The 57,671-nt window shown below is 48.2% G+C and carries 46 protein-coding genes (1 of these 46 only partly in view); 31 read left to right on the top strand and 15 right to left on the bottom strand.

The genetic code is table 11. The features are described 5' to 3' along the window. On the bottom strand, positions 1-152 hold the 5' portion of the coding sequence (gene coaD / locus A596_RS14205) for a pantetheine-phosphate adenylyltransferase (protein WP_039915937.1). Its footprint begins 328 nt before the window's first position; only the first 152 of its 480 coding nucleotides appear in the window; its start codon is at positions 150-152; its stop codon lies off the left edge, out of view. A gap of 192 nt (positions 153-344) precedes the next feature. On the opposite strand from coaD, the gene A596_RS22185 reads away from it, so the two are divergent. Continuing rightward, entirely contained in the window at positions 345-1,904 is a 1,560-nt protein-coding gene (locus A596_RS22185) for a carbohydrate-binding protein (RefSeq protein WP_052417525.1), read from the top strand. Between the two features lie 12 nt (positions 1,905-1,916). Here A596_RS22185 and rsmD read toward each other — a convergent pair whose 3' ends face one another. Beyond that, entirely contained in the window at positions 1,917-2,519 is a 603-nt protein-coding gene (gene rsmD / locus A596_RS14195) for a 16S rRNA (guanine(966)-N(2))-methyltransferase RsmD (protein ID WP_039915935.1), read from the bottom strand. Between the two features lie 109 nt (positions 2,520-2,628). On the opposite strand from rsmD, the gene ftsY reads away from it, so the two are divergent. The 7 genes from ftsY to A596_RS14160 all read left to right on the top strand — a co-directional run bounded on the left by ftsY (position 2,629) and on the right by A596_RS14160 (position 8,939). Beyond that, positions 2,629-3,762: a signal recognition particle-docking protein FtsY gene (ftsY, locus tag A596_RS14190; RefSeq protein ID WP_039915934.1), complete on the top strand. Its 1,134-nt coding sequence runs from the start codon at positions 2,629-2,631 to the stop codon at positions 3,760-3,762. 15 nt (positions 3,763-3,777) lie between these two features. Next, positions 3,778-4,446: a cell division ATP-binding protein FtsE gene (ftsE, locus tag A596_RS14185; protein WP_039915933.1), complete on the top strand. Its 669-nt coding sequence runs from the start codon at positions 3,778-3,780 to the stop codon at positions 4,444-4,446. Further along, a complete protein-coding gene (ftsX, locus tag A596_RS14180; protein WP_235425736.1) occupies positions 4,443-5,516 on the top strand; it encodes a permease-like cell division protein FtsX in 1,074 nt (357 codons plus the stop codon). Before ftsE ends, ftsX begins: the two co-directional genes overlap by 4 nt. A 118-nt stretch (positions 5,517-5,634) precedes the next feature. Further along, positions 5,635-6,495, top strand: a complete 861-nt coding sequence (gene rpoH, locus A596_RS14175) for an RNA polymerase sigma factor RpoH (protein WP_039915931.1) — start codon at positions 5,635-5,637, stop codon at positions 6,493-6,495. A 74-nt stretch (positions 6,496-6,569) separates the two neighbouring features. Beyond that, positions 6,570-6,953, top strand: coding sequence for a DUF423 domain-containing protein (locus A596_RS14170; RefSeq protein ID WP_039915929.1), 384 nt, complete (start codon positions 6,570-6,572; stop codon positions 6,951-6,953). A gap of 23 nt (positions 6,954-6,976) precedes the next feature. After that, positions 6,977-7,723, top strand: a complete 747-nt coding sequence (gene trmB, locus A596_RS14165) for a tRNA (guanosine(46)-N7)-methyltransferase TrmB (RefSeq protein WP_200882929.1) — start codon at positions 6,977-6,979, stop codon at positions 7,721-7,723. 181 nt (positions 7,724-7,904) lie between these two features. Then, positions 7,905-8,939, top strand: coding sequence for an OmpA family protein (locus A596_RS14160; RefSeq protein ID WP_039915927.1), 1,035 nt, complete (start codon positions 7,905-7,907; stop codon positions 8,937-8,939). Between the two features lie 58 nt (positions 8,940-8,997). Here A596_RS14160 and A596_RS14155 read toward each other — a convergent pair whose 3' ends face one another. Then, a complete protein-coding gene (locus A596_RS14155) occupies positions 8,998-9,870 on the bottom strand; it encodes an SDR family oxidoreductase (RefSeq protein ID WP_052417524.1) in 873 nt (290 codons plus the stop codon). A 75-nt stretch (positions 9,871-9,945) separates the two neighbouring features. On the opposite strand from A596_RS14155, the gene A596_RS14150 reads away from it, so the two are divergent. The 7 genes from A596_RS14150 to A596_RS14120 all read left to right on the top strand — a co-directional run bounded on the left by A596_RS14150 (position 9,946) and on the right by A596_RS14120 (position 18,302). Then, positions 9,946-10,854, top strand: a complete 909-nt coding sequence (locus A596_RS14150) for a hydrogen peroxide-inducible genes activator (RefSeq protein WP_039915925.1) — start codon at positions 9,946-9,948, stop codon at positions 10,852-10,854. Between the two features lie 31 nt (positions 10,855-10,885). Continuing rightward, the gene (gene recG, locus A596_RS14145) at positions 10,886-13,006 is read left to right on the top strand and encodes an ATP-dependent DNA helicase RecG (RefSeq protein ID WP_039915923.1); all 2,121 of its coding nucleotides are present in this window, start codon (positions 10,886-10,888) and stop codon (positions 13,004-13,006) included. Between the two features lie 268 nt (positions 13,007-13,274). Then, complete coding sequence (locus A596_RS14140; protein WP_039915920.1) at positions 13,275-14,678, top strand: HDOD domain-containing protein; 1,404 nt, start codon at positions 13,275-13,277, stop codon at positions 14,676-14,678. Positions 14,679-14,761: 83 nt separating this feature from the next. Then, positions 14,762-15,562, top strand: coding sequence for a hydratase (locus A596_RS14135; protein WP_039915919.1), 801 nt, complete (start codon positions 14,762-14,764; stop codon positions 15,560-15,562). Between the two features lie 13 nt (positions 15,563-15,575). Further along, the gene (locus A596_RS14130; RefSeq protein WP_039915917.1) at positions 15,576-15,983 is read left to right on the top strand and encodes an acyl-CoA thioesterase; all 408 of its coding nucleotides are present in this window, start codon (positions 15,576-15,578) and stop codon (positions 15,981-15,983) included. Continuing rightward, entirely contained in the window at positions 15,965-16,729 is a 765-nt protein-coding gene (locus A596_RS14125; protein ID WP_235425735.1) for a ZIP family metal transporter, read from the top strand. Before A596_RS14130 ends, A596_RS14125 begins: the two co-directional genes overlap by 19 nt. 106 nt (positions 16,730-16,835) lie before the next feature. Further along, complete coding sequence (locus A596_RS14120; protein WP_039915916.1) at positions 16,836-18,302, top strand: alkaline phosphatase PhoX; 1,467 nt, start codon at positions 16,836-16,838, stop codon at positions 18,300-18,302. Here the strand turns inward: A596_RS14120 and A596_RS14115 are convergent. From A596_RS14115 to A596_RS14095, 5 genes are all read right to left on the bottom strand, one after another. Next, positions 18,299-19,153 (bottom strand): UDP-2,3-diacylglucosamine diphosphatase, encoded by an 855-nt coding sequence (locus tag A596_RS14115; protein ID WP_052417523.1) that lies wholly within the window; start codon positions 19,151-19,153, stop codon positions 18,299-18,301. The two genes, A596_RS14120 and A596_RS14115, sit on opposite strands and share 4 nt — an antisense overlap. 84 nt (positions 19,154-19,237) lie before the next feature. Continuing rightward, positions 19,238-19,474, bottom strand: a complete 237-nt coding sequence (locus A596_RS14110) for a hypothetical protein (protein WP_039915914.1) — start codon at positions 19,472-19,474, stop codon at positions 19,238-19,240. A gap of 143 nt (positions 19,475-19,617) precedes the next feature. Further along, the gene (gene znuB, locus A596_RS14105) at positions 19,618-20,403 is read right to left on the bottom strand and encodes a zinc ABC transporter permease subunit ZnuB (protein WP_039915913.1); all 786 of its coding nucleotides are present in this window, start codon (positions 20,401-20,403) and stop codon (positions 19,618-19,620) included. Continuing rightward, complete coding sequence (gene znuC / locus A596_RS14100) at positions 20,396-21,211, bottom strand: zinc ABC transporter ATP-binding protein ZnuC (RefSeq protein WP_039915911.1); 816 nt, start codon at positions 21,209-21,211, stop codon at positions 20,396-20,398. The genes znuB and znuC overlap by 8 nt, the downstream gene beginning before the upstream one ends. After that, positions 21,208-21,696, bottom strand: coding sequence for a Fur family transcriptional regulator (locus A596_RS14095; protein WP_039915910.1), 489 nt, complete (start codon positions 21,694-21,696; stop codon positions 21,208-21,210). The genes znuC and A596_RS14095 overlap by 4 nt, the downstream gene beginning before the upstream one ends. A gap of 114 nt (positions 21,697-21,810) precedes the next feature. On the opposite strand from A596_RS14095, the gene A596_RS14090 reads away from it, so the two are divergent. After that, positions 21,811-22,716, top strand: coding sequence for a zinc ABC transporter substrate-binding protein (locus A596_RS14090; protein ID WP_039915908.1), 906 nt, complete (start codon positions 21,811-21,813; stop codon positions 22,714-22,716). On the opposite strand, the gene A596_RS14085 is transcribed toward A596_RS14090, so the two are convergent. After that, positions 22,684-22,968, bottom strand: coding sequence for a hypothetical protein (locus tag A596_RS14085; protein WP_039915907.1), 285 nt, complete (start codon positions 22,966-22,968; stop codon positions 22,684-22,686). The two genes, A596_RS14090 and A596_RS14085, sit on opposite strands and share 33 nt — an antisense overlap. Before the next feature lie 346 nt (positions 22,969-23,314). Continuing rightward, positions 23,315-23,587 carry a hypothetical protein gene (locus A596_RS14080; protein ID WP_039915906.1) on the bottom strand — a complete coding sequence of 91 codons (273 nt, stop codon included), beginning with the start codon at positions 23,585-23,587 and terminating at the stop codon, positions 23,315-23,317. 422 nt (positions 23,588-24,009) lie between these two features. Between A596_RS14080 and polA the strand changes: the two genes are divergently transcribed. Beyond that, positions 24,010-26,787 (top strand): DNA polymerase I, encoded by a 2,778-nt coding sequence (gene polA / locus A596_RS14075; protein WP_039915905.1) that lies wholly within the window; start codon positions 24,010-24,012, stop codon positions 26,785-26,787. A 93-nt stretch (positions 26,788-26,880) separates the two neighbouring features. Beyond that, positions 26,881-27,795, top strand: a complete 915-nt coding sequence (locus A596_RS14070) for a hypothetical protein (RefSeq protein ID WP_052417522.1) — start codon at positions 26,881-26,883, stop codon at positions 27,793-27,795. A 530-nt stretch (positions 27,796-28,325) separates the two neighbouring features. Here the strand turns inward: A596_RS14070 and yihA are convergent. Next, positions 28,326-28,979 (bottom strand): ribosome biogenesis GTP-binding protein YihA/YsxC, encoded by a 654-nt coding sequence (gene yihA / locus A596_RS14065; RefSeq protein ID WP_039915903.1) that lies wholly within the window; start codon positions 28,977-28,979, stop codon positions 28,326-28,328. Positions 28,980-29,193: 214 nt separating this feature from the next. On the opposite strand from yihA, the gene A596_RS14060 reads away from it, so the two are divergent. From A596_RS14060 to A596_RS14015, 10 genes are all read left to right on the top strand, one after another. Next, positions 29,194-29,877, top strand: a complete 684-nt coding sequence (locus A596_RS14060) for a c-type cytochrome (protein ID WP_039915900.1) — start codon at positions 29,194-29,196, stop codon at positions 29,875-29,877. 197 nt (positions 29,878-30,074) lie between these two features. Then, positions 30,075-30,707: a thiol:disulfide interchange protein DsbA/DsbL gene (locus A596_RS14055; protein ID WP_039915898.1), complete on the top strand. Its 633-nt coding sequence runs from the start codon at positions 30,075-30,077 to the stop codon at positions 30,705-30,707. 170 nt (positions 30,708-30,877) lie between these two features. Next, positions 30,878-32,557 carry a GGDEF domain-containing protein gene (locus A596_RS14050; RefSeq protein ID WP_039915896.1) on the top strand — a complete coding sequence of 560 codons (1,680 nt, stop codon included), beginning with the start codon at positions 30,878-30,880 and terminating at the stop codon, positions 32,555-32,557. A gap of 15 nt (positions 32,558-32,572) precedes the next feature. Beyond that, positions 32,573-33,244 carry a methylamine utilization protein gene (locus A596_RS14045; RefSeq protein WP_052417521.1) on the top strand — a complete coding sequence of 224 codons (672 nt, stop codon included), beginning with the start codon at positions 32,573-32,575 and terminating at the stop codon, positions 33,242-33,244. A gap of 22 nt (positions 33,245-33,266) precedes the next feature. Then, positions 33,267-35,597, top strand: a complete 2,331-nt coding sequence (locus tag A596_RS14040; RefSeq protein ID WP_039915894.1) for a GGDEF domain-containing phosphodiesterase — start codon at positions 33,267-33,269, stop codon at positions 35,595-35,597. Positions 35,598-35,660: 63 nt separating this feature from the next. Beyond that, complete coding sequence (locus tag A596_RS14035; RefSeq protein WP_039915892.1) at positions 35,661-36,554, top strand: DUF3034 family protein; 894 nt, start codon at positions 35,661-35,663, stop codon at positions 36,552-36,554. A 2-nt stretch (positions 36,555-36,556) separates the two neighbouring features. Next, positions 36,557-36,988 carry a group I truncated hemoglobin gene (locus A596_RS14030; RefSeq protein WP_052417520.1) on the top strand — a complete coding sequence of 144 codons (432 nt, stop codon included), beginning with the start codon at positions 36,557-36,559 and terminating at the stop codon, positions 36,986-36,988. A gap of 176 nt (positions 36,989-37,164) precedes the next feature. Beyond that, complete coding sequence (locus A596_RS14025) at positions 37,165-39,663, top strand: glycoside hydrolase family 9 protein (protein WP_084128363.1); 2,499 nt, start codon at positions 37,165-37,167, stop codon at positions 39,661-39,663. A 394-nt stretch (positions 39,664-40,057) separates the two neighbouring features. After that, positions 40,058-43,090, top strand: a complete 3,033-nt coding sequence (locus A596_RS14020; RefSeq protein ID WP_039915890.1) for a TonB-dependent receptor — start codon at positions 40,058-40,060, stop codon at positions 43,088-43,090. Between the two features lie 87 nt (positions 43,091-43,177). Next, positions 43,178-44,698 (top strand): tryptophan halogenase family protein, encoded by a 1,521-nt coding sequence (locus A596_RS14015; protein ID WP_235425734.1) that lies wholly within the window; start codon positions 43,178-43,180, stop codon positions 44,696-44,698. On the opposite strand, the gene A596_RS14010 is transcribed toward A596_RS14015, so the two are convergent. From A596_RS14010 to A596_RS13995, 4 genes are all read right to left on the bottom strand, one after another. Beyond that, complete coding sequence (locus tag A596_RS14010; protein WP_039915889.1) at positions 44,658-46,175, bottom strand: tryptophan halogenase family protein; 1,518 nt, start codon at positions 46,173-46,175, stop codon at positions 44,658-44,660. The genes A596_RS14015 and A596_RS14010 overlap by 41 nt on opposite strands. A 195-nt stretch (positions 46,176-46,370) precedes the next feature. Further along, positions 46,371-47,315, bottom strand: coding sequence for a hypothetical protein (locus A596_RS14005; protein WP_039915887.1), 945 nt, complete (start codon positions 47,313-47,315; stop codon positions 46,371-46,373). A 50-nt stretch (positions 47,316-47,365) separates the two neighbouring features. After that, entirely contained in the window at positions 47,366-48,904 is a 1,539-nt protein-coding gene (locus tag A596_RS14000) for a tryptophan halogenase family protein (RefSeq protein WP_039915885.1), read from the bottom strand. A 100-nt stretch (positions 48,905-49,004) separates the two neighbouring features. Continuing rightward, the gene (locus tag A596_RS13995; protein WP_039915883.1) at positions 49,005-52,019 is read right to left on the bottom strand and encodes a TonB-dependent receptor; all 3,015 of its coding nucleotides are present in this window, start codon (positions 52,017-52,019) and stop codon (positions 49,005-49,007) included. A gap of 520 nt (positions 52,020-52,539) precedes the next feature. On the opposite strand from A596_RS13995, the gene zigA reads away from it, so the two are divergent. From zigA to A596_RS13980, 3 genes are all read left to right on the top strand, one after another. Beyond that, positions 52,540-53,778: a zinc metallochaperone GTPase ZigA gene (zigA, locus tag A596_RS13990; protein WP_039915881.1), complete on the top strand. Its 1,239-nt coding sequence runs from the start codon at positions 52,540-52,542 to the stop codon at positions 53,776-53,778. Between the two features lie 154 nt (positions 53,779-53,932). Beyond that, positions 53,933-55,039 (top strand): CobW family GTP-binding protein, encoded by a 1,107-nt coding sequence (locus A596_RS13985; protein WP_084128361.1) that lies wholly within the window; start codon positions 53,933-53,935, stop codon positions 55,037-55,039. Between the two features lie 146 nt (positions 55,040-55,185). Continuing rightward, a complete protein-coding gene (locus A596_RS13980) occupies positions 55,186-57,603 on the top strand; it encodes an acyl-CoA dehydrogenase (RefSeq protein WP_235425733.1) in 2,418 nt (805 codons plus the stop codon). The last annotated feature ends 68 nt before the right edge of the window (positions 57,604-57,671 follow it).

Here is a 57,671-nt window from a genome sequence, read left to right as displayed (position 1 = left end):
ACGCGTTCTTCCAGGGTAAATAACGGGTTTTTACGGTTGCTTGCGGCGACAGCGACGATCACCTTATCGAACAGCCGGCAGGCGCGTTCAACCAGGTCGATATGGCCATTGGTAATGGGATCAAAAGTACCTGGGTAGACCACTGTGCGCATGGGGATTCTCCGTTATTCATCGACGCCAGACGGGGCGGGCATGGTACAAAAATAAGTCCGCACTTACCAGCCGACTGTAAAGCACTATTTTGTCTATTAAACAACGCACACGCTGATGATTATCTTACTAAACTCAGAAAGTAAGTGTTGTTGTCTTAAACGACTGCGTGGTTTCTCCGTTGGAGGTAGAAAATGATAGGTAAGGCCAAAGCAACCCGCTTAGGGGATATATTGCTTGAGAAGGGACTCATCAGCGCGGACCAGTTGCAACTCGCAATTGCCGAACAAAAACAGAGGCGGGTAGGGCTGAGTCACACCGATAAGGATGCCATGGATGCTACATGTATCGGTGAAATTCTGATCGATCTGGGTTTCATCTCCCGCCAACAATTGAAGCGCGGCCTGAATTGGCAAATGTATTTGCGCAAAATGACGCTGGTGATGAGCTTGTGCGCACCTTTGATGAGCGTGGCCGGGGGGGCGGCAGCCCAAACAGTACCTTCCGGTACTCGTAATGCTCCTGCATCGCTAACTATTCAGGCGGAAGATTACTCTACGATGCAAGGGATAAAAGTGGAGCCGACTACGGATGTCGGTGGCGGCTCTAATATTGGCTCGCTTGAAGCGGGTGACTGGATGGCTTATGGCAATAATGTTATCGAGCTTGCATATCCCGCGACTTATAAGGTGACTTATCGCGTATCCAGCTTATATGGCGGCGCCAGTTTCTATTTGCATGAATTGGATTCCGACGTGAAATACGATGTGGTTACTGTGCCCAAAACCGGCAATTTCCAGAAATGGATCGATATAGAAAGCACGATTACCTTACCGCCGGGAACGCATAAATTGGGTATCAAGGCAACTAAAAGTGGCTCCAATATCAATTGGTTCAAGCTTGAGTTAAAAGGTGCTGCCCTCCCTGTCACTATTCAGGCAGAAGATTTTGCTGCACAAAGTGGCACTATTACGGAAGCCACGACTGATACCGGCGGCGGCTTCAATATCGGTGCTATCGACAAGGGGGATTGGTTATCCTACGAAAACACTGTGATCGATATTCCCACGACAGGAAATTATAAGGTGACCTATCGGGTATCGAGCTTGTATGGGGGGGGGAGTTTCTCGTTCCATGAAGCTGATGGCAGCGCAAAATACGATACAGTTATCGTGCCTAAAACAGCTAACTTCCAAAAGTTTGTTGATGTGGAACGCATCATAACCCTGCCAGCGGGGCCACATATTTTTGGGATGACGGCACTTGTGAAGGGTTACAACATCAACTGGTTTAAAATTGAACCCGCTGCTGCCGGTGCAACCCCCAGCACGGATGTAACCAGTGTTTCCAGTTCCAGTAGCAGCTCAAGTTCATCCAGTAAATCTTCAGTATCCAGTGTTTCCAGCAGTGCGCCCAAGGTATCCAGTTCGTCTTCATCTTCTACCAGTAGCCAGCCCAGTAGTGCAGCAGAGTCTTCCAGTGCGGCTGTCGATGTGGTTGGCCCGGTGCACCTGCGCTGGAATGTCCCTACGGCGAGGGAAGATATGTCGAGCCTGGACACTGAAGAAATCGGGGGTTATGAGATTCGCTATCGCAAGTCTGGCGATACCAATTACACCTACGTGAGTATCGAGGATCCGAATACTATTTATTACGATATTCCCTGGCTTGAAGGTAATTACGTTTTCCAAATTGCCGCTTTCGATAAAAACGGGCTTTATAGCAAGTTCATGGATTTGCGCCCCGGCGGCTAACCCCCGCGTCGGTCAGCCTTTGACAAATAGCCGGTAGATATTGCTACCGGTTATTTTTTCTTTATGGATGCTCCAGCTTTCTGGTACTTGATAGATAGTATTTTTGGGGCACTCGACATATACCAGCGCACCCTCCGCCAGAAAATTACCGTCCTCCAGCAAATCAAAACTGTGTTGCCACAAGGCCAGTTGAAAAGGGGGGTCAATAAAAACCAGATCAAATTGCTGCCCTTGTATTCCTTTCAACCAGGATAAGGCGTCCTGTAATAAAAGCTTGCCGGTGGTTGCATTTAACAGCCTCAGGTTTTTTTCCAATTCTTTAGCCGCCAGCGGGTCGCGCTCCAGAAAAACACATCCTGCTGCGCCACGCGACAATGCTTCCAACCCCAAGGCTCCCGAACCGGCAAACAAATCCAGGCAACGTGCATCCTGAATATCTGGTGCGAGCCAGTTAAACAGGGTTTCGCGCAGGCGGTCTCCGGTAGGGCGCAAGCCATCCACATCGGGAAAGTTTAATTTTCGCCCGCGCCAAGTGCCGCCAATAATGCGCAGCTGATTGCTGCCTTTGGGTGGATTTGCGGGGGATTTTGCAGGTTTGGCGCCGTGTCTGGACAAGGTGTTCGCTCGCAGAGGTGAATATAAGTGGTAGGATAGCGCCTTTATCGCCTTGGCTGGAATGACTCGGCCAACTGGATTATTCCCCGACACTCCCCAGATCACGACTATGTTTTTTAATCTGTTCAAAAAATCTGAAAAACCGGATGCCGCAAAAACGGTAGAAGCTACTCCTGAAGCAACCGCGGTTGCACAACCTGAAGCATCGGAAGTACAGCCGGAATCGCAACCGCAAATCCCGCCGCACGCTGCTAATCCAGAGCAATTGGCAGTAACGGAAGAGCCCGCTCCGGTAGAAACGGCACCTGCCAGGCTTGGCTTTTTCGCGCGCATCAAACAGGGTTTGAGCCGCACATCCAGCCATTTTGCGGAAGGGTTGGGTAATCTTTTCCTCGGTCGTAAAAACATCGACGAAGAATTATTCGAAGAATTGGAAACACAGCTGTTGCTTGCCGATGTGGGTATGGATGCAACCAGTGAGATTATCGATAACCTCACCGCACGCGTGGCTCGTAAGCAGCTCAATGATGCTGATGCACTCTACAAAGCCCTGCGCGAATTGCTCGCAGATTTGCTTCGTCCGGTTGAGCAACCATTGGTGGTGGATGCTACCAGGGCTCCTTACGTGATCCTGGTTGTTGGTGTAAATGGCGTGGGAAAAACCACAACCATCGGCAAGCTTGCCAAGCGCCTGCAAAATGAAGGCAAAAAAGTCATGTTGGCGGCGGGGGATACTTTCCGTGCTGCCGCAGTCGAACAACTGCAAGTATGGGGGGAGCGCAATAATGTTCCTGTCATCGCACAGCATACAGGTGCTGATTCGGCATCGGTTATCTACGATGCGTTAAATGCTGCCAAAGCGCGCGGTATTGATGTAGTAATTGCCGACACCGCCGGCCGCCTGCACAACAAAAGCCATTTGATGGAAGAGCTCGCCAAAGTTAAGCGTGTAATGGCCAAGGTAGATGATTCTGCACCGCATGAAGTCCTGCTGGTGTTGGACGCGGGTACCGGCCAGAACGCTGTGAATCAGGCCGAGCAATTCCGTGACTCTGCCGGTGTTACCGGTCTCGTGTTGACCAAGCTGGATGGCACGGCTAAAGGTGGGGTAATTTTCGCGCTCAGCAAAAAATTCGGGTTACCGGTGCGCTTTATCGGTGTGGGTGAATCCATAGAAGACCTTCAACCATTTGCTGCTGAGCCCTTTATCAAAGCCTTGTTTAATCAGGGTGATGCTAATTAACACACAGGATTGGTTGTGATTCGATTCGAAAATGTAAGCAAGCGCTACGATACGGGCTATGAAGCCCTGGCGCGCGTGGATTTTGAAGTGGAAGCGGGGGAGATGCTGTTCCTGACGGGCCACTCGGGTGCTGGAAAAAGCACCCTGATGAAAATGATCTTGTTGATGGAGCAGCCGTCCCACGGCAATGTTTTTGTGGATGGCCATCACCTGGCTCATATGCCTAAGGGCCAATTACCCTATTTTCGTCGCAATATCGGTGTGGTATTCCAGAATCACCAGCTGCTATTTGATCGCACAGTTTACGATAACGTTGCATTGCCGTTGCAGGTTGCCGGTTACCCGCACCAGGAAATCGGCAAGCGTGTGCGTGCGGCGCTGGATAAGGTCGACCTACTCGATAAAGAACGCAGCAATCCCATTATGCTTTCCGGTGGCGAACAGCAGCGGGTTGGTATCGCCCGCGCTGTTGTCAACAAGCCTACCTTATTGCTGGCGGATGAGCCGACCGGTAACCTCGATCCGGAATTATCCAATGAGATCATGACGTTATTCCGCCAGTTCAACGAAGTTGGCACAACTGTTATGGTTGCCACACATGATGTGGAGTTGCTCAAACGAATGAACAAACGCGTGCTCGGCCTGGTACAGGGCAAGCTGGTACATGACGGGGTACTCTGGTGAAACCACAACGACCGAAACCCGAGCGCCGCCCGAATCGCATGGGTGCGACAGTTAATCGTAGTGAGCGTGCTGTGCGCGAACCTGTGCGTCCGGACCCTCGTCCAGTTGCCAGAAGCCAGGGGGCCGTCCAAAGCAAAACCTCATGGCGCGATAAGCTGGATGCCTGGAGTGCCCATCACAGCAATTCAGCCATTGAAAGTTTATTGCGCCTGCTGGAAACCCCGCTGCAAAGCCTGATGACCTGGTTGGTGATTGCTATTGCCGTTGCTCTTCCCGCTGCGCTATTTGTGATGTTTAACAATGTGCAGCAAGTTGGCCAAACCTGGCAGGACTCCAGTCAGATTTCGGTCTTCCTTAAAAAAGACGTAACACTCAATCAGGGGCAGGATCTGCGTGGCCGATGGGCACAGCGGCCCGATGTTGCCCAGGCAACCTACGTCTCTTCAGAGCAGGCACTGGAGGAGTTCAAACGTGGTTCTGGTCTGGGGGAATTGGCCAATCATCTTGATGAAAATCCCTTGCCTGCGGTGATTCTGATCAAACCAAAGATTGGTGGTAATGCCCCCGACGTCCTCAATTCGCTCCAGCAAGCACTCATCGCAGACCCTTTGGTGGCCGATGTTCGTCTGGACATGCTATGGGTTAAACGCCTCCATCAATTCATCACCGTTGCCGAGCGCTTTGTGATGGCCCTGGCGGGCTTGCTTGCCTTGGGGGTCCTGCTGGTAATCGGTAATACCATCCGTATGGCGATTGAAAACCGTCGCGATGAAATTTTGGTGGTCAAACTGGTCGGTGCGACTGACGCCTATGTTCGCCGCCCGTTTCTTTATACGGGTCTTTGGTACGGTGTGGGCGGCGGAATTGTAGCGGCAATTTTGTTGGCGATCGGTTTCTGGTGGCTGTCCGCGCCAGTAACACAATTAGCTGATTTGTATCAAAGTACGTTTCGTTTGCAAGGATTGAATTTTATCGAAAGCTTGCAGTTAATCCTGATTGCGGGAATTACGGGCCTTTTGGGAGCCTGGATTGCAGTTGCGCGTCATCTTTACTTGATTCAGCCACGTTAATCCCCATAGTGGATGGGTTGTGAGGTGGTGCAAAATCCCCGTCAAGTGAACTTTTTCGGTGCTGGCGGAACAAATAATCAGGTGTTACACTCGGGCCACACTGTTACTGGAGGTAATCATGAGCACAAGCACAAGTCTGCAACCTATCGGCATACTCGCCCCTGGTGCAAACCTGAATGCCTATGTTCAAGCGGTTAGCAACTTTTCCATCCTCACTGTAGAAGAGGAACAAGAACTGGCGCGTGACCTGCACCACAATGGCAACCTTGATGCTGCGCGCAAGCTGGTGATGGCACACTTGCGTTTTGTGGTTCATATCGCCCGTTCTTACAATGGTTATGGTTTGCCCTTGGGTGATTTGGTTCAGGAAGGCAATGTCGGTCTTATGAAAGCGGTGAAACGCTTTGACCCTGATAAAGGTGTTCGCCTGGTATCATTTGCCGTTCACTGGATCAAAGCCGAAATCCACGAGTTTATTCTGCGTAACTGGCGTATTGTAAAAATCGCTACCACTAAAGCACAACGCAAGTTGTTCTTTAATCTGCGCGGTGCCAAAAAGCGTCTCGCATGGTTGAGCAATGACGAGGCACAGGCGGTAGCGCATGATTTGGGTGTTGATGTTAAACAAGTGCGCGAGATGGAAGGCCGTCTGGCTTCTTACGACGCCGGCTTTGATGCAGGCGAAGATGACGAAGATGATAGTTACGTAGCGCCAGCCCATTATCTGGAAGACAACCGTTACGATCCGGCATTGCGTCTGGAAGAGTCTAACTGGGAAGAATCCAACGTTAATGGTTTGGAAAAAGCCCTTGAAAAGCTTGATGATCGCAGTCGCGTGATTTTGCAGCGTCGTTGGTTGAATGATGATAAGGCAACCCTGCATGATTTGGCGGCTGAATATGGTGTTTCTGCTGAACGTATTCGCCAGTTGGAAAAAAATGCCATGAATAAAGTAAAAACCATGATGCTTGAAGCCTGATAGCTGTATATGGTTTACGTAAAAAGCCGCGCCTAGCGCGGCTTTTTTATTGCTGAGTTTTCCGAGGATTCGTGATGGCGCGTATTTTTATTGCAATCGCTGCAATTAGCGGCTTTTTCTCCGTCGTTATCGGTGCTTTTGCCGCGCATGGGCTCAAAAAAATGCTAACACCGGGGATGATTGATGTAGTGAAAACGGGTGTGCAATACCAGATGTACCATGCATTGGCTTTACTAATCGTTGCTTGCTTATTGCGGTATAAACCTTCTACATCGGGGTTAAAAGCTAGCGGCTGGGCCTTTATACTGGGCAGTCTGATGTTCAGTGGCAGTCTGTATGCGTTGGCGTTGGGTGGTCCGCGTTGGTTAGGGCCGATAACTCCGCTCGGCGGGCTGTGTTTTCTAGTGGGTTGGGCTTTGCTGGCAATTGTGGGCTGGCGCACCAAACCCGAATCCTGATATTTCCTTCATTATTGGTTTCTATGTCTGAGCTTCCCGAATTAACTCCCGACCTTGAGGACGGTGAGGAAGGCTTTCTTATCAAGCCTCAATTTAAACCCAAGTCCATCCGTAGTTTCGTAATCCGTGCCGGGCGCATCACCCTGGGACAAAAAAATGCTTTTGATAAGTATTGGCCCTCAACGGGCTTAAGTTTGTTTGCGGGAGCGATTAATCCCGAAACTGTCTTTGGTCGCCAGGCGCCGCTGGTATTGGAAATTGGATTTGGTATGGGTGATTCGTTGCTGGAAATGGCAATCAATGAGCCTGATAAAAATTTTATTGGCATCGAAGTACACCCGCCTGGTGTTGGCCGCCTTATCAGCACTGCCAGTCAGCATGGGTTAAGCAATCTGCGTGTATATATGGCTGATGCAATGGATGTACTGGAAGATTGTATTCCCGATGGCTGTATTGATCGGTTGCAGTTGTACTTTCCAGATCCATGGCATAAGAAGAAGCATCATAAGCGCCGGATTGTCCAGCCTGCCTTTATCCAAAAGCTGCGCCCGAAGCTAAAACAGGGTGGCATTTTGCATATGGCGACAGATTGGCAACCCTATGCCGAATATATGCTGGAAGTAATGAATAATGCGACAGGTTTTGTGACGGATTTCGCGGAAACCGGTTTCGCTCCTAGGCCAGATTACCGTCCGGTTACTAAATTTGAAAAACGCGGTGAACGACTCGGTCATGGGGTTTGGGATTTGTTGTTCAAAAAAACAGCGTAAATTGGCATATATCGCTTTAATTTGCTAAGCTAAGCACCTGAAAATAATCATGAAATGGATTTCAGCAGGTGGAACTTAACTGATCATCAATGATCGTATTTTTCGCAGTCTGTGATTCTGCTGAATTAAAAGACAACCAGATTGCTTTCTTGGAACCTCGCTATTTTCAACGGAGACCGAAATGGCCATGAAAAACACACACAAGTTAGTTTTGTCCGCTGTTATTGCTGCACTTTCTGCAGGTGCCAGCGCTGATAACCATAAATTCGAAGTTCACGCCGATTTTGGCCGTACTTTCTTTGAAGAACCACTGGAAGATGCCAATACCTGGGGTTTGGGATTTGGTTTTGTACTGAATGAAAACTGGACCTTGGATGCAGTTGCCAGCCGATACAGTACTGAAACCCAAACCGGTGGTATAGATGCTGATGGCACCCAATACCGTTTGGATGCGTTGTATCACATCAACACTGAAAGTTTGTGGCGTCCTTATGTTGCGTTCGGTGTGGGTGATCAGGAAATTGAGTGGGATAACGATGAATCCCATCGCGATACCCTTTTGAACCTGGGTGCTGGTGTTAAGCGCAATCTGGGCGGTAATTGGGAATTCCGTACTGATGTTCGTGCTTTCAACAGTCTTGACAACGAATACACCGACCTGGCGTTGAACGCTGGTATTAGCTACCTGTTTGGCGGCTCACCGGCACCAGTCAAGGCGGCACCGGCACCAGCTCCTGAACCGGAGAAAGATTCTGACGGTGACGGTGTGCTGGACTCCAAAGACCAATGCCCTGGTACTCCAAAAACTCACAAAGTAGATGCAGTTGGTTGCTCGTTGAAGCTGACAGAGACTGTATCTATCGACCTGAAAATCACTTTCGATACTGCGAAAGCGATCATCAAGCCTGAATTTGAAGGCGAAGTATCCAAACTGGCTACTTTCATGAACCAATACGCTGACACCGTGGTGACTGTTGAGGGTCACACCGATAGCCAGGGTTCAGATGCATATAACCAAAAGCTGTCACAAAGCCGTGCCGACTCGGTTAAAGCCGCATTGATTACCAAGTATGGTATTAGTGCTGACCGCGTCAAAGCAATTGGTTACGGTGAAGCCAAGCCTGTAGCGGATAATGCGAGCGCATCTGGTCGTGAGCAAAACCGTCGTGTAGTAGGTCAAGTATCTACCGCAGTGACCAAGACTGAAACCAAGTAATTTTTGGGATCAATAAGTCTTAAAAAGCCCGGCCATAGTGCCGGGCTTTTTATTGCCTTTAATTTTTATTAATCATCTCAAGATAACCCTGGCGAAAATTTTCGTAGCGAAGTTTGTAACCGGTTGAACGCATCAGCTCGTTGTTTAGTTGCTTATTGCCCCGTTCATTAACGGCTTCCCCGGATAAAAAGTCCTTGATGCCGAGTTTGCCGGCTATCCAGCTAACAACGTCCACCATCGGTGTTGGATGGGAATCGGTGGCGATATAAACCGGTGCCAGCGACCCGGTATGTTTAATTAAATGCGCCAGGAAGCACGCGCAATCTTCAGCATGAATACGATTGGTGAAATGCTCACTGGCTGATGCCCGGCCTTGTTTTACTTGTTCGATAAGGCGATTGCGGCCCGGGCCATAAATCCCGCTGAAACGTACGACTGTATTGGTAAAGCCGCTATTGTGGATAATAGCTTCTGCTTCCAATAGCCGTTTACCGGAAAACCCCGTTGGCGCGGTTGGCGAGTTTTCATCTACCCAGGAGCCATCATCTTGTGCATAAACGGCGGTGCTGGAGACAAAAATAATCAATTCCGGTTGCAGATCGAGGGCGTTTAATGCTTCAACCAGATAGCAGCAGGTTTGTACGTAGGCCTGCCTGTATCCTGCATCGCTACGTTCAGCAGGCGTCATGGTTATTACAATGATGTTAAAACCTTCTTCAAGTACAGATTTAAATGCCGAATAATCGCTTGTGTCACAACTGCGATAACGAATATGGAGAGTATCTGGCGGGCAATTGCGACGAATACCGGTAATTTTGTAATCATCATGCTCAAGATATCGAGCCAGTCGCTGGCCGATGTCACCGCAACCGACAATTAATACTTTTTTCATGGATTGCAAATTTTGTGGAACAGATAGGTTATTAGTCATTTGATAAATGCCTTTTATCTGATAGTTTTAGGCTATTCTTGCAAGCTAATGCCCATTGCCTATTGGAGCCGCACCATGACCCTCACTGAACTGCGCTACATAGTTACCCTCGCCCAGGAACAACACTTTGGCCGTGCGGCTGACCGGTGTTATGTCAGCCAGCCAACCCTGAGTATTGCAGTGAAAAAGCTGGAGGATGAGCTGGGCGTAGCGCTGTTTGAGCGCACCAAATCGCGTGTGCAGCCAACACCCTTAGGTGAGCAAATCGTGGCGCAAGCCAATTTGGTGCTGGAACAAACGGCGGCGATCAAAGATCTGGCAGATGCCGGTAAAGACCAGCTCAGCAGCCCCTTGTCGGTTGGCGCGATTTTTACCATTGGCCCTTACTTGTTACCGAAGTTTATTCCCCATTTACAGCAAAAGGCCAGCAAAATGCCGCTTTATGTGGAAGAAGGTTATACCCACAACCTGCGCAAGAAATTACGTAATGGTGAACTTGATGTGATCATTATTGCCCTGCCATTTGAAGAGCCGGATGTAGTCACCCAGGTGTTGTACGAAGAGCGTTTCGTGGTGTTGATGCCCAAAGACCATCCGCTGGCTGCGAAAGAGGCGCTGAATCCTACGGATTTAAATAGCGAGCAATTACTGTTGTTGGGCGAGGGGCATTGCTTCCGTGATCAGGTTTTAACTACCTGTCCTAACCTGCAACATCATGGTGAGCAGTCGGCGAACAATGTACGTACTGCCGCCGAAGGCAGTTCGCTGGAAACTTTACGCCACATGGTGGCATCGGGTTTGGGGCTTACTATCCTGCCGGTTTCCGCGGCGGACAGTTCACTTTACAGTTCTGACGTATTGGTCACACGCCCGTTTACCGAGCCATCGCCCAGCCGTACTGTGGCGCTGGCATGGCGCGCAAGTTTCCCTCGCCATAAGGCGATAGATGCGTTGCGTGAGGCGATTAAAGCCACACGTCACTAAACGTTTCTACACGATAGTATTTGGAAATTCCATGAACGCCGGTATCGCCAGTGGTAAAACCCTGGAGCAAATCCCTGTTACTGCCATGAAAGGGGTTGGTGCCAGTTTGGCTGAAAAACTGGCGAAGATCGGCTTGTTCAGCTTGCAAGATGTGTTATTGCATTTGCCGTTGCGCTATCTGGATCGTACCCGCATCACGCCGATCGGCGCGCTTCAGCCGAACCTCAATGCGGTAATTGAAGCGGAAGTGCGTGCATGTGATGTGGTTTTTGGCAAGCGCCGCAGCCTGGTGTGCAAAGTACAGGATGGTACCGGTACTATCACCTTGCGCTTCTACCATTTCAATAACGCTCAAAAGCAGCGCTTGGTTGCCGGTACACGCTTACGGATTTTCGGCGAGACTCGCCGCGGTGCCTCTGGTTTGGAGATGTACCACCCGGAATATGAATATCTGGATGAAGCGGCGACCTTGCCGCTGGATCAATCCCTTACCCCCATTTATCCTGCGACTGAAGGCTTGACCCAACCGCGCCTGCGCAGCCTTGCCCGGCAGGCGCTAACCTGGCTGGACAAGCATGCCTTGGGCGAATTACTGCCTGAACCGGTGCGTCGTAAACTCAACCAGATACCCTTGTCCGATGCCCTGAAATATCTCCACCAGCCACCGGCCAATGCGAATGTGCAGCTGTTGATAGACGGCGAACACCCCTATCAGCAGCGCCTGGCGTTTGAGGAATTGCTGGCCCATCACCTGAGTTTATTGTTGCTGCGGCGGGAAACCCAGGCAGACGGGGCAACCGGTTTGCATATGAATCCGGCTTTGCAGCACGATTTCCAAAGCCGGTTAGGATTTGCGTTAACCCGTGCGCAACAGCGTGTAGTCGAGGAGATTGTGGCTGATATCGCCAAGCCGGTGCCGATGTTGCGCCTCGTCCAGGGGGATGTAGGATCGGGCAAAACGGTAGTGGCGGCATTGGCGGCAATGGCGGCGGTATCGAGCGGCAAGCAAGCGGCGATTATGGCGCCGACCGAAATCCTCGCCGAACAACACCGGATTAATTTCGGCAAATGGCTGGAGCCCTTGGGTATCAAGGTGGGTTGGCTTACCGGCAAGCTTAAAGTCGCTGAACGGCGCGCCCAGCTAGCTGCCATTGCCAACGGCGAAGCCCAGGTAGTGGTAGGCACCCATGCGCTTTTCCAGGAGGCCGTAGCATTTGCCAATTTGGGGTTGATCGTTATTGACGAGCAACATCGATTTGGCGTGCATCAGCGCCTATCTTTATCTGAAAAAGGTACTATTAGCCGCGAAAACCAGCAGTTCGCAAGCTTGCGGCCACATCAGCTAATCATGACTGCCACCCCTATTCCCCGCACTCTCGCAATGAGTGCTTATGCCGATCTGGATTGTTCAGTGATTGATGAGTTACCACCCGGCCGCACCCCGGTAACTACGGTGGTAATCAGCGACCAGCGCCGCGAGGAGGTGGTTGAACGGGTGCGTCTGGCCTGCGAGCAGGGGCGGCAGGCCTATTGGGTGTGTACCTTGATCGAGGAATCCGAAGCATTGGAAGCCCAGGCTGCCGAAGCAACCGCAACCAGCCTGGCGGAATCCTTGCCGCAATTGCGCATCGGGCTGATTCACGGGCGGTTAAAACCAGTGGAAAAAGAACAGGTGATGGCGGCGTTTAAAGCCAATGAGCTGGATTTACTGGTAGCTACTACGGTGATCGAAGTGGGGGTGGATGTCCCCAATGCCAGCCTGATGATTATCGAAAACCCCGAGCGCCTTGGGTTGGCACAGTTGCATCAGTTACGTGGACGGGTAGGGCGCGGCTCCGCTGCGAGTCACTGTGTATTGCTCTATGGTTCGCCGTTATCGCAAAACAGCCGTGAACGGCTGCGGGTTATGCGCGAAAGCAGCGACGGTTTTTATATTGCCGAGCAGGATTTATTGTTGCGCGGACCCGGTGAAGTATTGGGCACGCGCCAGACAGGCGAGATGCAATTTCGCATCGCTGACCTCCAGCGTGATAGCCACTTGCTGCCTGATGTGAAAGATGCCGCCCTGCTATTGATGAGTGATTACACCGCGTTATGTGATCAGCTGGTTGCACGCTGGTTAGGTCAGAACCATCGTTATTTGCAAGTTTAATAACGCACTGGCACTTATTTCATTGGGTGTATGAGAACTGATCCATTTTTTGGCATATATAGTTGCTTTGTGGTTGCAAATGCCAAGTGTGTGTACAAATCTCGACTATGCTTGGAAAGGTTGGTTAGTAGATAAACCGGCCCCGGGTTTTTGTGTAATTCGGCTATATGAGAATTGCTCTCGCTGCATTACACTCGCGGCAAATGCCGGAGAGAGTCTTATAATCCTATGAGTATCAACCAGTTATATATAACGAGAGGAGTAGGCTGTGTCAGTTCCTACCAGTGTTCAATCCTTGCTCAACAAACAAAACGTACAGTATCAGGTGGCTGAAGTGCCTGTATCCGAGAATGAGCGAGCGCTTTGGCATGACCAGCATCTACGGACGATGAGTGCGGCTAAGTCAGTGATTTTGCAGGACAGTAAAGGGCGGGTGCAGGTAATTTACGCTGCGGACCGCCTGCTCGACCTGAAAGCGGTGAATCGCCAATTAGGGCGCGAACTGCATGCAGCCAGCCCGGCAGATATCCAGAAGTTTTGCAGTTCCCACAACCTCCAATCGATTCCCGCCCTCCCCAAACTCGCCGGATTATTAACCCTGATTGATCGCAGCCTGGTTGAGCGCAGCGAGCTGCTGGCGGACTCCGGGGATGAAAAACAATTACTGCGTTTCAGTCGCGAAGAGTTCCAGCAAATAATGGATGACGCCACTATTTGCGATATCGCCATCCCCCTTGAACCCCTGGAAGCAGATGACACTTCTACCGGAGATACCGACCAGATCCTAGGCGCCGTACGCAATTTTACCCAGTTGCGGGTCAAGCAGCGTTTGGAAGAAACCCTCGAATTGCCGCCCTTATCAGATACAGCCCAGCGCATTATCAAGCTGCGTGTAAATCCGAATGCAGATATCAGTGATCTCGCCCAAATCGTGGAGACTGATCCAAGCCTTGCGGCGCAAGTAGTGAGCTGGGCTGCATCGCCTTACTACTCTGCGCCAGGAAAAATCAAATCCATCCATGACGCCATAGTGCGCGTATTGGGCTTTGATATGGTGCTTAACCTGGCGCTGGGTTTGTCGTTGGGCAAAGCCATGACCATTCCCAAAGAAGGTCCCCATGGTTCCCTGCCGTATTGGCAGCAAGCGGTCTATATGGCGGCGACGATTGAAGGCTTGGTGACGGCAATTCCGCGCGACCATCGCCCCAGTTTTGGTATGGCTTACTTGTGCGGGTTATTGCACAACTTCGGTTACCTGATTATGGCCGAGGTTTTCCCTCCCTATTTTCACAATTACTGCGAGCTGGCAGATGCCAATCCGCACGTGAATCATCAGGCAATAGAGCGTCATTTGCTGGGTGTTACGCGCGAGCAAATGGCGGCAACCCTGATGTCACTTTGGTCAATGCCGGAGGAGGTTGTGGTGGGCTTACGCTACCAAAACAACCCTGATTACCAGGGCGAATACGCCACCTACGCCAAGCTGATTTTTGTAGCGCAGCGTTTACTGCAACAACATAATATTGGCCGTGGCCCCAAGCTGGCGATTCCTATCAACGTATTTGAAGATTTACATCTGGACCCGGAAAAAGCCTATACCACCGTGGCCAATATCATTGAGTCCAGCGATGACTTGAAGCATATTGCGCATGAGTTATCGCCCCACCATTAATAGTTTTTTGCTGTCATCAAAACCCCTTTTTCAAGGGGTTTTGTGTTTCTGGCGAAGTCATTTCCAAGGATTAATTACTGCTTATGAGTCAGTTGTTTAATGCCGCCGATGCTGCGGCGATATTGGTAGAGCGCCGTATTGATGGCGTGCAAGGCGAGCGTTTACCGGTGGTGTGCCGCCCGCAGGATCTGGAACAGGCGTTGGCGATACAAGCCGCCGTGACCGACCAGTGGTGCGACCGGATGGATGACAGTATTGGCGGCTGGAAATGCCTGTTGCCACCGGAGGATAAGCTGGTCATTGGTCCGATCTATACCCGCACTATCGACTCCATCCCACCCGTCAGCCTATGGACTAAAACCGGCCCCGGGGGTGAATGCGCGCGCATCGAACCGGAGCTGGCATTTTTCTTCGGCTGCGATTTACCGCCGCGCCCCGAACCTTATACCCCGGAGGAAGTGGACGCAGCAATCATCCGTACCCATATGGCCCTGGAGTTGATTAACAGCCGTTATGCCGATCCCGTCAGTTGCGGGTTTCCCGAGATGCTGGCGGATGGACTAGTCAACCAAGGCTTGTTTATTGGGCCGGAAGTTGATTCGGCAAGCGCCGCATCGGCCAGCAGCTTTACCATCAAACTCACCTGTGCCAATGGCGAGGTGATCGAGCGCCAGGGCCAGCATCCCAACACCCATCCGCGCGCGCCGCTTTACTGGCTGGCGGAATTCCTGCGCAGTCGCGGCCAGGGCATAGTGGCGGGGCAGGCAGTCATCACCGGCTCTTACGCAGGTGTGCTGGAAGTGCCTTTGAACACTGAAATCACCATCAATTACGCCGGTTTGGGTAGTATGCAAGTGAGTTTTACCGCTAAAAAAGCCGTTTAGCCCGGAGTTGTCTATGAGCGAAGAATCCCTGTTTTATTCCTGCGAAATTCCTGTGCGTTGGGGCGATATGGATGCCTACGGTCATGTGAATAACACGCTCTATTTCCGTTACTTTGAGGAGGCACGTTTCCAGTGGATGCTGGATAAAGGTTTGCCGCTGAAAAGTGACACCCATCCGGTGGTGGTGACGATTGGTTGTACTTTCCTGCGGCCGATTTTTCATCCTGAAACCCTGCGCATTGATGTCTACCTCAGCGAGCCGGGCCGTTCCAGTTTTATGGTCAAGTACAAGGTTTTTACCCTGTCGCAACCGGAAACCCCTGCTGCCGAAGGTTATTCCAAAGTGGTGTGGGTCAGTGCGACGGATGGTAAATCCGTGCCTTTGCCGGATGTGGTTCGCGCGTGGTTTCCAGCGGCGTGATTCCGGTATGGCTGGCCGCCGGAGGCTGGGGACTCCTGGCGTCCAGTGCGCTGGTGATTGGAGCATTGCTGGGCTGGTTTATTGGTTTTTCATCCAAATCCATTGCCCATGTCATGGCTTTTGGCAGCGGTATTTTGGTGGCGGCCCTCGCGTTCGAGTTGGTTGATGAAGCATTGGAACAGGCTGGTATCCTGTGGGTCGCTGGCGGTTTTATGGTGGGTGCGCTGGTGTTTTCATTGATCAATCATCGCCTGAATAGCCCTGGCGTCCGCCATCGCAAACGGTCCCATACCCAACAACCTGCCGCTAACAACACTGGTTTGGCGATTGCCGCCGGCACCTTGCTGGATGGTATCCCCGAATCCATGGCCATTGGCCTGCTGGTCGCCGGTGGAGGCAAACTCAGTATCGCCACCATTGCCGCGATTTTTATCTCCAATATCCCGGAAGCCTTGTCCAGTACTGCCGGGATGCGCCGCGCAGGGCGCAATGGCTGGTTTATGGTGCAGTTGTGGGGTGCAATTACCTTGCTTTCCGGTGTTTTTGCGGTACTCGGGGCGCTCTTCTTTGGCGCTGCACCACCGCACATTAAGGCGTTGATTACCTGTGTTGCGGCTGGTGGTATTTTTGCGATGGTGGTAGAAACCATGATCCCCGAAGCCTTTGCCGAAACCCATGAAATGTCCGGACTGATGGCAGCGTTGGGGTTTGTCGCCGCATTGGCGCTACAGGCTCTGGAGCGCTGAGCCAGTCAAAGCAGCTCACTGGTTCGGGCGGTTTGTCATCAAACGGTAATCCCTTTCGCGGACAAAGATCGCTTCCCGTTTTGCTCCTCAATGGTAAGGAATGTTCATGCGTTTAACCCGTCGTCACTTTTTAAAAAATGCCAGCGCGGCTGCTGTCGCCGTGGGTGGTTTGCGTAGTTTGCAGCTGCAAGCGCAGGTATACGCGCAAGATCCGGTTTACGGTATCGATAAAGCCGGGCAGCTGCTCGCCGATCCTGCCGGGCTGCTGAATTTACCGCGCGATTTTACCTATAAGGTAATCAGCCGTAGCGGAGACCTGATGAGCGATGGCCTGCTGGTGCCGGGTGCTCCGGACGGCATGGCCAGTTTCCCCATGCCCGGCGATGCGAGTAAATGCATTCTGGTCCGCAACCATGAACTGGCATCTGTCGGGAGCGAAATAAATCCGTTCGAAGGCAAGGCCAAACTTGCCAAACAACAAAAAGGCATCGCCTACGATTTTTTTAACGGGTTGCCAGTGAATGGCGGTACTACCACGATGGTATACAGCCATCGCAGCCAGCGTGTTGAACGCAGTCACCTCAGCTTGGTGGGAACGGCGCGCAATTGTTGCGGCGGTGCTACGCCCTGGGGGAGTTGGCTAACCTGCGAGGAAACCCTCGTTGGCCCGCAACAGGGTTATGGCGTTGAGCATGGGTATATCTTCGAAGTGCCATCCGCTAGCAAAGGTTTGGTGGATGCTGTGCCGCTCAAGGATATGGGGCGTTTTGTCCATGAAGCAGCGGCAGTCGATAGCACTAACGGGATCATTTACCTTTCCGAAGATTACGAGCGCGGCCTGTTCTACCGGTTTATCCCCAAAACACCGGGCAAGCTGGCCGAAGGTGGCCGTTTGCAGGCGCTGGCGATCCGCGGTTGGGCACAGGCTAATACGCGCAATTGGCCTGAAGATGCGGGGAGTGCCGGCACGCAGCAAGTCGCCATGCGCCAGCGTTTTGAATGTGAATGGGTTGATCTGGACCATGTCACTTCTCCCGACGGCGACTTGAGTGATCGCGGCCACGCCAAAGGCGCGGCGATCTTCGCGCGTGGCGAAGGTCTTGCATTTGCGTTGCGGGCGGATAAAAGCCGGGAGGTATTGTTGGCTGCGACCAGTGGCGGCCCCTTGAAAATCGGTCAGGTCTGGCGCTATCAACCCGGACCCTATGAAGGGACTGCCCGCGAAGCCGAGCAACCGGGTGTACTTGAATTGCTCTACGAAACCCATAACCGGGCGATTTTGCAGGCGTGTGACAATCTCGCAGTAGCGCCCTGGGGCGATCTGATCATTTGTGAAGACAGTTATTCGGAGTCGCCTGATACCGTGAATTACCTGCGCGGCCTCACCCCTGATGGCAAGATTTATACGCTCGCGATGAATGCGCATCCTGATAAGGGTGAATTCTGCGGTGCCTGTTTCTCGCCCGATGGCACAACCCTGTTCGTAAACATCCAGCGGCCGGGAATGACCATTGCGATCACCGGTCCCTGGGGACGCTTGCGCAACCAGGCAAAAGGGGTTGCCATTCTCTAGTTAGCGGCGAGTTGCAGTTCCTGCCAGGCGACCTGGTCGCTGTGGTGCAACAGGCGCATCACGCCCTGGTGATCTTCTACCAGGGCGGTGCAGTTCTCGATCCAGTCACCGCAATTGGCATAACGCAAACCGCCTGCTTCGCGCAGTGCCGGGTAATGGATATGCCCGCACACCACGCCGTCATAACCGCGGCGTTTGGCCTCGCCAATGGCTTCCCGCTCGTAGGTTTCAATCGCCGCTTTAGCGCCTTTAATATTACTTTTGATCAATCCGGCCAGGGAAAAATAAGGGCGGCCAACCAGTTTGCGCAAGCGGTCAGACCAGCGATTGATAAACAGCAGCAATTCATAGCCGTGATCGCCGATTACCCGCGTTAACCAACTGTGGTTGATATAAGCATCCATAGCATCGCCATGCATGATTAGCAGGCGCTTGCCATCGGCGGTGACATATTCATGTTCATGGGCGATCTCAATCGGGCCGAATAATTGGCCACAGAAATGGCGAATCGGATCATCATGGTTGCCGGGAACATAGACTACCCGTACGCCTCTGGCGGCCAACTCGTAGAATTTCAGCATTACCTGGTAGTGCTTTTTGGGCCAGCAGAAACGGCGTTGTAGCGACCACAAATCCACAATATCGCCCACGAGATACAAAGTATCGCAATGGATTTTGTCGAGGAAATCGAGCAGGTATTCCGCCTTGCAATCGCGAAAGCCCAAATGGATGTCCGAGATCCACACTGTGCGGGCATTAATCAGATAGCTAGTAGGACGCGGGGTAGGCGACTCTGCAGTTAAAACGGCGTCAAGCAGCGGAGCGGCCAGGGGGTGAACTGAAGAATTCATGATGCGTTTCCGTGGCTGTTTCACCCGATTTTGCGGGGAAAGTGTGACGAAAACGCAACATTTTTATGAATCTTGAATGACAGGCTAGTGGCTGGTCCGCACCGCTTGCTGTTCGTATGAAGCTGGATCTTGCAATAGCCAATCGAGTACCGCCTGGCGACTTTCGAGCATGTCCTGGTAAGTTTGGAGAACTATGGGATTGGGATTTTGCTGTTCTTGCAATAACGCGATGCGCGACAGCAAAAAGCTGATGTCGGCCTGAACCTTTTCAGCCACTTCAGTGCTGTTAAATGCTTCGGTACCTATATTGAGTATTGTCATGGGTGACCTATCCTTGCTGATTTCGCCGCCAATCAGGTTGATGGTGTCGGTGCGGCATGTTGCGCAGTATCACCCAAAGCGAAATGTGAGAACAGTCGCATTTTGCGCAAAGTCTTGTGCGATTTAGCTTACAAGACTCGCGTTTAACCTTGTTGTTTCCTGAAAAGGGTTAAGCAGAACATCAATGTTGCGGACAGGACGATTGCTGGTCCGGCAGGACTGTCCCACCAGAAAGAGGCACCCAGGCCTGCGATCACGGCTATTGTGCCTAGCAAACTGGCAATCACTGCCATTTGCTCCGGTGTGCGGGTCAGCCTGCGGCTGGCGGCGGCGGGGATAATTAACAGCGCGGTAATGAGCAATACTCCCACCACTTTCATCGCGATGGCGATTACCAGCGCCATCAATAACATCAATGCCGTGCGCACGCGCACCACCGGCACGCCCTCAACCTGAGCCAGCTCTTCGTGGACGGTGATGGCCAGTAATGGCCGCCATAACCAGATCAGGGCTGCCAGTACCCCGAGGCTAATCACCCAAATGCCGATAACATCGCCCTGGCTTACAGCCAAAATATCGCCAAATAAATACGCCAGCAGGTCAATACGGTTTTCGCTAAATACGCTGACACACACCAAACCGAGTGCGAGGGTGGAGTGGGAGAGAATGCCCAGCAAGGTATCAGTGGCGAGGAAGCGGTTGTGTTGTAATCCGACGAGTATCAGGGCCAGCAGCAGGCAGCCAAGGGCAATGGCCAGATTGAGGTTGATATCGAGTAACAATCCAAAGGTGACCCCCAATAATGCCGAGTGCGCGAGGGTATCGCCAAAATACGCCATGCGCCGCCATACAGCGAAAGCCCCCAATGGGCCAGCGACCAACGCTACCGCAATACCGGCAAGCAGTGCGAGGAGAAGGAAATCAACCATGATGATGCTCGCAACTATCGCCACAACCCGGGCCGTGACGATGGATGAATTTGTTCTTTCCACCCTGGATCACATTGCCATGATCGTCGTGTTGGTGGTCGTGATGGTGCGTGTAAATCGCGACTTGCGGGGCGCTGGTGTTGCCGGTGATCTCGCCAAACAGGGCGAGGTAGGCGGGATCATTAGTGACCTGTTCCGGGTGGCCCTGGCAGCAGACGTGCTGGTTAAGGCAGATGACGGTATCGGTCGTCGCCATCACCAAATGCAAATCATGGGAGACCAGCAATACGCCACAATGGCGGCGGTTACGGATTTCATTGATCAATGCATAAAGCGCCGATTGGCCGGTAACATCCACGCCTTGCACTGGTTCATCCAGCACCAGTAATTGCGGGTCGCGCAGCAACGCGCGGGCTAGCAAAACCCGCTGGGTTTCACCGCCGGAGAGCAACTGCATGGGTTGATTAATCAGTTCACTGATGCCGGTGAGCTGCACAATTTCGTCCAGATCTACCCGTGGTGCGCCGCCCAACGCCAGAAAGCGCGCAACGCTCAGGGGTAAGCTGGCATCGATGTGGAGCTTTTGCGGCATGTAGCCGATGCGCAACCCGGGGGCTTTTTCAATGTTGCCCTGATCGACCTTAATCAATCCCAGCACCGCGCGTACCAGCGTGGTTTTACCCGCGCCATTGGGTCCGATCAGGGTCACAATCTTGCCTGTTTCCAAGGTCAGGTCGGCGTGTTGGAGTATCTGGCGGCCATTGCGTGTAACGCCGAGGCCGCGCGCCTGAATTAAAATGTTACTCATGCGTCAGCTCCGGCACAATTACCGCACAGTCCGGATACTTCCAGCGCCTGGGTTTCTACAGTAAACCCGGTATCTTTTGCGACTTGCAGGATCTGTTGGCTGAGCGCGGGCTCATCCAGCTCGATAGCGACACCGCAAGCGCGGCAAATCAAAAAATGGCTTTGGTGTTTGGTTCCAGGCGACGGGCAGCCGATAAATGCGTTCAACACATTGATGCGGTGAATCAGCCCCTGTTCCAGTAAAAAATCCAGCGCGCGATACACCGTTGGTGGCGCTACACGACGGGTGTTGGCCTTGGCGAGCATTTCCATCAGTGTGTAGGCACCCAGCGGTTTATGGTTCTGCCAAATCAATTCCAGCACCTGCAAACGTAAATCCGTCAGGCGCACACCACGGCTCAGGCACAGGTCGCGCGCGGCTGCCAGGGCATCGTGGATACAATGGTCGTGGTCGTGATGGCTACAGGCGATGGGGGTGTGTTCCATAGGAGATCCGGCTGGTCAATCGCAAAGGTGTATAAACATCAGATATGTTACTCTATAACCCATTGGCTGACATGTTTTTCAGTGATGCAGTAGTTTCCGGTTGTGGATGTGAATATGAGTCGTGCAGGTATTATTTGGACTGGGGTGATTATGGTGCTAGGGCAATGGCTGCCGCTGGTGGCGGAGGCCAAACCAAAAATCCTTGCCAGCATCAAACCGCTAGCACTCATTGCACAGGAAGTTGCTGGCGATAAGGCACAGGTGGATACCTTGTTGCCAATCACCGCATCACCCCATGATTATCCCTTGAAAATGTCTGACCATCGCCGCCTGCACGATGCCGATCTGGTGTTGTGGGTTGGGCCGCAATTGGAAAGTTTCCTGGGTCGCTCATTAGCAAATATCCCCCCGGCAAAGGTCATTACGACTTATGATCTGCCGGAGCTTTTTTGGCCGCCATCGATTGAAAACGATGGGCACCAGCACGCCAATCATCAGCACACCGGTGGCGATCCCCATTTATGGCTGGACCCGCGTAATGCACAGGTAATTGCCCGCCTGTTGGCAACAAAATTGGCGGCGATAGATCCACCATCAGCGAAAGATTACCAAGCCAATGCTGCACGTTTTATCTCCAGGGCAATGCAATTGGATCAACAGTTAAGTCGCCAGTTGGCCCCGGTTAGAGCACAGGGGTTCGCGGTTTATCATGAAGGTTATAGCCATTTTGTTGGCCGCTATGGGTTACATCAGGTGGGTTATGTAACCTATGCGCCGGAGCGCCGTCCGGGTGCGAGACATTTGAAAGAATTGCAGGGGGTGTTGAAACAGGAAGGAAAGTGCCTGTTTGTGGAACCTTATTACCAGGTTGAATCAATTGAAACTATGGCTAAATCCATCGGGTTAAAAATTGGAATACTGGACCCTATTGGCGATCAACAGGTATCCAGTTATCAGCGTTTACTCGAAAAACTCGGACAAAGTTTTTTAACTTGCCTCACGGATGTGACTAATAACTGATCCTACCAGGGGTGGCCGCATTTTCACATTGCGCGCCTCCAGCAAATCCAATTGGCGGCTATTCAATTCCAGTACAAAGGCATCGTAATACTGGCGTATGTCTCTATCGCTAGACGCCGCTGCTTCACTCAACAGTGCCAGCATTCCATCCTGGGTAGCCATACGATGGCGCACCCCCGTTTTGTGATATACACAACTCGCCAACTGTTGCATGCGAAAAATCGCAGTCTGGGAAAAGATTAAGGTGTCCATGACATCCTCCGGTTCATTGAAAATAACACCCGCTACTCTGCGGGCGGCAACACGGCGCTTACTTCAAAACGGAGTTCAATTGCGCTATCTCTGACAAAAAATCCCGTTTACAGCCTGATTTTAGGTTAGAAAATAAACAGTGCGAGGGGCTTGCACGCCAAAGCCAAAGCAAATTACAAATTTGTGATTTCTACAAAAAAAGAACCCCGTTTTGATATAACCGATGGTTATATAATTAAAAACGGGGTTAATACACGAGGAGAAAATAAAGGAGAAAGTAAAAACAAATCAACAGCTTAAGAAAAAAATAATGCTGTACCGGACTACAACCGGCACAGCCGGAATCTTACAGATTAAAGGTACTAGCTAATTTTGCATCCAATTGCTTTTCGAGTTTGGCATTGACATTCTTGTTAAGCGCTTCGGTTTTTTCAGCCAGATCTTCAGTCACACGCAATTCGGTTTTGGTCGCTTCTGTGCTGATTTCAGCAGCAGCGATAGTCAGATTTTGCTCTTCTGCTTCGCTAGCGTAAGCACCGGCAGTTGCCAGGAACAAAGTAGAAGAAGTCAGTACTACGGTCAGTGCCAGGTTAACGGCTAATTGTGCAAATTTTTTCATCGTGGGTTCCTCCTAACGATGTTTCAATTCCAGTTGCCTTGTGAGCAACCCTTCTGTTGGTAAGTTGCCTTGGGTTAGGTTTTACAGTAACACCACGTTGGATTTGTTTTGTTACTGTATGTTACACATGGTAACACATTTTTATTTTCTGCCTAGCCCCTCGTTAAACTTTTTAGTTATACGCATCCTTATTTTGTGAATAAATACCGAAACTTAGCTATTAAAGTTAAATTTTCTGCCAAGTTTGGCGCGTGGTAACACATATTTGTATGGGTAACACTTTTGGATGGTTACCGGCTTCAAGAGTGTTACTTGATTGGGAGGCGCCAAAATTGCGCCTCGTAATGGGTAGGGTTAAGGCTCGTAAACAAGGGCTTTGGTGTATGCTTCTGCCCACAAAAAACTGCTAAGACTGAATTGCTATGACCGAAACCCAAATCCCGGCACCGCTGGTGCTTGTTGATGGCTCCTCCTATCTATATCGCGCCTATCACGCATTACCACCACTGACCAATTCCAAAGGCCAGCCGACCGGCGCAGTAAAAGGCGTAGTGAATATGATGCGTCGTTTGCGCAAGGATTATCCTGCGAGCCAGATTGCAGTAATTTTTGATGCAAAAGGCAAAACCTTCCGCGATGACATCTATGCCGATTACAAAGCCAATCGTCCGCCCATGCCCGATGATCTGCGTCCACAAGTACAACCCATTCACGACATAGTCCTGGCGATGGGTTTACCGTTGTTTGTTATAGAGGGTGTTGAGGCGGACGATGTCATTGGCACTCTCGCGCTGCAAGCAACAGAAAAGAAAATGCCGGTAATTATTTCCACCGGCGATAAAGACATGGCTCAGCTTGTAAACGAACATGTCACGCTGGTAAACACCATGACTGAAACGGTGTTGGATATTTCCGGTGTAAATGCCAAGTACGGTTTTGGTCCGGAATTAATGGTTGATTACCTTGCATTGATGGGTGACAAGGTAGATAACATTCCCGGCGTTCCCGGTGTGGGTGAAAAAACCGCGCAAGGTTTAATTCAAGGCGCGGGCGGTTTGGATGCAATTTATGCGGACCTGGAAAAAGTGCGCACGTTGTCATTTCGCGGCGCGAAAACCATGCCGGAAAAATTAATCGAGCATCGCGATATGGCGTATTTATCCTATCGCCTTGCCACGATTAAAACCGATGTTGAATTACCTTTTGGTCCCGCTGAAATTATTTGTACACCGGCCGATAATCAACGCCTGCTTGAATTATTTGAAGAACTGGAATTTAAAAGCTGGGTAACAGAAATCAATAATGCTGCTTCTGTTACTGCAGCGCCTGCACTTGAAATTGTCGCCAGCGATCAGGCAATTGAAAATAATGTGCCGACAATATCTGCCGTTGAAAAACATTACGACATCATCACTGATAAAAATTTATTTGCTGACTGGTTGGCGCGATTACAAAAATCCGCAGCGTTTTCATTTGATACTGAAACCACAGCATTAGAGATTATGGATGCAAAAATTGTCGGCCTCAGCGTTGCAATTGAAGCAGGTATCGCAGCCTATGTACCCTGCGGGCATGATTACATGGGTGCGCCGGATCAATTGCCTTTGGACTGGGTACTCGAGCAATTAAAGCCGATATTGGAAGATGCCAATAAAATAAAAATTGGCCAGAATTTAAAATATGATCGCAGTGTGCTGTTGAATTACGGCATTGAACTGCGCGGTATTGCGTTCGACACCATGCTTGAATCCTACGTGTGGAATTCCATCGGTAGCCGCCACAATATGGATGACCTTGCGCAAAATTATCTGGACTACAAAACTGTCACATTTGAGGAGCTTGCAGGTAAAGGCGTAAAGCAGCTCAGTTTCAATCAATTAAAAATTGAAGATGCCGGTCATTATGCCGCGGAAGATGCGGATATTACTTTGCGCTTGCATCAATTTTTCTGGCCGCAACTGGAACAAATTCCTACTTTGAAAGCGGTATTTCAAACTATCGAAATGCCCTTGTTGCCGGTGTTGTCCCGTATTGAACGCAACGGTGCGCTAGTTGATGCAAAATTGCTCGGCCAACACAGTGTCGAGCTGGGTGAACGATTAACACAATTAGAACGCAAGGCGTATGAAATAGCCGGGCAGGAATTTAATTTAAGTTCACCGAAGCAATTAGGCGTTATTTTATTTGAGCAACAAAAGTTGCCGATCATTAAAAAAACACCGACAGGTACACCGTCCACTGCAGAAGAAGTATTGCAGGAATTAGCGTTGGATTATCCGTTGCCAAAAGTGTTGATGGAATATCGTGGCCTGGCAAAATTAAAATCTACCTACACTGATAAATTGCCGCTGGAGATTAACAAACGCACTGGCCGCATACACACCAGTTACCATCAAGCGGTCGCCGCAACCGGGCGGCTCTCATCACAAGATCCCAATTTGCAAAACATTCCGATCAAAACTGAAGAGGGGCGTCGCATTCGCCAGGCATTTATTGCACCGGCCGGTTATAAACTGGTAGCCGCTGACTATTCGCAAATTGAATTGCGTATTATGGCGCATTTGTCCGATGACGCTGGTTTGTTAAGTGCATTTGAAAAAGGATTGGATGTGCATCGCGCAACAGCTGCCGAAGTTTTTGGTGTGGGTTTGGATGCTGTTTCCCATGAAATGCGCCGCAGTGCCAAAGCGATTAACTTCGGATTGATTTATGGTATGTCGGCGTTTGGTCTCGCGAAACAATTACACGTGGGGCGCAACGAAGCGCAGCAATATATTGATCGTTATTTTGAACGCTATCCGGGTGTGCAGCGCTACATGAATAATATTCGCGCGTTGGCACATGAGCAGGGTTATGTCGAGACTATTTTCGGTCGACGTTTGTATTTGCCGGATATCAACGCCAAAAATAAAAATTTGCAAATGGGTGCAGAGCGCACTGCGATTAACGCACCTATGCAAGGTACAGCGGCAGACATCATTAAAACTGCGATGATTAAAGTGCAAGCCTGGCTGGACGAATCGCGCCTGGATGCCAAAATAATTATGCAAGTGCACGATGAATTAGTGCTGGAAGTTGCCGAAGCGCAAGTGGATAAAGTCCGTGAAGGGTTGATCGCGCGTATGTCGTCCGCAGCCAGTCTCAAAGTGCCGTTATTGGTGGAAGCCGGTGTTGGGAATAATTGGGATGAAGCACATTAATAATTAATAAAACATCAATTAAATAATCGCACCGGATTTACAGGGAGTAATTTCCGGTGTGATTAAACGCAGTGGGAGAGGGAGTGGTTGGTGATGAAAATAATAATGCGTTGTTGGTGGTTACTACTTCTTTTGCAGCCGCTCATGGCGCATGCTGAATTGGTGGTCAGTCATCGTTCTCCATATGCGCCGGGCGATACGCATCATCTCTACAGCACGGCCCTCTTGCAATTAGCATTGGAAAAAACACGCAATGATTACGGTGATTTTCGCCTCAATCCCATTCCCCCGCGTAACTACACTCGTGCTTTAAAAGCGTTGGTTGATAACGCTTATCCCAATCTGGTTATCGAAACCAGTTACGAACAAAACCTTACGCAAAACTCCAACCTTAATTTTATTAATTTTCCGATGGATCTGGGCGTCTTGGGTTATCGGGTTTGTTTTATGAATCCGAAACTCAAGAAGAACGGGCTAAAAATTGATTCCCTCCAGCAATTGAGCCAGTATAGTTTCGCTCATGGCGTAGGTTGGGCGGATACCCTGATTTTTCGTCATAACGGTTTGAAGGTGCGGGAGATCGATAACTACGATTCCATTTTTTTAATGGTGATTGGCGGAAGGGTCGATTTTTTTTGTCGCGGGGTGAATGAGATCCTGGGTGAAGTCGAACAATTCAGCCAGCTTAATAATCTGGTTATCGATGACCATTTTATGCTCGTCTATCCCTTGCCGCGTTTCTTTTACCTGAACAGCAAGAATGTTTTGGCCAAAGAACGTATAGAGGAAGGATTGAAGAGGGCGTATATGGATGGTTCCTTACAAACGCTCTGGAAAGCGCATTATCACACCAGCCTGGATTACGTCCGGCTGAAAGGCAGGAAGATCATTGCGTTGGAAAATCCGTTGCTGGGCAATTTGAATACCCGATTTACCCCGGATTTCATCCATTTGTTGGATAATAAACCACCGGAAAGTCAATCTGCATCACAAACCGTCCAGCCTTAAAAATGCCTGGATAAAAAAGTTTTTGCAGATTTGGATATAAAATTGAATTTTAAGCCTTTGAATTATATGAGGTTTGTTAAATTAACAAAAAACTGTGCAAATTTTTTAAATTTTATTTGAACTTATTTGGAGATGGCCAGGTCTCAGTAATGTGTGTTTTACGATCATGAGCTAACTCCTCCCCTATTGGCACTTAAGCCAGCTGAGCGAAATTGCTAAGCAAACCCCGATAATATCGGGGTTTTTTTTCGCCCGCATTTCCTCGCGCCCCAGATCATCAGGCAATTGTGCAAAAATTGTTGCAATTACAAAGATTTACGTTTTTGCATGAACTTATATTAAGCGTGTTGAGTCAGAGAGTACGTAATTGATGCTGACTTGTCTGCTTTAATTGAGCTTAACTCCTGTTTTTTGTCCTTGGTCGAAAGACCTAGCCCATCTGGCATCACCCCAAGGGTGCCAGTCTTTTCCGATGATTTATCCAAATCATCGGTTTTTTTATTTTTGGCGTTCTCTTTTGTAGCGACCGATCATTTTTCATCGGTAGCTGAATCAATACTTTCATTATCCGTTTCAGGTTCTCTCTCCGGCGCCAGCCATGACTGCAGTTTGGCTTTAAGGTCGTCAAGCCCCGCATACTTTAATGCTGAGAAGCATTGCACGCTGGCATCTTCCAGCCCCAATTTTTTCAAGTCTTTCTGGACGTCAAACAGGCTTTTCATCGCCTGGCTACGGCTGAGCTTGTCGGCCTTGGTGAGAAGGATATGCACGGGCATATGGCCGCGTTTGGCCCAGTTGAGCATGGTGGTGTCGAATTCTTGCAGCGGATGGCGAATATCCATCAATAACACCAGGCCTTTCAGGGTTTGGCGTTTTTGCAGGTACTCGGACAGGTCGCGTTGCCACTTTTCTTTTTGCTCGCGTGATACCTTGGCGTAACCGTAACCGGGCAGGTCAACCAGACGCTGGTTTTCACCCAGGTTGAAAAAGTTGATTAACTGGGTGCGGCCCGGGGTTTTACTGGTGCGCGCCAGCTTTTGGTTAGTTAATGCATTGATGGCGCTTGATTTACCCGCATTTGAGCGACCAGCAAAGGCCACCTCGCAACCAACTTCGGGCGGACATTCACGAATGCTGGGTGCGCTTTTGGAAAAATAAGCCTTGGTAAATACGATCTCGGTCAAGATAATAACCCTTCAAAATAGTGTGTTATTAGCGCGTTGGTAATATAATGCCGCCGCTTTTGTAGGTCGCGGTGCGCGCCAAAAGGCAGAATTCATGCGAAATAGGGGTGCAATTGTAGCTTGTTGGTCCATCATTAAGCGAACTTGTCACCCGGTGTAGCTCTTGAAGCCACACCCATAACAATCAGATTCATCGATCAATTCGGGTTAGCCAATGAAACATATCGTACGAAATGCACTTTTATCGCTGGGTTTGGTCGCTATAACCCAGGGCGCTCTGGCAGCGGGAGATGCGGCGGCAGGTGCTACCAAAGCGGCAGTTTGCGGTGCATGCCATGGTGCTGACGGCAATAGCCTGGTTGGTACCTTCCCAAAATTGGCCGGCTTGGGCGAGCGTTACCTGTTAAAGCAAATGACGGATATCCAGGCGTGGGATCTGGAAACCGATGCTGAGAAAAAAGCGAACACCGGCCGTGCGGTTATGGAAATGACTGGCTTGTTGGCCAAAATGACGAAGCAGGATCTGGAAGACCTGGCGGCGCATTTTTCGGCCCAGACTACCCAGTTGTCCGGCTCCAAGAAAATTGAAGTGCAAGTGAACTCCGGTATCAAGGTTGATGGCCTTGAGTTGGGCGAGCGCATTTACCGTGCTGGCAATCCTGCTTCCGGTGTGCCTGCCTGTACTGGCTGCCACGCGCCGGATGGTAAAGGCAATATTCCTGCCGGTTTCCCGCGCTTGAGTGGCCAACATCCTGAATATATTGAGAAGCAACTGCGTGCTTTCCGCGCCGGTGATCGTAAGAACGATGGCGACCAATCGATCATGCGTTCAGTAGCCGATAAACTAAATGATGCTGAAATTGCAGCATTAGCTAACTATATTGCTGGTTTACATTAAACAAAAATGCTTGCAGGGCGATAAAAAAGGCGACATTAGTCGCCTTTTTTATGTCTGCTCTTTACAGATTGCATCAGGCGCTGGAGAATCCGGCCCCTATCGGGGAACTTGATGAGGACTTACAGGACTAATCAGGTCAGGCAAATTTCCCCCCTTTATTATCCCGGCGAACACAATAAAAGATTGAGGAGCGTTTTATGCGTATTTTGGTTGCCCTGTTGGGTCTGGTTTTCTCCCTGAGCGCTTGTGCCCAGGACAAGTCGAGCGAATATCTGGAAGGCCAGCATTATGTAGTGCTGGAGCAACCGGTGCGCACGGCGGACCCAAGCAAGATCGAAGTGGCAGAAGTATTTGCCTATTCCTGTCCGCACTGCTTCCATTTTGAGCCGTTGCTGCAAGCCTGGGAAAAGAAACAAGCGAGTGATGTGTATGTAGTGCAAACCCACGCGATGTGGAACCCGAGCATGGAGCCATTGATTCGCGGTTTTTACACAGCTGTTACCCTGAAAATTAAAGATAAAGCGCACATGGCGATTTTCAATGCCCTGCATCTGGAGCACAAAAGCTTTAACTCTGCCGAGCAATGGGCTGACTTCTTTGCGACGTATGGTGTCGATAAGGCAACTGCCATCAGTACTTACAATTCCTTTGGTGTAACCAGCCAAATCAAACAAGCGGAAGCCCGCACTCGCAGCTACAAAATCACCGGTACTCCGGAATTGGTTGTTAACGGCAAATACCGTATCAGCTCACGCGCGACCGGTGGCCACGAAGAAATGTTGAAAGTGGTCGATTTCCTGATCGCCAAAGAACGCGCTGCCAAGAAATAAGCTGTAGCTGTTTGATTTTCATCAAAGCCCGCACCTGCCAAGGTGCGGGCTTTGTTTTTCTGGCGATTAACTTTTCGCGGGTTTTTAGCGCCGCTGGCCTGTGCCCGCACGTTCCCTAGCTATACTGGTTTTACCTTTACACCAATAGCTGACAGGGCAATGTGCAACTTATGAGTGGCGATAAAAATAATTGGCGGGATAAGTATCTCAATGCCCTGGATGAGCAGGAGCAATTGGAACAAAAATTTACCCGCCAGCAAGAATTGCTGCGCAGTGCGCTAGTGCGTGTCAGCATCGCTGCTGATGGCCAGGATGAAACCCTGGATAACATCATGAGCCAGCTACGTGAAAAATTGCGCAGCGAAACCAGCGCAATGGAAATGAACAAAATCCTGGAGCAGTTGGAAAAAGCCGCACTGGCTTTCGAATCCCACCGGGAGCAGGGCGCTAAAGAGATCACTGTCGCATTAAGCGAGACCATCAAAGCATTGGGTGTGTTCAAGCTGTCCAAAGGTGTTACCAAAGAGATAAGTGACTTCCTCGCAAACCTGCCCCAGCGCAGTAAAAAAATCCGGTTGTATCCGGCATTGTTACAACAGTTGGCAAATATCCAGCAGCAGGCATTAAAAGAAGTCGAACAGCCCAAGGTTGGATTGCTCGGGAAAATCCTCGGAACCAAACCCGCCAAAGCGGATGAGCAGGGCGCAGCAGAATCTGATACGGACGATTATATCGATACCTTGCCATTGCCCGCAGGTGTTAACACGGACCCGGCCCCCAAAGCGGCGACCATTTCAACAACGGAACAAAAACCGGCGTATCTGGATGCAATAGTCAGAATTCTCAATGAAATTTTACAAAGCCTGGAAAACGATGTGCTTATGCAAAGCCGGGCTGTGATGTTGCGCAATAAATTGGCGGCAGGCATCGCGCCGGATGCAGTAATCCCCGCACTGGAATCAGTGCGCGCGTTAGTAATGGAAGCTTACCTCGCCGCTAGTCAGGCATTTGCCAGCTACCTCAAAAACGTCAATGAAGAACTCGCCGATATTTATTCATTACTCGGCGGTGCAGTAAAACATTCACAAAATGAACGTGCAGCGTCACGTAAATTGCAAGATGACATGATACGTGAAATGGGCGAGCTGGAATCTTCCGCAGAAAAAGCAACCGATCTGAATCAACTCAAAGACAAAGTGAAATCGCAATTGGGAAATATTCGCCAGGCGCTCGACCAGCATCAAAACATGGATCATGCGCAGCAACACCTGGCACTACAGTTGGAAACGCTCGGTGCAAAAATTAAAACGATGGAAGTCGAAGCAGAAAAAAATCGCACCAGCCTTGAAGTGCAACGCAAAAAAGCATTGCAAGATGCGCTCACCGAATTACCCAACCGCGAAGCTTATAACGAACGCGCCCACGTGGAAGTCCAACGCTGGCAGCGTTATGGCCGGCCATTAAGTGTGGCGATTTTTGATATCGATCACTTCAAACGCATCAACGATACTTTCGGGCATCAAGCGGGTGATCGCGTAATAAAAGTGATTGGCCGCTCCATCGCCAAGCGCTTGCGTGAAGTTGATTTCTTTTGCCGTTATGGCGGCGAAGAATTTGTGGCGCTGATGCCGGAAACCGATAGCCAGGCTGCACTCGGTGTATTGGAAAAAGTACGTGATGCTATCGCCAACGCCGCATTCAATTACAAAGATCAGCCCTTAACGATTACCGTTTCAATCGGCGTCACCGAATTTAAAACCAGCGATTCACTGGAAACTGCATTCGAGCGTGCAGACCAGGCTTTGTATACCGCAAAATCCGGAGGGCGCAATCGCTGCCAACGCTTGTAAATTAAGGATGTGATTATGAAATTATGCATTGCAACCGCACCGCTCAAGCTTTGCAAAAAAATCATCGCGTTAATAGTATTGGCCTGTTATTGTGGAGTGATACAGGCTGCGGAATTACAACTCAGGGTAAGTGATACACAGGGGCGACCATTAAAAGATGCAGTTGCTGCATTGGTGCCGGAACCAAAACCGGTATTCATCCAACCGCTGACAGCGGTAATCGATCAACACAATAAAATGTTTGTGCCAGGCGTTATGGCGATACGCACCAATACATTCGTGCGTTTTCCCAATAGCGATGATATTCGCCATCATGTTTATTCATTTTCTCCCGCCAAAAAATTTGAATTGCGCCTTTATCACGGCATGACAGCCGAGCCAGTATTATTTGATAAACCCGGTACAGTTGTATTGGGTTGTAATATCCATGATTCCATGATTGCTTATATTTATGTGGTGGATACTGAATTCCATGCTGTGGGTGATGTGCAAGGTAATGTACATATCCAGGCTCCCGCCGGTAACTATCAGTTACATATTTTTCATCCGCGCCTGACCGCAACCGGGCCTGAACTGCCGGTTATCCTCAGCGAAAACGCCCCGCTTCAGCAACAAATCAAACTGGACAATCTGATGAGCGAAGCCGGTGAAAAATCCAGCGACGAATTTTCCGGTCTCTTTCAATAACCGACGCTGAATTCATAATTTTATGACTATGCCACGGATCAGTTATCTCATAAAACTGCTGGCGTTTTTGCTGGGGTTAGTGGTGACACTGGAAGCCATTTCTTATGTGGCAACACGTGTAGTTATTAAAAAGGCAGTTACCCAAAACGCGCGGACAGAATTGTTGGCTGGCGGTGAATTATTCAGTCGCATCATGCAAAAAAACGTGGAGCAACTGGCGCTCTCGGTAAAAATCCTCACCGAAGATTTTGGTTTTAAAGAAGCAGTAACAACGCAGGATGAAAAAACTATTATTTCAGCGTTGAATAATCACTCGGCGCGTATCTCCGCTGATATTGGTGTGCTTATTACCGAACATGGAAAACTCATTGCCAGCGACCAGAACTTTGCGTTGCAAGTAGATGACGAATTTTTGGCGCTAACGGCGCGAGCCAAGGCTAAAGGGCAAGCCTACGATATTATCCGTGTGAATGGGCGCGCCTACCAGTTTGTGATGTATGCCGTAAAAGCACCAGTAGTTATCGGGCTTGCGGGAATGGGTTTTGAAATCAAAAAAGAATTTAGCCTGGATCTAAAAAAATTAACGGGTTTGGAAGTATCGTTCATCCATCGCGATGGCACAGAGATGCGTTATTTGAATGGTACATTGAAGGCTGAATACTTGCGCGACCTGTTAAAGCAGTTGCCACAACACCCGGCCCTGGGTGAAGTATTTATTTACGATGACCTTATGTCGCTAGCGGTACCTGCTGCGCGACAAAATGAAAATGTACGCGCGGTGTTACAAGTTCCGCTGAGTGAAGTATTAGCACCCTATTCACGTTTGAATGTGCAATTATTTTTCCTCGCACTCACGTTTTCATTAGTAGCTGCATTGGCTGCGTGGATGCTTGCGCGCAGTGTTACCAAACCGGTGACTTTGCTTGCCGATATTGCCCGGCGCATCGCTGGCGGTTTTTATGCAACCCCCATCGCTGTGCAATCCAACGATGAACTCGGGGATTTGGCCAAGGCATTTATCAGTATGCAAAAAGCCATTGGTGAGCGCGAACAGCAAGTGCTCTATCAATCAGAGCACGATCCACTGACGGGTTTACCAAATCGTCTCAGGATTTTTCCTGAATTGCAGAATGCAATTTCTCGTTCATTGGCAGTGAAACAAAATGTGTATTTACTCGTCATGGATATTAAAAATTTCACCCAGGTGAACGATGAGCTCAGCCAGGAAATTGGCGATGCCGTATTGCGCGATGTCGGGCAGAAAATAGCGCGCATCATTACCCACGGTGAAGTATTGCGTTTGGGTAGTGATGAATTCCTTGCGATTATGATGGCGGCCGATGCGGATGCTATCAGTGAAACCATTGAATTAATTCACAGCGCGTTTAAAACACCGCTGGTCATAAGCGGTATCCAGGTATCGGTTGATGTCAATATTGGCATTGCCGCTTATCCATCCGATGCTGACTCAGCTGAAACCTTATTGCGCCGCGCCAGTTTGGCGTTAAATGAAGGCCGCATTAGTGAGCGACACAGTTGTTGGTATCAAGCCGGCTGGGATGAACAACATTTGCGGCGCCTGCATTTATTCCGCGAATTTGAATCTTCTTTGCACGCAGGCTATATCAGCCTTTATTACCAACCGAAAATAAATCTGGAACAGCCGGATACCCTGGGTGCAGAAGCACTGGTGCGCTGGCGTCATCCGGAATTGGGTTTTGTCGCGCCGGATGAGTTTATTGGCGTAATTGAGAGCTCCGGGCAAATAACCTTGTTAACGCGCTGGGTATTAAAAACGGCGATTGCCCAGCTACGCCAACTGCTTGATGAAAAAATAAAAATTACCTGTTCAGTAAATTTATCTGCATTGGATTTATTGGTAGATGACTTGCCCGCATACGTAGCGGAATTACTACAAGCCAATCGTGTTCCGGCAGAAAATCTTTACCTGGAAATTACCGAAAGTGCCATTATGCGTGAAGCTGATAAATGCCTGCATAATTTACAGCGTCTGCGCAGCCTTGGAGTGACCTTATCAATCGATGATTTTGGTACTGGCTATTCGTCTTTATCGCAATTAAAAAAATTACCGGTTTCTGAATTAAAAATTGATAAATCCTTTATTTTAAATCTGGACGCCAGTGCGGACGATCAACTGATTGTGCGCTCCACCATTGAGCTGGGCCATACGATGGGTTTGAGTATTACCGCGGAAGGGGTGGAGTCCGAAGCCATTAAAACGGTGTTAAAACAATATGGTTGCGATACAGCACAAGGTTATTTGTATAGCAAACCATTACCTGCGGCAGATTTTACCCGCTGGGTACACGACTATTTAAAAGCGCTGCAATAAATATATCGGCAATATGTCGGCTCGAATTTATTGCAGGGCAGGTGTCTAACGGAAAATGATGCTATGAAAATTATCAAATTAATCGTCGCGTTTTGTTTATTGCCTTCATCCATTTGTATAGCAGTTACTGATTCCGAGTTGGCGAGTAGTGACATCATTGGACGTAGCCGTTTATTAGCAACAGGTGGTGCAACAACCATTGAAGGGATTGCCGGTGGTGGCATTGTACCTATGGCAGTCATTTCCGGTTACGGTGCACAGGAAGAATGGGGTGCAACGGCATTTGGCAGTTATGTGGATACCAGTGATTATCAACTTGAAGTTATTGGCGGTAGCTGGAGTTGGCGTAATCGCATTGAATTATCGGTTGCGCAACAAAAACTCACCCACAATTCGCTGACGGTAGCCCTGGGTTTGCCCACGGATTCTATTAGACAGCGCATTGTTAGTGCCAAAGTGCGTGTTGCGGGCGATTTAATTTACACCGCAATACCGCAAATCAGTATTAGTGCCCAACACAAAAAAAATCTGGACTTTTTTGTGCCGGGTGCAGTTGGTGCAAAAAAAGATTCAGGCACGGATATCAATGTAACTGCAACGAAATTAATTCCGGGTGGATTTCTTAATCGCAATTTATTGCTCAATGCCAACCTGCGTTATACCAATGCCAATCAAACCGGGCTGGTTGGTTTCGGCGGGGATAAAAATGATGATAAGGAAGTGATACCGGAAATTTCTGCCGGTGTGCTATTAAATAAATACTGGCTCCTGGGAGCCGAGTATCGCCAAAAACCCGATAACCTTTCATTTATAAAAGAAGATGATTGGCAAACAGCGTTTGTGGCCTGGTTTCCCAATAAACGAATTGCGCTCGTAGCTGCCTGGGTAGATTTGGGGGAGGTAGCAACCTTTAAAAACCAAACTGGCTGGTACTTATCATTGCAAGGGAGTTTCTAACTATGCGTATTCAATTACTAAAAATGATTGGTGTAATGATAACGGTTTTGTTACTGCCATCGTGTGCCAGTTCATCACAACAATCGTTGTATGATGAGCTAGGGCAATACGCAGGGATTGATAACATCGTGCGCGACCTGATTTTCATTATCGCTAAAGATGAGCGCGTAAACCCGCGTTATAAAGGCGTCAATATGCAACATTTCAAAAAAGGGTTAAGTGATTATATTTGCCAGCTTGCTGGCGGCCCGTGTAAATATGAAAATGAAAATATGAAACAGGTTCACGCCGGCCACAATTACACCAATACTGAATTCAATGCGATTGTTGACGATTTAATTCTGGCAATGGAAAAGCGCAAGATCCCGGTTGGAACTCAAAACCGTTTATTGGCGTTACTGGCTCCCGCCTATAAAGATGTTGTTTATCAATAGCTGCCCACTTTTGTATTTTACTAACGCCAGCGTTTAACAATATTTAACATATATCCACAAAATTAAGTGTGCTCGCCCGCGTTGGTGGGTTTATTCTCTGTTGCACTTGCCTTGTATGCCAGTTGTTATTTTGACCTGGTATAAACCATAACAAAAAACAGCACGAGAATTCATGTATGAAAAGAAACAGGTTTTCCCTGGGGTTATTGGCTGCTGCTATTTCCTTCACACCTATTGCCACCTCTCTAGCCTTTGCCGATTCACTCAAATTAAATAATCAGGATTATTTTGAAATGCAGGGGCTCAACGTCACTGTGTTTAGCGATATTTATCCCGATGGACACCAAACCGGTGTCACTGTTATCCAACACGGTAGCCGTGTGGCGGCGAATGGCGATTTGCGCCTGGAAATTTCCCCTGGACAATGGTCGCCAATGCCGGTAGGCGGAAAACAAACGGTCGATAAAAAAACGCAAACGGTTAGCCAAACACTTTCTTATCCTGATCCAAGTAAAGATCGCAAAGGGTTTAACCCGATTATTTATCCCGACCTGAAATTTACCTATCAGGTTAATGTGACGGCATTGAAAGATAATCAATTTAAAATCAGTGTGGATTTGGAAAAACCCTTGCCGGAAGATTGGGTAGGGAAAATTGGTTTTAACTTTGAAATTTTTCCTGGTGAATTTTTTGGAAAATCCTGGCTGCTGGATGCGCAGAGTGGCATTTTTCCACAACAACCCAATGGTCCGTTGGTAAATCCGCACGGGGAATTCTTGACGGCAGCGCTGGCTACCGGTAAGAAATTAATTGTCGCACCGGATTCCGATAAACACCGTATGGCTATTGAAAGCAAAACCGGTGAGTTGGAATTATGGGATGGCCGCGCTAACCACAATAATGGTTGGTACATCGTACGCGGTGTTATTCCAGCGAATAAAACTAAAGGGGCACTGGAATGGGTTGTTACACCGCATGTGATAAAAAACTGGATTTATGAACCGGTAATCCAGGTATCGCAAGTGGGGTATGGCACAGCGCAATCCAAGCAAGTTGTTATTGAACAAGACAAGCGCGATACCAAAGCGTCCGAGATAAAAATTTATAAACTATCAGAGGCTGGAAAAACCGAAGTCAAAAAAGCGAAGGTAAAACCCTGGGGTAATTTCCTGCGTTATCAATATATGACTTACGATTTCTCGGACATTAAAGAGCCGGGCATGTATCAAATCAGCTACCGCGATAAAACGTCCCACGCCTTTAAAATTGGTGACGATGTGTTATCGCGCAATGCATGGCAACCCACGTTGGAATATTTTTTACCGGTACAAATGTGCCATATGCGTGTGAATGAAAAATACCGCGTGTGGCATGGACTGGACCATCAAGATGATGCACTGATGATGCCGCTCAATTTTAATCATATCGATGGTTATATTTCTGATGGTACTACACGTACCAAATTCAAACCTGGCGACCGTGTTCCCGGTTTGGATGCCGGTGGTTGGCACGATGCGGGCGATTATGATTTACGTGTGGAATCGCAAATTGGCACTGTGTGGTTGTTGGCAACCATGGTGGAAGAATTTGGTTTGAATCACGATGCCACGTTGATTGACCAGGAGAAAAAGCTGGTTGAAATTCATGTTGCTGATGGTAAGAATGATGCGCTGCAACAAATTGAGCACGGTTTATTAAGTGTGCTGGGTGGCTACAAATCCATGGGCCGTTTATATCGCGGCATTATCGAACCCACTATTCGCCAGTATGTACTGCTAGGCGATGCGATGGTACAAACGGATAATTTTCCCTATGATCCTTCATTAAAAGACGGTGAAATTAAAAATGGAAAATCCGGCACACCGGATGATCGTTGGGTATTCACCGAAGATAATCCCGAGCGTGAACTGGATGTTGCCGCAGGTTTAGCGGCAGCGGCGCGGGTGTTAAAAACTTACAATCCACAAATGGCAAAAGATGCATTGGATGCAGCACAGAACCTTTACAAAATCGCAGCACCCAAAACCAAAAAGCCGGACGTGCGGGTTTTCGCATTGGCGGAATTGATTCTGGCAACGGGTAACGAAACTTATCGCCAGGAATTAATTGGTTTGCAGCAATCAATCACTGCGGATATCGAAAAAACCGGTTGGGCTATTGGCCGTGTAATGCCTTCAATAACGGATGAGAAATTTATCGGCGCAGTGAATGCTGCTGTTGAGTCTTATCAAAAAATTGTACGTGAGCGTGCAAAAACTGAATCGCCTTACGGTGTACCTTATAAACCGAATATTTGGGGCGCGGGATGGACTATTCAGGAATTCGGCGTTAAACAATATTTTTTCCATAAATCCTGGCCGCAATTTACCGGTACTGATTCTTATGTGAATGCGCTCAATTTTGTACTCGGCGTGCATCCGGGTGAAAATACCCAAAGTTTTGCATCCGGTGTTGGCGCAAATTCCGCGACTGTGGCTTACGGCGTGAATCGTGCTGATTGGTCGTATATTCCTGGCGGTGTAATTTCCGGTACTGCATTGATTCGTCCGGATTTACCGGAGTTAAAAATCTGGCCCTTCTTCTGGCAACAAACTGAATATGTAATGGGCGGCGGTGAAGCTAATTACATGTTTTTGGCATTGGCTGTGGATAAGCTCAATCAAAACTCCCGGTAAAATCTTTACTTTGGAAAGGCATGCCAGAAAAGTGTAACGAGCGATATGTTGTCGCTCGTTACAACAATAAATCTGCTAATACAGATAAATAAAAATTTCGTGAATTTAAGTGACATCCTGCTGTGACAACCGTTGTGCTCTATAAGATTTTTGTTTTTTTTTGTAAAACGAAACATCCATTTTGCCTGCTCGAATAATCCATCTCATTGATAAATAAAAACATCCTTCGCCTCATTATTCTTTCCAACAAGGTTGACAACGTTGTCCATGGGACCTATTTTCTTTGTCGACAGTATGGCGCCATTTTGGTTCTGTGCTTCGCCCATAAATTAAACAAGATTAATAATAGAGAGGGATAGAGATGGAAAATAAAGAGATAAGAAGCCAATTAAGTATGGCAATTCGAATAATCAATCGCAAAATTATTGTATGCGGATCTATCGCATCAATGGCGATGCTGACGGCCAATGTGTACGCACAGGACGAATCTATCGAAGAAGTGGTGGTACAGGGGGTTCGCGCGGCACAAGCGAGTGCAGTAAATACCAAGCGTGACGCAGTCTCGGTTGTAGACGGCATTTCGGCTGAAGATATCGGTAAATTACCTGACGTAACAATCTCTGATTCGTTACAACGTATTCCAGGTGTGCAGGTGACCCGTACAGCAGGTGAAGGTGGTCCGGTACAAATTCGCGGCATGGCTAACGTGGGAGCGAGTTTAAACGGTGAAACTTTCCTGAGTGCAACAACTATTGACTCGGCGGCTGCAGATTTTGGCGATTTGCCATCGACACTTTTTTCCGGCGCAGAAGTTTATAAATCGCCATTGGCGACTAACAACACTGCCGGTATTTCAGGCACGATCAATTTAAAAACCCGTCGTCCTTTTGATATGGAAAATGGTTGGACTTTTGCAGGCACCGGCGAACTTGACAGGGGCTCAATTAGTAAAGAGGACGACCCGACATTGACTGCGTTGGCTAACTGGAGAAACGATGACGTTGGTTTCTTGCTTGCTGGCGCAACGACGGAAAAGAATCTTGCTTCAAATTTTAACGGCTATTTTGATACCTCTGAAAACGGCGGCAACCTTAGTAATGTAATGAACAATAACACCGCCCTTTGGGGAGCTGCTTCGCTGGCTGATAAAAGTAAATACTGGCATATAGTCCCGCAAGGTTTCGCTGCATTTAATAAAGCGGAAGAGCGCCAGCGCGATGGCTTGAATGCATCATTCCAGGCTCGTGTAGGTGAAGGGTTTGAGATTGTTGCTGATTATTTTTATAGCGATCAGGAGCGCTGGAATCGCCGGGCAGGTATTTCGCAGAACAACCGCTGGGCCACCTATGAAGGCTATGCAGTTCCTACCAAATTTGGTAAAGAAAGTTTCATGTATAACGGTAATGAGTGGCGCAGTGTGACGGCGTTTAGTGCAGAGCCTTATCGTTTGCAATCATTCGCCCAAACCAACTACAACCATGAAACATCACAAAATTATAACTTTGAATTGAATTACGATAATGACGGCGCCTTGACTGGCCAGGTGCGTGCAACACGGGCCAGTGCCAGTGCTTCAATGCGTCATGCGTACGGTGAAGGTGACGTTTTAAGTATTGATAAGGGTTCGATTATTAGAAACCCCGGTGGATTGATTCCGGCAAGCCAATGTAATACCGCTCGTGGCGATATTGTTGTGGGAGACAAAGGTGGTTGTTTTGCAGCTTATTCTCCCGGCGGAATTGAAGGGCGCTTCCGCATAGGTTTCGACACTACCGGCGAGCATCCCAGTTTCTCTGGTTTTGATCAGGTTGTTAACGGTGGTAAAGGTTCACGCACCGTTGCGGCATATATGGAAGATATCGACTCTTATCACATTGGTGCATTCTCATCAGAAGGTAATACTGACAGAGATGCGACTATGGATACCTTTAGTACGCACTGGAATTATAAGTTTGAAGAAAAGCCGTTTATTACCAGTGTTGATTTCGGTTTACGCAATAGTACACGCAAAGTGGATTCTGCCGAGTTTTCCTATTTTGGAAAATTAAATGGTGGTTGTGCTGCACAGTGGAAAGCAGTTGACCAATTTGCCGGTTCGGCAGTTGCCTGTAATCCCGCACTTGCGCAAGGCGAATTTGTTACCGGTGTAGATCAGGCCGGAACGGCGTTCAATAATAAATGGGTCAATTACACCTTATTGCAACCGACTCGCCTGGATCAACACAATAAAGTCGTGAAAATAACGGATTTCGGTGGAGTGAAAGGATTGCCGGCAGTATGGGCAATAGATCCGCACGAACTGGATAATGCGTTAGCCTTCCAGGAACGAATTTCCGGTCCACAAACAGCAGTTACCAACCCTGGCCGCACATTCGGGGTAAACCTGGATGAGTTTAGTTATTTCTTGCAGGCAAATCTGCAGCACGGAATTGTAAGCGGTAACATCGGTATAAAAGTTATCCAAACAGACCTTACTGTGATTGGCAATTCTGTCGGTGATCAGCTGCCACATTCCGGCACCAACGTAGACACCGGCGATGTTGTTACCAATCGCGAATATACCGATTACCTACCTTCCGCCAACTTCGCATTTGATGTTACTGAAGATGTGAAATTGCGCTTGTCGTATGGCAAAACCATGATGCCGCTCAATATGCTCGATTGGGGTGGTGGTAAGTCCGTAGGTCGCGTGTTTAACGATTCCTGTAATTGTATGCGCGTGTCCGGTGGATCATTGGATGGTAACCCAATGCTTGATCCAACCCGTTCGGAGAACTTTGATTTCTCCGCAGAATGGTATTTGGGAGAGGCATCAATGTTAAGTGCGGGAGTTTTCAAGATTGAAGTAGAAAGCTTCCTTGCGCGCGGCATCGTCATGGTGGATGAACCGGATGCAGACGGTGTACGCCGTGGTCCACATCCATTTAACGCCAGAATCCAGGGTAAGGGTGGTGAATTCGAGGGTGTTGAGCTTGCCGCTAAATTGGCTTTTGGTGATGTCACAGATATGCCAGTTGTCAGCAGTATGGGTTTTGATTTGAACTACACATTGTCAGATAGCTCGCAACCGGTGAAAGGTTTCCAGGGCGAGGATTTGCCATTTCCCAACAATTCCAAGCACACCTATAACGCGGTGGTTTGGTATGACGATGGTGCATTCTCTGCACGTGTTGCCTACAACTTGCGCTCACCACGTTTGATTTTGCAAGGTACATCAACACATGCAATGCAATCCCTCTATCAGGACGATTACGGGCAAATGGATGTGAATGTTACTTACAACCTGAATGACCAATGGTCTGTTTACGTCAACGGTTCCAACGTATTGGAAGAGTATCAACAAACTTATCTTGAGTTTTCAGATCAGGAAGCCTTCCAGAATATTTACGAAGCGCGCTGGGCATTGGGAGCTCGTTTCAAATTCTAATCACCTGATAATTTGAACCTGCAATAAAAAAACCACGGCAGAAAATGGCCGTGGTTTTTTATTAAATAATAATTCAGGGCACACCTTGTGAATCAGCAACAGATTATTCAATCAATCATTATCGCCGGCGGTGGTACTGCGGGCTGGATGGCTGCCGCAAAGCTTAGCCAGCATTTTAAAAACATGGCAATAAAAATAGTTGTCATTGAGTCTAGTGAAATTGGCACTGTCGGTGTAGGCGAAGCGACAATTCCAACGTTACGTCGCTTTTACCAGTCATTGGGAATGACTGACATAGAAGTAATACGCAAAACCAGTGCAACGATAAAACTAGGCATCGAGTTTAAAGATTGGTATCAGCCCGATAGCTCATTCATCCATCCTTTCGGTTTATTCGGCCATGACGCCAATGGTATTCGTTTTCATCATTATTGGATGAAGTTGCGCGAAGCAGGTGACCCGTCAGCATTGGAAGAATATTCGCTGGCGATCGCTATGGCACGTGCCAATAAATTTTCCTTGCCGCAGGAAAACCCGGCATCACCATTAGCAATTTTTGATTGGGCCTTGCATTTTGATGCAAGTTTATTTGGAAAATTAATGCGCGACTATGCATTGGAAAACGGTGTGAGTCATGTAGATGCAAAAATTAACGCGGTTAATGTAAATAGCGATAATGGTTTTGTTCACAGCCTGACGCTGGATGATGGCCGTGAGCTGTCAGCAGATTTATTTATCGACTGTACCGGTTTTCGCGGGTTGCTCATCAGTGATGCGTTGAAAACCGGCTATGTGAACTGGAGTCAATGGTTGTTGTGTGATCGTGCTATTGCCGTGCAATCAATGCTGGTGGGTGATGCGCAAGCGCGCACAATATCCAAAGCGCATATTGCGGGTTGGCAATGGAAAATTCCATTGCAGCATCGCCAGGGCAATGGCCATGTTTATAGCAGTAACTTTATCAGTGACGAATATGCTGAACAGATATTACTACAACACATTGACGGGGAAGTATTACATTCCCCGCGTCAATTTCGGTTTATACCTGGTCGTCGAGCACAGGCCTGGAATAAGAATTGTATTGCGCTAGGGCTTGCTGCCGGTTTTCTGGAACCCTTGGAAAGTACCAGTATTGCATTGATCGAAACAGGCATTGAAAAAATTTGCGGTTCGTTTGCAAAGCCATTTTATAATCAGGAAAAAATTGATTACTTTAATCAAGTGACTGCAACTGAATGGGAGCGCATTCGCGATTTTATTATCGCTCATTATAAATTGAACCAACGGGACGACAGTGAGTTTTGGCGTTATTGCCGTGGTATGTCAATTCCGGATAGTTTGCAGCAAAAGATAAGCGCTTATCATGAACGGGGTGATTTATTGCATTATCCCTGGGAAATTTTCCATCCTGATTCCTGGCTGGCAATTTATAGTGGTTTTAATAATTATCCAAAACAGTACAATAAAAATGTAGACCGTATTAATAGTCACTATTTGCAGGAAAGCTTGACAGCCATGCGTCAATCCATTGCTGAAACAGTAGCAAACTTTCCTACCCATAAAGAATTTATTGTTCAAAATCGGGCGCAGCACAGTGTATTCGAATAAATTCGCTATGGCTGATTGCATTTTTTCCTGCATGGTCCAGCGTTTGTTTTATTTTTGCTAACTGTATTGCGATATCGTCGTCATTAAAGTGATCAATACGATTATCAGTGCGCTCCGGGATAATTCCGAAGCCATGGTAAATGCTTAACCAGCTGGATTTTTCAAAGGCTTCAGGTTCGTGTTGCAAAATATGGCCGCAACTTTTGAATAATTCGATTTTATGTTCCAGGCTGGGAGGGGTTTCCATTGCCTGGCAATAGCGCCAGAATTCCGTATCTGTGCGCTCAGTCAATTTATAATGCAGTACAATAAAATCGCGGATGCGTTCCATCTCGTGTTGATGGCGTCGATTCACTTCGGCAATCATCGCCGGATTAAATGACGTGTCAGGGAAAAATGTTAATAGATGAGTGATGCCGGTTTGTATTAGTGAAATGCTGGTGCTCTCCAAAGGTTCAATAAACCCGGAAGCAAGCCCGAGCGCATAACAATTTTTATTCCAGACTTTTTTGCGGCGGCCCGCTTTAAATGCAAATGGTTTTGGTGCAGTGATCGGGTTGCCACTGATGCGTTGCAGTAAAGTTTCTTCTGCTTTGTTTTTATCTAAAAATTGACTGCAAAAAACATAGCCGTTGCCGGTGCGATGTTGCAATGGGATTTTCCACATCCAGCCTGCATCCAATGCGGTTACACGGGTGTAGGGCGTTGGCTCTTCAGTGTTGGTGGATTGCACTGCGACCGCGGCATCGCACAATAACCACTGCTGCCAATCTTCATAACCTGTGTGCAGGCTTTCTTCAATAAGTAATCCTTTAAAGCCAGTGCAATCAATAAATAAATCACCCGCAATAATGTTTCCATTATCCAATAACAAAGATTCAATAAAGCCGTCACCTTCGCGCAAGTTTACTTTTTCAATTTTTTGATCGATATGTACAACGCCGCGTGATATGGACAGCTCACGCAATACCTTTGCATAAAGTGCGGCATCAAAATGGTAGGCATAAGAAAAATCAGCCAATGGATTATTGGGTGTTTCCTTTGGTTGGGCAAAATGATTGTGTTTGGCCAATTGACTACCGATAGAATAATCGTGCAAGTCTGCGGTGGGGTTGTTTTTTTTCAAACGATAAAAATAATGCTGGAATTCAACACCGCTAAAATCAATGCCGTAATCGGCAAAGGGATGAAAGAATTGATCGCCTTGTTTGCGCCAATCGGTAAATTGAATGCCCAATTTGAAACTGGCGCGCGTTGCACGAATAAATTCCAGTTCATCCAGACCCACTGAATGATTGAATTGCACAATGCTGGGAATCGTTGCTTCACCCACCCCAACAGTGCCGATGCTGGTGGATTCAATCAATGTGATGTTAATGGCTTTATTGGCGAGAAACCGGGAGAGGCTGGCCGCAGCCATCCAGCCTGCAGTGCCACCGCCGACAATGACGATATTGTTAATAGGAGGGAATGGCATGTTGAAATCTTCTGGTTGATTTTATTAATTTGTTGTAGAGATTATGCCGGCTACTTTGATACATCAAGTATGTAATGCATAGAAAACGAAAATAAAATAAACGAAGAAGAAAATATTATCTATATAATAATTTCGGAATGAAAAAATACTGGCGTTAGCCGATAATTTAAAATCTGCTAACGCCAGCGGTATAAATTACTTACATGTGTATTGTAATTTTGGATAAGGACCGTTGTATATCGTGGTCACGTTATAGGGGCAATGATATCCACCACACAGTTCGGATGGATTTAATGTTGGCTGATTAGGTTGGACCTGAAAAACGGTGCTTGCTCCTGTATTGCAAGGTGTTGCAATAGAACCAATCGTAACCGGACTGCTCTCATAGGTACCATCTGAAATCACAGCGGTTAGTGTAAATATTCCTTTGTCCATACTGAGTTGCAAGTTTGGAATATTTACGGTTCCTTGTCGGGCAGTCACAGTAGTAGTTGCAGCGGTTCCTGTCTTACCCGCATTACTCCAGGAAATAGTAATTTTTGCCGGAATATTTTCCCGGTATGCTTTTGATGCCTGATCTATTTCATAAACGAGCGCAGCAGATCTTGCGTTTGCATTAAAAGTTGCAACGCCGACGGAAGGTTTATATTGGAAGTAGACATCTTTTTTTGAACATGGCGGCCTTAAGGCAACGGGATCAGGGTTGGTAACGGGGCCACCGGTATGCACACTAGGTAAATTTTTCATCACCCACATTTGGCCATAGGAAAGCAGGGGGCGCTGCACTGTTGCGGTGTAGGTTAGATAAGCATTTCCTTCGGTATTCGCGTCCTTTTGACCACGATAACCGGCAAGGGAATCATAAAAATAAATGGTATCTCCTTTATTGAGAAGATATTTGCCATCACCTTTTACTTGTATTGGTTCATTAATCAGAATGTAGTCCCGCACTTCTATCTTAAGATAATCACTATCAAACCCACTGGATGACCCTACACCTATTGATCCTTCTTTCCAGGATCCATATACACACCAATAAGGAACAGATGATGCGTATAGTTGTGGATCTGGCGCTGCATGTGTGGCTTGCGATAAAGAGAAAAATGAAATAGTGGTGAGAAAAAGTGAAATTTTTTTCATAATAAATATTCCTTAATAATTTAATTGTCGAATCGTATTAATTGAGAAGTTTATATTTTCGGCGTTACCTCCATATTGGTGATATTCTTTTGAATGAATTCTTTATGTGTTGGTAATTGTGCAACAGTGTTTAATATTTTTTGATTGATATTCGCAAGTTCCCGTTCCACATCTTGCTCGTCAAAGTCGTCCACTACAGGATGATAATAATCAGGTTGGATATTGAAGCCGGAAAACATCGCTAGCCAGCTATTGGTACCAAAAAAATCAAGTTCATCGACTTGTGGCTGGCAAGTTTTTTTGAAATGGTCGATGCGTACAGCGAGAGTTTCAGGAATACTCATATGGCGACATTCATCCCAAAATTTTTGCCCATGGCGTTGGTTGGCGTGGTAATGCAAGATGAGGAAGTCGCGTAATTTTTCCTGGCGGGTGCGTAAATTGCTATTAACAGTATCAATCAATGTCTGGTTGTATTGTTTATTGGGAAAGTGGTTCAGCAATAACGCCAGACTCGACTGGATTAAATAAATACTGGTGGATTCAAGGGGTTCCATAAAACCGCTCGCTAACCCCACACAAAATACGTTTTTGTTCCAGGCCTTTTTGCGCATGCCGGTGGTGAAACGGATAAATTTGGGGTCCGCCAATGCCCCGCCTTCAAGGTTCTCTCGTAATTTTTCAGCAGCAATATCATCGGAAATAAAATCGCTGCAATAAACATAACCATTACCAACCCGGTGTTGTAATGGAATACGCCACTGCCAACCGGCTTCCATAGCCAGTGATCGTGTCGCTGACGCTGGTGTAAGTTCACTGGTACAAGGCATGGCGACAGCGCGATCACAACGCAGCCATTGGTTCCAGTTTTCATAACCGGTTTTTAATGTTTGTTCAATCAGCAAGCCATTAAAGCCGGAGCAATCGATAAAAAATTCTCCTTCGATTATTTCTCCTGTATCCAAACCCAGGGATCGGATAAAACCGCTGTCTGGGCATTGGTTAACCTGTTTGACATTGGCCTGGATTCGTTTGACTCCCAACGTTTGCGCAATACCGCTTAAGTAATGGGCAAATAAACCAGCATCAAAATGAAATGCATAATTGAAGCTGGATAATTCAAGATCGTTATTGGCTTTTGGTAATGCAAATTTATTATGGCGTGCCATTTGTACTGCGAGGCAATAAGCATCCAGTGCCTGTGCTTTTTTTTGCATGCGCATTTTGGCCCAGTAATGGTGGAAGGGAATGCGGGCAATACGTGCGCCATAACCAGCAAATGGGTGAATAAATTTTTCACCGGGTTTATACCAACCATCAAAATCAATGCCGAGTTTATAGGTCGCTTTAGTTGCGCGCATAAAGTCAACTTCATTGACATTCAAGTCTTGTAAGAACTCTTTAATGTATGGGACGGTCGCCTCACCTACACCGATAATGCCGATTTCGACAGATTCGACGAGCGTAATTTTGGTAACGCTTTGTTTAAAACGATTGGCTAATGCCGCTGCTGTCATCCAGCCGGCAGTACCGCCACCAACAATTACAATTGAGCGAATACGCGAGTCAGTCGCAGTTGCATCATTCATAGGCCAAGCCTGTTATTTTTTTTAAAAGTAGTTGGGATAGAGCGAAAAAAGGAGCCGATTTTCATCGGCTCCTTTCACATTGTGGTGCGTATGATTTCAATTAAAACTTGTAGTTAACACCTGCGGTAATACGGCGTTCGAAAATATTGTAGGAGTCAATGAAATTTTCCCACTGGGTATAAGTGATATTGTCTTCTTCAGTCAGGTTGTTAACCGCCAGGGTAATTTGCAAATCTTCGTTGATGTTATAAGACGTTGTAACATCAACAAATAACGTTTCTTTCAAATAACGTGGCATGCCTTTGTCTTTGTTGGTTGGGTTCCACATCCAGCCAGAGGTTTTGCCCTGGTATTGATCGCCAAGGTAATTGGCCGCAACACGTGCTTCAAATTTCTCATCTTGATACCACAACACAAGGTTCGCTTGATCTTCAGCGGTATTGTTGAATGGCGCTACGCTGCCATCAGGCAATAATTCGCTTGAAGGGCTTTCCGTTGGTGAATAGGTATAGTTGAACGTTACCCCGGTATTTGCCAGCAAACCTGGCAGGAAATCGAAGCTTTGCTGGTAAGAAAATTCCCAACCTTTAACAGTTCCGCCGGAACCGTTAGTAACCGTTTGTTCTTCTCCACCGCGACGTACTACACCATCACTGTCAGGAAGGTTTGGATTCTTTTCAATTTTGGTGTAGGTGAAACTGTCTACATCAATATTGAAATAACCTAACGACACAATGGCGCTTTCAGTTGGATACCATTCGCCAGCGATGTTGAATACATTCGCAACCCATGGCTTGAGGTAAGGGTTGCCATTGTTTTGGCGTGAGCTGACACGTTGGAATGGTTCTTTTACGGATTCGCCAGTTACCGGGTCAGTAACAGTTTCTTCGCTACTCAAATATGTAATAGTACCTTGGCCCAAACGATCCAGATCTTGCAATGTCATGCGTTTATCAAACGCTAATCGCACTTTGAAATCTTCTGCAATGCCAATGTTCAGGTTCAAACTGGGTAAAAAGTGATTGTAAGAAACGTTGGTGATTTTATCGCCCAGGTCAGTATACGTAGTGTGGTTTGGATCGGTACCCGCCAAAATTAATGGGTTGAGTTTTTGCGGATCAGTAATATTTTGCGTTACGGTTAAATCTGTTTTTACGTAGCGCACACCGGTGTTACCGCTGATAGTAAATGTATCGTTCAGCGCTTTATCAAAGTTTGCCTGGAAGTGGAAACTTTGTTTGCTATCGCTAATGGAATAAGAACGATCTGGATTGATAAGGCGTTGGCCTTTACCGTAGAGCATATCGTTGAATGCAATTGGATCATCAATTTTGCGCGTGTCGATCATCGGAATAGTAACGTCCAGGCCTTTCAGTGCTGCACCGAAATTGCTGACGTTATTGATATAGCCGTTTAATTTTGAATCGGTAATTTCAATAACCGGCAACGGATCGTAGGTCAAACCGGCTGCAGTGCCATTGCTGCCTGCCTGGCCGATTGCATAACCCACTTCATGATATTTATTCAGCAACTCAACGCCGTCTTTAATTACGCCGGATGGGGAGAAGAAAGACATGTTGTTAAACGTAGTGCTGCGATCAGAAAAGCGATAACCAAAATCAACCGAGGTCAAACCTTCGTCGGCCAATTTGAAGTTACCATCGAAACGCAATACATCGGAATCCGCTTTGGCATAAGTGCTATCGATCCAACCGGAATGCAAATACCAGGCTTCAGGATTTGCCATTTTAGAAATCATGGTTGGATCCAGCTCAGCTAATACGCTGCCGCTGTTCACTTTCACATGCATTGGATAAATCAAACCATCGTCAATGGCTCCCGGGTTAATGTTAATTGGCGTTGAAGTGGCTGAGCGTTTCACCATCAATGCATTACTGACTTGCGCGAGGGTGAGGGTGTTGTTGTCGTTGTCGGCTCTGCCTGATACATAACGTACGCTACCGGTAAATGCTTCACCGTTATCGTATTTCAACTCAATGTTGGAGTTGGTTGCAGAACTCTCACGGTAATCGCCCATTACACCTGCGCGGAAACCGGAGACCATCATGTTCATATCAGTAGCGTAGAACGGTTGGCCGCCCAGAGTGCCGTCACCGGGATTGATAATCGCAGGCTTGCCAGTTACGAGTGTGTATTCATGGAATCCGGCACGGCCGCCAATTTGATTACCCAAATAAATAAATTGGCCTGCGGCTTTTTCATCCATTTCAGTATGGAAAATATCAGCATTTAATGTAAGCGCATCGCTTACTGCCAAATTGAAGTTATACGCTAAACCCAAACGCTCGCGCTCAATTTCACGCGCAGAAAATTCCGGGCTATTCCAGCTCATCGGGTTGATGAAATCGCCATTGGTTTTGCCATTGCCATCGAGATCAGCACAACTGCTGCTGCAGTCCCAGCTTTCCGCAACGCGATCAGCACGCAGGCGACCCTGGTTTTCAGCGAGGGTTGAATCGCCATAGGAAAACGCCAGCGACATAGCGGCTTTATCATCAAAATTCCAACCTACCAATCCACTCAACTCAGGATCCGTGGTTTCGGTAATGCTACCGGTGCTGCCTTGCAAGCGTACCGAACCGCTAAAGCCCTCCTCCAGGTCCAATGAGCGGCGGGTCAAAATATCAATGCTACCGCCAATACCGCCTTCTAATTGCGCTGCAGATTGGGATTTGGAAACATTCAAACCGGAAACCAGGCTTGCCGGTACATCGGTAAAGTTAACGCCGTTGGTAGTCATGCTCGCCGGTGTCAGGAAGTATTCGCCGTTCATGGTGCTTAATACCTGGCCCATGCCGCGAACACTAACCTGGCTACCCTGGCCGCCGCTACGAGCGATCTGGATTCCGGTGATACGTTGTAATGAGTCGGAAATAGTGGTGTCGGGCAGTTTGCCGATGTCTTCGGCTGCAACCGAATCAACAATCTGCGCCGAGTTACGTTTGATATCGATCGCTCTTTCCTGGGCGCCGCGAACACCGCTAACGACAATTTCTTCGACTGAATCTGAGTCTTGGGCAACAGCAGTGGTGGCGATACAGGTGGCAATTACGCCTGATAGCAGGGTCTTATTAAATCGTGCAGAACTTTTCATGGTGCGTCCTCTTGTTTTGACTTTTTATATGTTGATGCCTGTGGAATTTTGAGCGTGCAGGGCTTCTCAGTCAGAACGGCAGCGCTATTTAATTATGCTTGGCCATCCTGTGAGATGGCGGAATCCTAGATGTAATCGTTTACATTTTCAAACGTTTTATGACGTCTATATTAATTAAAATAAAGTTTTACGAATAAATTATTGACCCAAAAACCATTGGCACTCACTTGTAAAACATATTTATCTGTTTGATTTTTAATGTTTTTAAAAATTTTTGTTTATTGCATTAGTGAATTTATTGTTGGTTTTGGCGTCAATTAAAATGACACAGATATTTGCAAACGTTTACAAAAAGTTACCTGTGGTGACAAGTTTGCCGGTACTTTTTAACCCGGCAAGGTTATTAACATCGCTTCTGCCATATAACCGTCTTTACCTTATTCGTGTTTTTCACGATGTAGTTGCCATTCTGTGTTTTTATGAATATGTTATATTATAACGTTTTCATTGAGGCTATTTTATGACCCTGCTCCCAGTTACTGTACTGTCCGGTTTTTTAGGCGCCGGCAAAACCACACTGTTGAATCACATCCTGAATAATCGCGAAAACCTGCGTGTGGCAGTTATCGTGAATGATATGAGTGAGGTGAATATTGATGCCGCGTTGGTGAGCAACCAGGTCAAGCTCAATCGCACCGAGGAAAAACTGGTGGAAATGAGCAACGGTTGTATCTGTTGTACCTTGCGCGAGGATTTACTGGTTGAAATCCGCCAACTGGCACACGAAGGGCGTTTTGATTATCTGGTGATTGAGTCAACCGGTATTTCCGAGCCGCTGCCTATCGCTGAAACTTTTACGTTTGAAGATGAAAACGGCCAAAGCCTCGCGCAAATCGCACGCCTTGATACCCTGGTTACGGTGGTCGATGGGGTGAATTTCCTGGATGACTACTCTGCGGCGTTATCACTGGCGGAAACCGGTGAAAGTTTGGGTGAGGGTGATGAACGTAATCTCGCGGAATTGCTAATCGACCAGATTGAATTTTGCGATCTGCTATTGATTAGCAAAACGGATGTAATTGACACGGAAAAATTACACGAACTGATAGGCATTTTGCAGCGTTTGAATCCCGCTGCTGAAATTATCCCAATGGTAAAAGGACAAGTACCGTTACAGAAAATTTTGAACACGAACAAATTCAGTTTTGAAAAAGCACAACAATCGGCAGGCTGGTTGCAAGAATTGCGCGGTGAGCACCAGCCGGAAACACTTGAATATGGAATTGAAAGTTTTGTCTATCGTGCGCGCCGGCCGTTTCATCCACAAAAAATTTATGATTTTTTTGCCAATGCGTTTGATCATTCCTCCGACGAAAATTTTTCAGAAAAAGCCTTGGTAAAAAAACGCCGTCTGCTGCGTTCCAAAGGATTTTTCTGGCTAGCATCGCGCCCGCAATTTGTCGGTCAATGGAGCCAGGCGGGCGGTATTGCCCAGCACGGGGCTGCAGGACTGTTTTGGAAGGCGATACCGCAAGAGCATTGGCCGGATGATCCCGAGCAACGTCAATTTATTGCTGACAAGTGGCAGGAACCTTTTGGCGATATGCGTCAGGAATTGGTATTTATCGGGCAGCATTTGGATAAAAACAACATCATCCAGCAATTGGATAATTGTTTGCTGGATGATGCTGAACTTGTTCTTGGCCAACATTATTGGAAGACGTTGTCGGACCCGTTTCCCGCGTGGCTGGAGGAATAAAACAATTCAGCGTACCTGTATCGGCCCCGGTTTCCAGTGGTGCTTCTGACGGCAAGGTAAATGTGCAGGATTGGTATCACTCGCGAGTGCGCCGGTTTGGCTGGCGGTAGCAGCTGTGTAGAATGCATTGCTTCTGATTACCTAGGCCAGCGTTATGAGTGACCCGCTTATCCCTATTACGTCTAACCCCGCGTCCGGCGTTTCTGCCGGGCGCTCCTTAATTCCCACTAACATCATCACCGGTTTTTTAGGCGTGGGTAAAACCACAGCAATTCGCCATTTGCTGGCGATTAAACCTGCCCATGAAGTCTGGTCGGTACTTGTGAATGAATTTGGGGAAATCGGTATTGATGGCGCGTTATTAAAAGATGTAAATGCCCACATCCGCGAAGTGCCGGGCGGTTGTATTTGTTGCGTCGCTGGCTTGCCGATGAAAATGGCTCTGAATATGCTCATCGCCAAAACCAAACCGGACCGCATTTTGATTGAACCCACTGGCCTTGGCCATCCTGAAGAAATCATCAATACATTGACCGGCGAATATTACGATTCTGTACTTGATTTGCGCGCAACTATCACGCTGGTAGATCCACGCAAGCTCAGCGATGAACGCTATCGCACTAATGCCAATTTTAACGATCAAATCGCCGTAGCTGACGTGTTGGTCGCGAATAAAAGCGATATGGCATCGCCTGCGGATCGTCACAATTTTGATGAGTTAGTCGCGCGCTTTGATCCACCCAAAGCGGCAAGTTTTGCGGTGAGCCAGGGGCAATTGCACCTGGCGTGGCTGGATTACTCGCGTGCAAGGCATCAACTTGCCCATCCGCAACATCATGCTGCCCAACTCCAGGCAGCGGGGCGCAATAACCGCTTGCAGCCGCAGCGCGAGTTATACAATGCTGCAATTAGCCTGCCCGAAGGTCAGGAATTTTTGCGCCGTGAAAATGCGGGGCAGGGATTTTATTCCTGCGGCTGGATGTTCCAGCCGCAGATCCGTTTTGACTTCAATCAAGTCTTTGGCTGGTTAAGCGGTTTGCAACTGGTGCGCGCCAAGGCGGTGCTGAATACTGATCAGGGTGTATTTATGTTTAATGCGGAGCAGGGCGTCTTGAGTGTGAACCAACTGCCCATAGATAGTGAACTCGATCTCTCTGATAGCCGCATCGAGTTAATTGATGATCGCGAATTAGCTATCGGTGAATTGGAAGCAATGTTAATGGTGACGCGCATTGATACGGCAGAAAAATCTGTTAGATAAATACCCGATTCCGGTACTCAAACTGCTGAAAAGCACCAGGCTGATACAGGAAATATCACCAACTTAACGGTATTGGTCTAAGGTTAAGGGTAGAGTTCGCACCGGAAAACTCACAACTACAAATACCTTTTCAGGGGTCAAATAATATGATGTTACTCCTCTCGTTACTGGCGATTTGGGTCCTCGTGGCTGTGCTGGTATATCGGCAAGTGGCGCTGGGCGCTGCTTCCGCCATTGTGTTGATTGCCTGGTTGGTGCTGGGTGCGGTTACCCCCGCCCTTTATTCGCCTTGGTTGCTGGTGCCGTTGGTCGTGGTTTTGGCGGTGCTGAATATCCCTCCCATTCGCCGTGCGATACTGACCAAACCGGTCTTCGGTGCGCTGAAAAAATCCATGCCACCAATCAGTGCTACCGAGCGCGACGCGCTGGAGGCGGGCACTACCTGGTGGGAAAAGCAATTGTTCAGCGGCAAACCCGACTGGAATGAATTTGCGCAAATCAGCCTGCCGCAACTCACGGCCGAAGAGCAATCATTCCTGGATAACGAAGTTAGCGAGCTGTGCTCGTTACTCGACGAATGGAAAATCCAGAACGATTTGAAAGACCTGCCGCCCGAAGCCTGGCAGTACCTGAAAGATAAGAAATTCTTCGGCCTTATCATCCCCAAGGAATACGGTGGCCTGGATTTCAGCCCCCATGCGCAAAGCCGCATTATGAGCAAGATCGCCAGCCGTTCCGGCACCGCTGCAGTAACTGCGATGGTGCCAAACTCCCTTGGCCCAGGCGAGTTGCTGGTGAAGTACGGTACAGAAGAGCAACGCCAACGCTGGTTACCGGGGTTGGCAAATGGTACTGAAATCCCCTGTTTTGGTTTGACTGGTCCGGAGGCTGGCTCAGATGCCGGCTCTATTCCCGATACCGGCATCGTTTGCAAAGGCACCTACGATGGCGAGGAAGTTGTTGGCCTGAAACTGACCTTCAGCAAGCGCTGGATTACCCTGGCGCCAGTAGCGACAGTTGTTGGCCTTGCGTTCAAACTTTATGACCCGGAGGGTTTATTGGGTGACCCATCCAAAAAAGAATACGGCATTACCTGTGCATTGATTCCTGCGAAGCATCCCGGTATAGAAATTGGCCAACGCCACAACCCTGGCTCGCCCTTCATGAACGGGCCGATTTTTGGTACTGATGTATTTATCCCGCTGGATTGGATTATCGGTGGCGCTGCCATGGCCGGCAAAGGCTGGCGCATGCTGATTGAATGTCTTGGTGCAGGTCGCGGTGTATCATTACCATCGCTCTCTACCGCCAGCGGGGAAATGAATTATCGACTGGTCGGCGCTTATGCGCGCATTCGCCGTCAGTTCAATACGGAAGTCGGCAAGTTTGAAGGTGTGCAGGAAGCGACAGCAGAAATTGCGGCCAGCGGTTATGCGCTGGAAGCCATGCGCCAATTTGTCACCAAAGGCCTGGAAACCGGTGCGCCTTCGGTGATGACCGCCATGGCGAAATACCACGCGACTGAATTGATGCGTAAATCGGTAGAACATTCGATGGACGTAGTCGGTGGCCGCGCCATCCAAAAAGGTCCGCGCAATTTCCTGGTGGCTTCTTACCATTCGGTTCCGGTTGCCATCACCGTGGAAGGTGCAAATATTTTAACGCGTTCGCTGATGATTTTTGGGCAGGGTGCGATGCGTTGCCATCCGTTCCTGTTTGAAGAAATGCAAGCGATGCAGCTGGAAGATGGGAGCGAAGGTTTGCGCAAATTCGACAAACTTTTCACCAGCCATCTCGGCCATATCTTCAACAATATGTTGCGTACCAAATTGCTCGGCTTCCTCGGTGGGCGTTTCAGCAGCGTGCCTGCCAATGCGGATGATTTCAGCACCCGCTGGTATCAGCGTATTAATTTGCTGAGTGCGTCTTTGGCATCCATGTCTGATATCGCCCTGGGCATTCTGGGCGGTAACTTAAAACGCCGCGAGCTTTTGTCCGCGCGTTTGGGCGATGTCCACAGCCAGCTATTTATTGCCAGTTCAATTTTAAAATTCCATTCGGCCCATACCCGCACGCGTGCTGAAGATGCCCACGCTGAATACGCATTAACGCGCGCGCTGTTTATTGCCCAGGAAGCATTGCGCGATTTCGCGGATAACTTCCCGCAGCAATGGATCGCCAAGTTAATTCGCTTCCTCACCATGCCATGCGGGAAAATTGTCAATAAACCGAATGACAATTTAATTCGCGAATTGGGCGATCTGATTATGGAAGAGAATCCGGTACGGCAAATGCTGGCGCAATATTTGTACATCAGCCATGATCCGGAAGATGCGGCAGGCCGTGTGGAAAGTACCTATCAATTGTTGTTGTCATTGGGACCGGTGTGGCATGCATTCCTGAAAGCCAAAAATACTGGCAAGATTTCCGGTGCGACCACAGAAGAACTGGCAAAAGATGCAGCGGCAAAAAATATTATCCAGCCGCACGATGTAGCCCGCATAGTGGAATATGACGCGCGCCGTTTCGATTGCCTGTTAACAGATGCCTTCGATAAGTTGTAATTAAATATTTTTTGGTCCAACAATAAAAAACCCGCTTTGCAGCGGGTTTTTTATTGGAATAATGATTC

This window comes from Cellvibrio mixtus subsp. mixtus J3-8, from assembly GCF_000766945.1.
In the GTDB taxonomy this organism is placed as follows: domain Bacteria; phylum Pseudomonadota; class Gammaproteobacteria; order Pseudomonadales; family Cellvibrionaceae; genus Cellvibrio; species Cellvibrio mixtus_A.
This window is presented reverse-complemented; position numbering and strand designations above follow the sequence as displayed.

Bases quoted from the DNA above. Each gene is read 5' to 3' on its own strand.
- recG (WP_039915923.1), top strand. From the start codon at position 10,886: ATGAACGCCGGTATCGCCAGTGGTAAAACCCTGGAGCAAATCCCTGTT.
- A596_RS14000 (WP_039915885.1), bottom strand. From the start codon at position 48,904: ATGAATGATGCAACTGCGACTGACTCGCGTATTCGCTCAATTGTAATT.
- A596_RS22185 (WP_052417525.1), top strand. From the start codon at position 345: ATGATAGGTAAGGCCAAAGCAACCCGCTTAGGGGATATATTGCTTGAG.
- A596_RS14085 (WP_039915907.1), bottom strand. From the start codon at position 22,968: ATGGACACCTTAATCTTTTCCCAGACTGCGATTTTTCGCATGCAACAG.
- A596_RS14020 (WP_039915890.1), top strand. From the start codon at position 40,058: ATGGCAATTCGAATAATCAATCGCAAAATTATTGTATGCGGATCTATC.
- A596_RS14115 (WP_052417523.1), bottom strand. From the start codon at position 19,153: ATGAATTCTTCAGTTCACCCCCTGGCCGCTCCGCTGCTTGACGCCGTT.
- A596_RS14160 (WP_039915927.1), top strand. From the start codon at position 7,905: ATGGCCATGAAAAACACACACAAGTTAGTTTTGTCCGCTGTTATTGCT.
- A596_RS14150 (WP_039915925.1), top strand. From the start codon at position 9,946: ATGACCCTCACTGAACTGCGCTACATAGTTACCCTCGCCCAGGAACAA.
- znuB (WP_039915913.1), bottom strand. From the start codon at position 20,403: ATGGTTGATTTCCTTCTCCTCGCACTGCTTGCCGGTATTGCGGTAGCG.
- A596_RS14120 (WP_039915916.1), top strand. From the start codon at position 16,836: ATGCGTTTAACCCGTCGTCACTTTTTAAAAAATGCCAGCGCGGCTGCT.
- A596_RS14010 (WP_039915889.1), bottom strand. From the start codon at position 46,175: ATGCCATTCCCTCCTATTAACAATATCGTCATTGTCGGCGGTGGCACT.
- A596_RS14135 (WP_039915919.1), top strand. From the start codon at position 14,762: ATGAGTCAGTTGTTTAATGCCGCCGATGCTGCGGCGATATTGGTAGAG.
- polA (WP_039915905.1), top strand. From the start codon at position 24,010: ATGACCGAAACCCAAATCCCGGCACCGCTGGTGCTTGTTGATGGCTCC.
- ftsY (WP_039915934.1), top strand. From the start codon at position 2,629: ATGTTTTTTAATCTGTTCAAAAAATCTGAAAAACCGGATGCCGCAAAA.
- A596_RS14155 (WP_052417524.1), bottom strand. From the start codon at position 9,870: ATGACTAATAACCTATCTGTTCCACAAAATTTGCAATCCATGAAAAAA.
- A596_RS14035 (WP_039915892.1), top strand. From the start codon at position 35,661: ATGAAAATTATCAAATTAATCGTCGCGTTTTGTTTATTGCCTTCATCC.
- A596_RS14050 (WP_039915896.1), top strand. From the start codon at position 30,878: ATGAGTGGCGATAAAAATAATTGGCGGGATAAGTATCTCAATGCCCTG.
- A596_RS14070 (WP_052417522.1), top strand. From the start codon at position 26,881: ATGAAAATAATAATGCGTTGTTGGTGGTTACTACTTCTTTTGCAGCCG.
- A596_RS13985 (WP_084128361.1), top strand. From the start codon at position 53,933: ATGAGTGACCCGCTTATCCCTATTACGTCTAACCCCGCGTCCGGCGTT.
- A596_RS14005 (WP_039915887.1), bottom strand. From the start codon at position 47,315: ATGAAAAAAATTTCACTTTTTCTCACCACTATTTCATTTTTCTCTTTA.
- A596_RS14045 (WP_052417521.1), top strand. From the start codon at position 32,573: ATGAAATTATGCATTGCAACCGCACCGCTCAAGCTTTGCAAAAAAATC.
- zigA (WP_039915881.1), top strand. From the start codon at position 52,540: ATGACCCTGCTCCCAGTTACTGTACTGTCCGGTTTTTTAGGCGCCGGC.
- A596_RS14130 (WP_039915917.1), top strand. From the start codon at position 15,576: ATGAGCGAAGAATCCCTGTTTTATTCCTGCGAAATTCCTGTGCGTTGG.
- A596_RS14095 (WP_039915910.1), bottom strand. From the start codon at position 21,696: ATGGAACACACCCCCATCGCCTGTAGCCATCACGACCACGACCATTGT.
- A596_RS14030 (WP_052417520.1), top strand. From the start codon at position 36,557: ATGCGTATTCAATTACTAAAAATGATTGGTGTAATGATAACGGTTTTG.
- A596_RS13995 (WP_039915883.1), bottom strand. From the start codon at position 52,019: ATGAAAAGTTCTGCACGATTTAATAAGACCCTGCTATCAGGCGTAATT.
- A596_RS14025 (WP_084128363.1), top strand. From the start codon at position 37,165: ATGAAAAGAAACAGGTTTTCCCTGGGGTTATTGGCTGCTGCTATTTCC.
- A596_RS14170 (WP_039915929.1), top strand. From the start codon at position 6,570: ATGGCGCGTATTTTTATTGCAATCGCTGCAATTAGCGGCTTTTTCTCC.
- A596_RS13980 (WP_235425733.1), top strand. From the start codon at position 55,186: ATGATGTTACTCCTCTCGTTACTGGCGATTTGGGTCCTCGTGGCTGTG.
- A596_RS14060 (WP_039915900.1), top strand. From the start codon at position 29,194: ATGAAACATATCGTACGAAATGCACTTTTATCGCTGGGTTTGGTCGCT.
- A596_RS14055 (WP_039915898.1), top strand. From the start codon at position 30,075: ATGCGTATTTTGGTTGCCCTGTTGGGTCTGGTTTTCTCCCTGAGCGCT.
- A596_RS14080 (WP_039915906.1), bottom strand. From the start codon at position 23,587: ATGAAAAAATTTGCACAATTAGCCGTTAACCTGGCACTGACCGTAGTA.
- znuC (WP_039915911.1), bottom strand. From the start codon at position 21,211: ATGAGTAACATTTTAATTCAGGCGCGCGGCCTCGGCGTTACACGCAAT.
- rpoH (WP_039915931.1), top strand. From the start codon at position 5,635: ATGAGCACAAGCACAAGTCTGCAACCTATCGGCATACTCGCCCCTGGT.
- A596_RS14110 (WP_039915914.1), bottom strand. From the start codon at position 19,474: ATGACAATACTCAATATAGGTACCGAAGCATTTAACAGCACTGAAGTG.
- A596_RS14090 (WP_039915908.1), top strand. From the start codon at position 21,811: ATGAGTCGTGCAGGTATTATTTGGACTGGGGTGATTATGGTGCTAGGG.
- trmB (WP_200882929.1), top strand. From the start codon at position 6,977: ATGTCTGAGCTTCCCGAATTAACTCCCGACCTTGAGGACGGTGAGGAA.
- A596_RS14040 (WP_039915894.1), top strand. From the start codon at position 33,267: ATGACTATGCCACGGATCAGTTATCTCATAAAACTGCTGGCGTTTTTG.